The 49,769-nt window shown below is 38.9% G+C and carries 28 protein-coding genes; 3 read left to right on the top strand and 25 right to left on the bottom strand.

The annotated features are described in order from the left end of the window. The 16 genes from AC4MRQ_RS07630 to AC4MRQ_RS07555 form a co-directional block, all read right to left on the bottom strand. On the bottom strand, positions 1 to 238 hold a 238-nt coding region (locus AC4MRQ_RS07630), incomplete at its 3' end, for a beta-N-acetylhexosaminidase family protein (protein WP_491197068.1). A 19-nt stretch (positions 239 to 257) separates the two neighbouring features. Further along, positions 258 to 2,957, bottom strand: coding sequence for a glycoside hydrolase family 2 protein (locus tag AC4MRQ_RS07625; RefSeq protein WP_491197067.1), 2,700 nt, complete (start codon positions 2,955 to 2,957; stop codon positions 258 to 260). 44 nt (positions 2,958 to 3,001) lie between these two features. Continuing rightward, complete coding sequence (locus AC4MRQ_RS07620; RefSeq protein WP_491197066.1) at positions 3,002 to 3,988, bottom strand: phosphatidylinositol-specific phospholipase C1-like protein; 987 nt, start codon at positions 3,986 to 3,988, stop codon at positions 3,002 to 3,004. A 79-nt stretch (positions 3,989 to 4,067) separates the two neighbouring features. Further along, positions 4,068 to 6,275 carry an alpha-galactosidase gene (locus AC4MRQ_RS07615; RefSeq protein WP_491197065.1) on the bottom strand — a complete coding sequence of 736 codons (2,208 nt, stop codon included), beginning with the start codon at positions 6,273 to 6,275 and terminating at the stop codon, positions 4,068 to 4,070. 19 nt (positions 6,276 to 6,294) lie between these two features. After that, complete coding sequence (locus tag AC4MRQ_RS07610) at positions 6,295 to 8,712, bottom strand: DUF4982 domain-containing protein (protein WP_491197064.1); 2,418 nt, start codon at positions 8,710 to 8,712, stop codon at positions 6,295 to 6,297. 356 nt (positions 8,713 to 9,068) lie between these two features. Beyond that, positions 9,069 to 10,688 carry a glycoside hydrolase family 31 protein gene (locus tag AC4MRQ_RS07605; RefSeq protein ID WP_491197063.1) on the bottom strand — a complete coding sequence of 540 codons (1,620 nt, stop codon included), beginning with the start codon at positions 10,686 to 10,688 and terminating at the stop codon, positions 9,069 to 9,071. Between the two features lie 231 nt (positions 10,689 to 10,919). Continuing rightward, positions 10,920 to 13,205: an FAD-dependent oxidoreductase gene (locus AC4MRQ_RS07600; protein ID WP_491197062.1), complete on the bottom strand. Its 2,286-nt coding sequence runs from the start codon at positions 13,203 to 13,205 to the stop codon at positions 10,920 to 10,922. A gap of 1 nt (position 13,206) precedes the next feature. Beyond that, a complete protein-coding gene (locus AC4MRQ_RS07595; RefSeq protein ID WP_491197061.1) occupies positions 13,207 to 14,856 on the bottom strand; it encodes a sodium:solute symporter family protein in 1,650 nt (549 codons plus the stop codon). Position 14,857: 1 nt separating this feature from the next. Then, positions 14,858 to 17,047, bottom strand: a complete 2,190-nt coding sequence (locus tag AC4MRQ_RS07590; protein WP_491197060.1) for a TIM-barrel domain-containing protein — start codon at positions 17,045 to 17,047, stop codon at positions 14,858 to 14,860. A gap of 2 nt (positions 17,048 to 17,049) precedes the next feature. Continuing rightward, a complete protein-coding gene (locus AC4MRQ_RS07585; RefSeq protein WP_491197059.1) occupies positions 17,050 to 18,156 on the bottom strand; it encodes a glycoside hydrolase family protein in 1,107 nt (368 codons plus the stop codon). Positions 18,157 to 18,163: 7 nt separating this feature from the next. Beyond that, positions 18,164 to 19,654 carry a sulfatase family protein gene (locus AC4MRQ_RS07580; protein ID WP_491197058.1) on the bottom strand — a complete coding sequence of 497 codons (1,491 nt, stop codon included), beginning with the start codon at positions 19,652 to 19,654 and terminating at the stop codon, positions 18,164 to 18,166. A gap of 3 nt (positions 19,655 to 19,657) precedes the next feature. Continuing rightward, positions 19,658 to 20,623: a family 43 glycosylhydrolase gene (locus tag AC4MRQ_RS07575; protein ID WP_491197057.1), complete on the bottom strand. Its 966-nt coding sequence runs from the start codon at positions 20,621 to 20,623 to the stop codon at positions 19,658 to 19,660. A 21-nt stretch (positions 20,624 to 20,644) separates the two neighbouring features. After that, a complete protein-coding gene (locus tag AC4MRQ_RS07570) occupies positions 20,645 to 21,946 on the bottom strand; it encodes a glycosyl hydrolase family 28 protein (protein ID WP_491197056.1) in 1,302 nt (433 codons plus the stop codon). Positions 21,947 to 21,999: 53 nt separating this feature from the next. After that, positions 22,000 to 23,109, bottom strand: a complete 1,110-nt coding sequence (locus AC4MRQ_RS07565) for a glycoside hydrolase family 43 protein (protein WP_491197055.1) — start codon at positions 23,107 to 23,109, stop codon at positions 22,000 to 22,002. A gap of 161 nt (positions 23,110 to 23,270) precedes the next feature. Then, positions 23,271 to 25,061, bottom strand: a complete 1,791-nt coding sequence (locus tag AC4MRQ_RS07560; RefSeq protein WP_491197054.1) for a RagB/SusD family nutrient uptake outer membrane protein — start codon at positions 25,059 to 25,061, stop codon at positions 23,271 to 23,273. Between the two features lie 10 nt (positions 25,062 to 25,071). Further along, positions 25,072 to 28,092 carry a SusC/RagA family TonB-linked outer membrane protein gene (locus AC4MRQ_RS07555; RefSeq protein ID WP_491197053.1) on the bottom strand — a complete coding sequence of 1,007 codons (3,021 nt, stop codon included), beginning with the start codon at positions 28,090 to 28,092 and terminating at the stop codon, positions 25,072 to 25,074. Positions 28,093 to 28,473: 381 nt separating this feature from the next. On the opposite strand from AC4MRQ_RS07555, the gene AC4MRQ_RS07550 reads away from it, so the two are divergent. After that, positions 28,474 to 29,499, top strand: coding sequence for a LacI family DNA-binding transcriptional regulator (locus tag AC4MRQ_RS07550; RefSeq protein ID WP_491197052.1), 1,026 nt, complete (start codon positions 28,474 to 28,476; stop codon positions 29,497 to 29,499). A gap of 143 nt (positions 29,500 to 29,642) precedes the next feature. On the opposite strand, the gene AC4MRQ_RS07545 is transcribed toward AC4MRQ_RS07550, so the two are convergent. The 3 genes from AC4MRQ_RS07545 to AC4MRQ_RS07535 all read right to left on the bottom strand — a co-directional run bounded on the left by AC4MRQ_RS07545 (position 29,643) and on the right by AC4MRQ_RS07535 (position 38,100). Further along, positions 29,643 to 31,577 (bottom strand): FAD-dependent oxidoreductase, encoded by a 1,935-nt coding sequence (locus AC4MRQ_RS07545; RefSeq protein WP_491197051.1) that lies wholly within the window; start codon positions 31,575 to 31,577, stop codon positions 29,643 to 29,645. Positions 31,578 to 31,696: 119 nt separating this feature from the next. After that, a complete protein-coding gene (gene lacZ / locus AC4MRQ_RS07540; RefSeq protein WP_491197050.1) occupies positions 31,697 to 35,512 on the bottom strand; it encodes a beta-galactosidase, LacZ type in 3,816 nt (1,271 codons plus the stop codon). A 251-nt stretch (positions 35,513 to 35,763) separates the two neighbouring features. Then, entirely contained in the window at positions 35,764 to 38,100 is a 2,337-nt protein-coding gene (locus tag AC4MRQ_RS07535) for a family 20 glycosylhydrolase (protein ID WP_491197049.1), read from the bottom strand. A gap of 305 nt (positions 38,101 to 38,405) precedes the next feature. On the opposite strand from AC4MRQ_RS07535, the gene AC4MRQ_RS07530 reads away from it, so the two are divergent. Then, entirely contained in the window at positions 38,406 to 39,305 is a 900-nt protein-coding gene (locus AC4MRQ_RS07530; RefSeq protein WP_491197048.1) for an AraC family transcriptional regulator, read from the top strand. On the opposite strand, the gene AC4MRQ_RS07525 is transcribed toward AC4MRQ_RS07530, so the two are convergent. The 5 genes from AC4MRQ_RS07525 to AC4MRQ_RS07505 all read right to left on the bottom strand — a co-directional run bounded on the left by AC4MRQ_RS07525 (position 39,306) and on the right by AC4MRQ_RS07505 (position 48,315). Beyond that, positions 39,306 to 41,534: an alpha-L-rhamnosidase-related protein gene (locus AC4MRQ_RS07525; protein ID WP_491197047.1), complete on the bottom strand. Its 2,229-nt coding sequence runs from the start codon at positions 41,532 to 41,534 to the stop codon at positions 39,306 to 39,308. It lies immediately after the preceding gene. A gap of 958 nt (positions 41,535 to 42,492) precedes the next feature. After that, positions 42,493 to 44,037, bottom strand: coding sequence for a sulfatase family protein (locus AC4MRQ_RS07520; protein ID WP_491197046.1), 1,545 nt, complete (start codon positions 44,035 to 44,037; stop codon positions 42,493 to 42,495). Between the two features lie 37 nt (positions 44,038 to 44,074). Then, a complete protein-coding gene (locus AC4MRQ_RS07515; RefSeq protein WP_491197045.1) occupies positions 44,075 to 45,985 on the bottom strand; it encodes a sulfatase family protein in 1,911 nt (636 codons plus the stop codon). Between the two features lie 595 nt (positions 45,986 to 46,580). Then, complete coding sequence (locus tag AC4MRQ_RS07510; protein WP_491197044.1) at positions 46,581 to 47,711, bottom strand: M14 family metallopeptidase; 1,131 nt, start codon at positions 47,709 to 47,711, stop codon at positions 46,581 to 46,583. Between the two features lie 4 nt (positions 47,712 to 47,715). Continuing rightward, complete coding sequence (locus tag AC4MRQ_RS07505; protein ID WP_491197043.1) at positions 47,716 to 48,315, bottom strand: MarC family protein; 600 nt, start codon at positions 48,313 to 48,315, stop codon at positions 47,716 to 47,718. Between the two features lie 178 nt (positions 48,316 to 48,493). Between AC4MRQ_RS07505 and nudC the strand changes: the two genes are divergently transcribed. Then, positions 48,494 to 49,324: an NAD(+) diphosphatase gene (nudC, locus tag AC4MRQ_RS07500; protein ID WP_491197042.1), complete on the top strand. Its 831-nt coding sequence runs from the start codon at positions 48,494 to 48,496 to the stop codon at positions 49,322 to 49,324. A gap of 67 nt (positions 49,325 to 49,391) precedes the next feature. Here the strand turns inward: nudC and AC4MRQ_RS07495 are convergent. Next, positions 49,392 to 49,769 (bottom strand): fibronectin type III-like domain-contianing protein (locus AC4MRQ_RS07495; RefSeq protein ID WP_491197041.1); only part of this gene is annotated, 378 nt, incomplete at its 5' end.

Genomic DNA, 49,769 nt, shown 5'->3' with positions numbered 1-49,769 from the left:
CGTCGTCCTTTAACTTTATCTTCTTGTTGGCATAGCGCTTCAAGGCATCTTTAAAATAACTGACACACCCTTTTAATTCACTTGAGTTATATCCTATAAACAGCTCATTTGCAAACTCAAACTGTCCTTTCTCAACATGAATTTCGTTGGGTTTGGGGATAATATGATACGTGTTTTCCTGCGAATATCCTTTAGCCGTCAACAGGATAATTGCCAGTGCAATGGTAATCCTTCTCATAGACAATTGTACTGCTTCATTAATTTCTACCACCTTCAAACTCATCCTGACCACGCTCTGTTTCTTTTAATCTAATGGCGTTCAGTTCCTTTTCTAAAAGTTGTATTTTCTTTTGCAAGGCTTCCTTTTCAACATCCGTGCTCATGACATTTTTATTGCTATTAACTTCGCTCCCTACTTCATTGTAGATAAAGTTATTATCTGATGTTTGACTTTCAAAAACAATTTCTCCTCCAACCGGTGAGTTAATACCCTGATCAACAAGATTAGCTTTGATCTTAACCTTACCAGCCTCCAAAGTGGAACGAACCAATATGGGCGCGGTTCCCCATTCCAGTTTCTTTGGATTCGACAGTATCTCACTGTTTGAAATCAGTTCACCTTCTCCCTCAATTTCAAATTGGATATCTGATTTATTTAGGCGTTTTACAATCCCGTCCTGATCAACCATAGAAGCTACAACTCGTACAAAGTCGGTTCCATTAGCTAATAGTGGCAAACCGTTATTTTCAACCGATAATTGTATTTTGGATGGACGTTTGGCAGGCATTCGTTTAAATCGTGTCACCACTTTTCCATTGATCAATCCTTCAGCTATAAAGCTGGCTTGTTTTTGTTTTTTGGCACGATGCAGATTTTTAACATCAATAAAGCTGAACACATCCTTGAACACCACCATGGGGTGAGGCATTGATAATCCCAGATCGGCCACCTTCTGCACCAATGTATCTTCCTCGTAAACAATCAGACGGACTTCGTCGCAATTGGTAAATACAGTCACATCGGATTCCGAGATGGGCGACATTTCATGGGCGATGTAAATCATCGGATCATTGGTTTCTGAAACATCTCTTTGGCTGGCAAACAGGTAATAAGAATATTTGGGCTGGCGGAAGACATCGGTGATACCACCATAAAAGGTATCGGGGTGATAACCCCGCTGGTGATCAAACGAGTGCCATAATGTACCGCCTATATGTTGAGCAGGTGTACTGTACAGAGATTCCCAACTCGTGTACACATAGTCCGGATTAGCATAGTGCTTCGCCTGAACCAGCTGTGCCCTTTCACCCCAGCCGCGCACTATCCGGCTTGGTGAATTGTGTGAATTCCAGTCGTCAACACAATCGCCCCACTCACGGGTAAATACACACCGCTCTTCATTTGAATAATCGAATTCCAGTTTTTTGCGGTTAGCTGCCGTATTATCTTTTACATTACGGTAGAATTCACTCCGGTAGGGATGCGAGTAAATTACATCAAAATGCTCCTGCCCTTTTGCATGCGAATCACAAACCGTATAAGCTCCCTGATAAGGATATTCCTGGTGAACCAAGTCATGTGCCTGCTTTGCAAAATCATTTGGGTACCAGGTTTCATTAAGAATCGGTTCCCACATAATCACGCAGGCATAGTTACGATCACGCCTGACCATATTCCTTACATCTCTGAAAACGCGCTGTTTGAAAATTGGTTTATCATTCCAAAATTGCCATCCCGGAGTAGCCACAATATAGAACATGCCCAATTCGTCGCAAGCTTCCATAAAGGCAGGGTCAACCGGATAGTGTGCTGCTCGTACAATGTCACAACCGGCATCTTTCAGTAATCTGGCATCGCGCCATTGGGCATTGTTGGGAAGTGCATTACCCACTACTGCATAATCCTGGTGGCGATTGGCACCAATCAGTTTTCCCGGATAGGGTTTGTTATTTAAATAGAAGCCATCTTTACCTCTGAATTCAATTTTTCGAATACCTACTCTTGATGCAACACCATCGATGCGTTCTTCTTTTGAGCTGCTGACGATTACTTCAAGGCGATACAAGTGTGGCGACCAAGGTGTCCATAATTCAGGATCAGGCACCAACATATTGGCTTTAAGCTGTTGGGATTGATTGCCCTTAATACTAATTGTTTGTTCAAATTCCGCAACCTTTTCCCCATTCGGATTTTTAAGCCTCATTAACACTGATACCTTCTTCGTTCGGCGTCCGTCGTTTTGCAGATCTACATTTGCAACTACCGTGGCCTGCTTTTCAGATAAATTCTCAACATGGGTAAAGATACCGCCACCGGCCACCTTATCTGCATCAATGGCATTGCTGACATAAACTGTATTTGTAGCAGTTAACCACACATCACGGTAAATGCCACCGAAATAAGAGAAATCCAGAACTTCCTGAGGTTTTCCCGGCGGGTAATCAGGATCATTACTGTTATCGGTCCATACGGCTAAAACATTATTTTGATCTGTCTTGACTTTTCCAGTCAGGTTAACAGAGAATGGTAAATAACCACCGTAGTTCTCATCTACTAACTCACCGTTCAGCCACACTTTGCATTTACCCATTACTCCTTCGAAATGCAAACGTAATACTTTATCGACTATATTTGCCGGCACGTTAAAATGTTTCCGGTACCAGACCTCTCCCTGGTAGTTATTGCTGCCACTGGCTTCTTCTGATATCAACTCAAGCCCGTGAGGACAATTAACAACCTGCCAGTTTGAATCATCGAAATCTGTCAATTGAGCATCTTTAGCAGCTCCTTTGATAAATCGCCAGCCAATATTAAAATCAAAAACATCGCGACCGCTATCTTTGACCTCCCAAAATCCGGCTTTTGAAAATTCAGGTGTATTATTATTGGCAAAAACGTTAACGTTAATCGCCAATAACAGCGTTAATATGAGATAAGTAGTTGGTGTGATTTTCATAGATATTTTATTAATAGTTCAATACCTGAAACTATGCTGATTAATTATTTCTTTAAGCGTTCGTACCTGTTCTTTTCAAAGCTTACTACAAATGAAGATTCGAATAATTCAGATTTGATATAATAGTCGGTTGATATAATCTGTGCGCCAGATGCTTTGGCCTTTTCAAAGCGGGTATAATCATTTATACGGGCTTCCCTAGTATCGGCATCAGCTCGTGTGCGAACGATATATCCCTTTTTAACCAACTGCTTAATTTTATCAAAATCCCTAACCGGATCATTAATAACCATAATGGCTGCCTCTGAATTTCCTTCGGGAAGATTTACGAATAAACAAGCATCTTTCAAATCTGGATAAGCCTTTAGATAACGTTTTGTTTTCTCCTGACTTTCATCTAATACAAATAGGAAGCGGTTTCGAACCTTATCTAATTCGGGCCATCCTTTCGTTAAAACAGCTTCCTCCAATGTGATATGATCACCTCGTACCAGATCCGGAGTAATCAACTGTTCGGGCGAGAATACCTCTTTGATTTCACGATCAATACTGGCCAGTGCTTCAGTAGAAAATGGTAATACCGGATGTAATTGACCTACTTGCTGATCTTTGGCATTCATTAGAATAATAATTGGCATGTGTCCAACATTATTCATCGACCAGGTTTTCATCACCTCCAACTGCTCTTTAAACAAAACATGGTGACTTCTAAAATCAACATCCTGAATATGCATCACCTTCAATCCTGGTTCCAAAAGTTTCTTCTCTTGATCAAAAACTTCTGACTCAATGCCCTTTCCTTTTAAAATTTCCAACCCTAATGGATTGCTAAAGTGGCCTCCTTTGGGATCATAAAACACATCAATTTCAAAACTTCTAAGGCCGAGCTTTAACTGCTCCGCCATGGATATATGTCCATATTGTAAAGCCATGGCCTGAGCTGAATCAATGTCATAAACATGTTGCCAAAGAGCTTCTTCTATGGGTAGTTTATATGAATTATGACTTCCAATAAGCTGAATCTCATTCATGGTATATTGATTACAGCCGGTTAAAAAACAAGCTGTTATCGTTATATAATAAAGGAACAATTTAAACATTGTGAGGAATTTAATTGATAGCTTTCACTTCCAACACCACACTGGATTTTTGGGTGCTCAATCCTGTGTTAATACCAACTTTCATCAAAAAATCGCCGGAATAAACCTTTTCTCTTATGGAATGTGAAGGATTAAAAACATTAATTTCTCTTACCCTGTATTGTTTATTGGCATCCAATCCATCTAAAGCAACAGGTTCGGTAGAAGTCTTTATTGCAAAACGATCATCAACCAGGTAGTTAAAAACAATGGCTTCAGTTTTATCCTGTTTCACATACATCAGCGCAGCCTGACTGTTTTTATAAGGGTTAAGCAAACGATATAAATCTCCGTGCCACACAATATGCTCAAATTGATTGTAGTTACTAATGGCTTTCTTACTAAAACTTAGTTCGTCTTCACTTAGTTTATTTGCTTCAATATCGAAACCTAATTTACCCATACTACACACATCAATCTTGTATTTTAAAGAACAGTTACTCCAATTGGTTACATGACTATCGGTTACAATTGAAGGGAAGAAGTAAGAGTAATTCCACTGCATGTATACACGTTCCAATGGGTCAGTATCATCACTTGGCCAAAACTCTGTGAAATACTTCAATAACTCATAATCTCCGCGGCCTCCTCCACCTGAGCAAAGCATCATGGGTACTTTCTCGTATTTGGCCCTTAATCTTTGTAATACTTTGTATAAACCGTGAACATATTCAACATACAGATGCGACTGAGGTAAACCTTTTCGCTCCAGGTATGGCGAATGAGCATTAAAAATAACCGCATTGCAGTCCCATTTAATAAAAGCCAGTTCCGGATTTTTGGTAAATAAATTATCTACCACATCAAATACAAAATCCTGTACATCCGGGTTGGACATGTCGAGCACCAGTTGATTACGAAAATATATTTCAGGTCTTTGTGGTTGTTTAATTACCCAATCTGGGTGTTTTTCGTACAGTTCACTTTTTGGATTAACCATCTCCGGCTCAATCCAAATTCCAAATTTGACACCAGCTTTATGTGCTTCTTTCACCAGATAACCTATCCCATCCGGCAATTTCTTTTTATTCTCCTGCCAGTCACCTAAACCAGCCACATCACCATTTCGAGGATATTTATTTCCAAACCACCCATCATCTAATAAAAACAAGTCAACACCCAGGTCATTGGCATCTTTAAAAAGTTCTACCAGCTTTTCCTGATTAAAATCAAAATACGTAGCTTCCCAGTTGTTTAGCAGTGTCATACGCTCTCCCTGTCCATCCAGCACCTGATATTTTCGGGCCCATGAATGTAAATTACGACTGGCAACTCCTGTTCCCTGATGTGATACTGCATAAATCAATGAAGGTGTCTTAAAAACTTCTCCTTTAGGTAGAAGGTATTCAGAGTTATAATCATTAATTCCAGAAATAAACCGAAGGTTATCATACGAATCCAATTCAAACTCGAGCTTAAAATTACCGCACCAGGCCAACTGCCCAAGCATTACCGTTCCTTCTGTCTCTGATGCCGGCTGATCAAAGGCCAGTATAAAATTAGGGGACTTTAATAGCAAGGCACGCGCTCCTAACTTTGATTCCACCGATTTTATGTCACGTCCAAGCTTCGTCTCGTTAGGCTGCATTTCTTTTGCCCATTCATTATCAAAAGTGGTTAAATAAAATTCCTTGTTAGTGAAGTACATATTTGCAGAACTATACTTTTGAAGACGAATCGGTTTCTTTTCCTGATGTTGAATTTCTGCCCATTGCTCAATGACATCCTCCTTAACAAACACTTTATAAAACAAAGTAACCTGAACGGGATATACCGGATCTTTCAGCACAATTGAAGTCAACTTAACATTTGCATCAACTTGCAGAACCTCATGACTTACATACTCTAATTCCAATGAACGATTACCATCAGAATGGACAATCTGAATAGCTGGTTCTGAAATATTCCATGTCCCAGCTGGAGTATAAGTACCGTTAGTTATTCCAATATGCCTATCAGTAAAGCGGTACGTTTCATAAACTGATGCGTAATCCTGTTCATGTGCCAATGGTTCACCAAAATAGATTGTTCTAAGCCGTTTATCCTTATCCGTTTGTAATACCAGTGCGTTGTTTTTTGACAGTATCGGAATGATTGTTTTTTGAGCTCTCACTCCGAATGAGTTGATTATTAACACGAATGTTAACACCCCTACAGTTTGCAATATGATTTTATTCATAAGATTCTGGCTTTGTATTCTATTTTGAACTTAGATTTAGACTGGCTGACTTTAATCCCTTGCCACCTACATTTACTTTAATATTACCTGCATCTTCAGTTGATTTTACTAATATCACCAGCTTACCGTTAAATAACTTCATGTGTGGCTCGTGAAATATCTCCAGAGAGGTGGCATCTCCATTACAGGCAGCCCGGTATTCTCCTGCTCCACTTACTCTAAATTTCAATGAGTTGGCGGCTTGCGGACATAAATACCCATCTTTATCGTGTACAGATACAGTTATATAACACAAGTCTTCTCCGTTTGCTTCCAACACTTTTTTATCGGGATTTAATTTAATTTGATATGGCTTACCGGCTGTTTGAACTTCTTGCTCTGCCAATGGTCTATTATTTTCATCCAATGCCACCACTTTTATTACACCCGGCTCATACTTTACATCCATCCATCTTAAGCGGTAACGATCCAGACGTGAATTCTTATCTTTCACCTTTATTCCATGGCTTTTTCCATTAACGAAAAGCTCAGCCCGATCATAATTGGTATAAACAAACACAGGTGTTACTTCCCCTTCACGTCCCTGCCAATTCCAATGTGGTAAAATGTGTAAGGTCTCATCATCCTCATTCCAGATGCTTCGATACATGTAGTAACGATCCTTAGGCAATCCGGCTAAGTCACAAATACCAAAATATGAACTTCGCGAAGGCCAATAGTTATCGTAAGGCGTGGGTTCTCCCAAATAATCAAACCCGGTCCAAACAAATTGACCAATTACCCATGGTTTATCTTCCTGCATGGCGAAATCCTCATCGGGTATGTTAGACCAATTACACGACTCCAGATCATAAGATGAGCATTGTAGATCGTCATGCACAGTCATCTTTGCTTCTTCTACAGGAAATTTATAAACTCCACGAGAGCTGATGGTTGATGCTGTTTCTGATCCCAATATCATTCCTTGTGGAAAACGCTCATAAGCTTCTTCATAAAGGTGAACGCGATAATTTAATCCAGGGATGTCTGTAATGGCACCAAAACCGGTTGCCATAACGGCCTTCACCTGATCCATTCCAACCGTTACCGGGCGTGTCGGATCCTCGCGGTGAAAAATATCCTGCAGCCATTTGGCACGTTTTACACCTTCATTACCCCATTGATCAGGCACTTCATTACCTGAACTCCACATGACAATACAAGGATGATTACGGGTAGCCCTTACCAGATTGACCACATCTTTTTCGGCCCATTCGTTAAACCAAAGGTTATAACCATTTTTTACTTTTGGTTTCTCCCATTCATCAAAGCTCTCGACTAAAAACAGAAAGCCCATTTCATCGCATAATTCTAATTGCTCGATGGAAGGCATATTGTGAGATGAACGAATGGCATCGCATCCCATATCTTTCAAAATCTGCAACTGACGACGCAAAGCCGAGCGGTTAATGGCGGCTCCCAATGGGCCTAAATCATGGTGCAAACAAACACCTTTGAACTTTCGAACTTTACCATTCAACGAAAAGCCTACTCCTGCTTCATATTTTACATCTCTCACCCCAAATCGAATGCTTTGCTCATCTACCATTTCATTGCCTTTATATAACTGGCATTTCACATAGTACAAATTGGGGCTTTCGGGACTCCATAACTTTGGCTTGATCAACGAAAGATTCTGTTCCATTAACTCTCCAAACTGTTCGGTACTTTCCTTTTTTGATACAATTTGACCATTAGCATCAATAATCGTCGAAACCAAGCGCATATCCGATCCGGTAACAGCTGCCTTAATATTTACCTTGGCAAGCTCATCAGATATAAATGGTGTAGTTACGAAAGTACCCCATTTTTGGAAACATTCTTTATTTTTAATCTCAAGCGTTACTTTTCGATACAGGCCAGCACCGGGATACCATCGTGATGCAAATTCCGTGTTTTCCAATCGTATGGCCAGCAGGTTTGCACCTTCTTTTAGTTCCTCTGTAATATCGAAATAGAAATAGCTGTAACCATATGGCCTGTTTCCAACTTTTTTACCATTAACAAATACCTCGGCATTGCTCATGGCACCATCGAACTGCAATAAAACCTTTTGCTTATCGCTTAACTGATCGAGATCAAAAGATTTGCGATACCAGCCTACCCCAATGTGAGGCAAAGCACCTGTTCTACCTGTTTTTTCAGTTGCTTGTTTTTCTCCATTTTGAGTGATAGCTACAACCTGTTTGTCAATGTCTTTATTGAAAGGTCCGTAAATAGCCCAGTCGTGAGGTACACTCACACTTTCCCACTGTGAATCGTTGTAGTTGGTTTGGTGTGCTCCTTCAACATCTTCGTTAATGAATCTCCAGTCCTTTTTCAATAAGATATTTGTTCGCTGACTGTAACCATTTAAAGCAACAACCAATGCAAATGCTATAGTACAAATAAGCTTCATGTTATAATATTTTCAAACAGTATACTTACTTCTTAAAATCCTGAATCCTGGTGTTCTCTGTTCGTTAAATCCAGGTATAAAAAGCACTAGCAAATCTATAATTAGTATAAATGAACCAGGTTTAAAATTCAACCTAAAAAGTAGAAAAATCTTTCAAGCTTATTTAGATTCCTAATTACCTTAATTCCGCCCACAGAATTTTACAGCCCGCAGATAGCGCTGATTTTTGCAGATGTTAGTTTCACTCCTGAGAAGATGAGAATCTGCGAGAATCAGCGTAATCTGCAGAAAAAAATCAGGCAGAATAATACCACCTGATTGCTACTTTATAATCATTTGAAAATTGATATGAACAACTATTGCTTTTCAAAATACAATAGTTCATCCAGCGCAACATCAAAGCTTTTGATTTTACCTCCACGAACAATTTTGCCATTCGGTAATTTCCATTTTCCCTTGGGTAAATGAACCATTCTACTTCTTGCATTTTGTTTTACAACAGGCGCTACCAGTATTTTCTCTCCCAACATAAATTGATCCTTTATTTTGGCAAATCCCTGTTGTGGATAGTTGTATTCCATAGGTCGCATAATAGGTTCACCTGTTTTTGCGGCATCCTTTGCTAGTTTCAAGATGTAATCCTTATAATTCTGGCGAATATCCACTGCACCTTTTACAGCCTTTTGATGCTGCTCGTCTAAAATACGCCATGGAGCCACTGAGAATTGCATCATTGGCATTAAGGCATGACATTGGGCCGACCGAACAACTAACTCCTGATCGATAACTGCACCATCCAAAAATGATGTGTATTGGCCTCCACCGATCATATCAGGGCACGAGAAGGGGTATCCCATTATACCTTCAACTAACATTTGAGGTATCAGCCAGTTTAAGTGATGCCAACTATGGTCTTTATCATGCAGTCGTTCGGCCAGAGGCTGTCCACCCATTTTCCACATAGCCCGGTACTCATTTAATGGAAAATCCAATCCTATTTCACCATACAATTGGGAGTGATCGTTGGGTGATAATCCATTCAGATTAACATTGCCTGTATAAAAGCGTGCATCGCCTGCATCCAGCTTAAAACCATCAACACCATAATCATCAACCAAACGTTGCAATTCTGCTTTAAACCATTCTTGTGCTTTGGGATTGGAAAGATCCAGTAAAGCACTAACACCATTCCACCACCGAATCATAGCTGGTCTGCCGGTATCATCCTTCAAAAAATAACCCTTACTTTCCAGTTCGCGGTACACATCACAATCGGGACTCACAAACGGACAAACCCATAACATAACCTTATATCCCATGTCATGCAATTCATCCATCATGGCCTTGGGGTCATCAAACCGTCCTTCATGAAAATTCCATTTCCCATAATCTTCCTGCCAGTTATCATCAATCATCAAAACCCCGGCTGGATAACCATTCTGACGGATATCTTTTGCATATCTTAAAATATCATTCTGATTTTGATCGTACATCAATTCAATCCAGGTATTGTACTGTGGTGCTGTAAAAAGCAATTCATCGGGCATCTTTCCTGATGGAGGGAAATAGTTTTTACTAGCCATTTGATAGGCGTCTCGTAAACCTCCAGCCACTTTATTTATGAGTATTTCTGATCTGCTCGAAACAATTAACTTATCTGCCGTATTTTTAATCTTCAGTGGCTCTTCACTCCAGATAAGGTCACCCTGATCGGATAAAATCAAAGGTTGTACCTGGTTTCCGTAACCCACACCCCAAGTATCAATTTCAATATTTCTATCGAATGGCATCTGATGCCCTTTGCCGATGATTCCCATCCACCAAATGCTTCCACTTTCTTTTTCTATCTCTTTAGTGTGCGTTATGTTTCCGGATTTTTTCTGACTTATTCCCTCAGTTTGTGCATTAGGAGTTCGTTGTCCGAAACCATTCAGAGCAAAGATTAATACGAGTGCAATGGTGCTAACAAACTTCATATCTTTATTATTTTCAATTTTTTATAAAAACATTATGAATAAATAAAACCTTATTCTTTAGCAAAGCTATCAGATTGATGATTGAAGCTGGTTCAAATTTCTACCTAAAAAGTTGAATGATCTTTCACCTAGTAGTAACCAAAGAATTTTTGGTCCTATGACAGAAGTTATCACTATTATTCAGGGAATAAGACAGCATAGATATCTGATACACATGTTTGAATAATTTAGTTAACTAACAACAACTTTGAAAAGAGAAACAGGCACATTGGGAAGCTTCTTTGCAAAAACCACTTTCAATGCATTGGTTGTAACTGGTTTTTCGAGAACAATCTCATTTATCGCCTGATAGTTTCCTTTCTTTTCATACAGCAACTGACCGTTTTCATCATAAATTTCGTAGTCGGCTACAACAAATGGAATCTCCGATTCGGGATGTTCCAGTAAATTACATTCCAATGCATGGTCAAAGTCTGGATCAAAAAACAGCTGTAGCTTTGAAATAGTCTTTTCCGAATTCCATTTCAGTTTTAATTCCGGATGTTCATCTGACCAATCAGCCACCCAGGCATTTGTTCTCCCTTCGGATGTTGGGCGAATTTCGCCATTGCATACTTGGTTCAAATTAAAGCTATCTAATGCAGGCTCTATCTTCATCGCCAGATTTTTACCCGCCGGACGGCGTTCAGGTGTCCAGAACTCAAAAGCATCTAATCCTAAAACCGGATCAGGCTCTTGCTTGCCAAAGTTAGATACTGCCGGATTTATCTTATTCTGCACTGTTAGAGTGCCTGTGATTCGCCGCTCACTAAGTGCCACTTCAACTGCTTCATTTTTTATTAAAGCCAGATAGACGTAAGCATCTGCTTCCAACTGGAAATCTGTATTTATTTTAATCTCATGCTCCCCTTTATCCAGCTTAAAATCCAACTCCTGCAAACTCTTGTCAGGCGTAAAGTGTTTGGCTGAACTGCTGGTTAATAAAGCAACTGAAAGCTTACAAGTTTCGAGAGAACGAACCTTTAGTTTAAATTGATAATTAGTGTTGGCTGATAACGGTAATAACTGGGCTGTGCTAAATTTCAATTTTTGCCATTCGCCATTCGAAACAAGTTCTTGCAGATGCAACTCTGATGAGGCGTTGATAGATGCTTCTTTAACCAAGTCATCCGGATCGTTCCAATCCAAACGTGGGATACTCTGCCCGTTCTTATTTAGAGCCAACTGAAGCTGGCCAATATTTTGTTTCTGTCCTAACTCTCGATTTGTAAAACCACTATTCAGACATAAAGCTGCAGCCATACCTACAGCCTGGCCTCCTAAGGCACAAGTGAGCATAATTCTTGATGATCCGAAAGCGACATGAGAGGCACTGATTATCCTTCCAGCCAGGAACAGATTGTTGATATCTTTACTGTAGTAGCAACGGTAAGGTATTGAATAAACTCCCTTACCATGCCATTGCGAACATGAGTTGTGCTTACTATAAATACCATCTGCCGGATGTAAGTCCATAGCCCAACCGCCGTAAACCACCCGATCGTAATGATCACGTTGCTCTACAATATCCCTTTGGTTAAGCATATAGTCACCCTCAAACCTTCGGCTTTCTCTTTTGCCGGGAATTGTTCCAACCCATTCCAAGGTTAGATTTTCAGCCTCTGGATATTCACCACTGTTTTTCACATAGTCCCAAATGCCGTAAACGACCTTCCATAATTCCATCTTAATATCTTCAGACTGATAGATGGTGTTGAGGCGCCCGCCATATTCAACCCACCAAAGTCGGCACCCGTGCTGATTAAATTGGTAATTCTTAATGCGTGGCAACTCAGCAGCATTTTTAATTGCAAAGGATGGTGCTTTATAGCTGACCGGTCTTCCTGTGTCTTTGGTGTAGAAATATAACGAATGACCTAGTAAATCGCCGTAATCCTCAATATTAGGCGCAAAACCTTCATCAAACTCATCCTTCTTCTCTGCTCCCATTCTGAAAGATGCACCAGCCATAAAACTAACAATTCCATCTCCTGATGCATCGCAAAAGTATGGTGCAGACACTTTGTATGTGGTCGAATTTTGGCTACAGAAAGCCAGTAGGTTTTTAATTTTAGTATCTGATTCTTTCTCTACTTCGTATACTGCTGTATTCAACAAAAGCTGAATATTTTCCTCTTCCAGCACCTTTTCTAATAAGATGGTATCAAATATTAATGCATTGCCTTCTTTATTTCGTTTAAGGTTCTCCAGTAAAATCTCATTAATCAAACCACTCTCTCGCGACCAACGGTTATTGTTGCCCATGTGCGATGTGGCACCCAAAGCCCACAAACGAACTTCACTTGATGCGTTTCCACCCAACACCGGCCGATCTTGTACCAATACTACTTTTAAGCCCTGACGAGCTGCTACAATGGCTGCACATACTCCTGAAAGACCACCTCCCGCAACAGCCAGGTCAACCTTATAATGAATGATTTTATTTTGTCTCGACTTTTCTGTTCCTTCTTTAATCATCTTAATTGAATTTGAGTTTTATGTTAGGGTGAATTATAACTGCAAGTGCAACCACCATAATACCAACCGACATTACTAAAACCTTTGAGCTTACCGATAAAAACCCAAGGGTAACGATCAGAGCTCCTACAATGCCCAGTGTGATGGATAACACCTTTAATCCGTATTCATTCTGAGCAGATGTTTGTGTTTCAACAACTTCTTCAGAAAGATCATTCTTGTAATCTAGATAGTCCTCTGAAATAGCATTTTTATAACAGGCATATATTTCGTAAGCCAATAACAAGCCTAAAGGCAGAAGTGCCCCCAGCAGCATTTCACTGGCACGACTTAAGGCAGCTCCCATGATCGGTTCTGCTAAGAATTTTACTCCTACATTTATAATAAGACTAATACTTGTAATCCAAAGGATGGATTTACCACTGTGGCATTTCGAAAAAATGGCCCATATCGGTGGTCCGTATAAAGAACAACCTGTAACTGCACCCACGCTTAATACAACGTTTACAATGCCACCTGCGGCCGTTACTATTAAAGCAACTGCAATGGTAGCCAAACCAAATATCAAGGTGGAGAGTTTTGCTACTTTCATGGTTGAATTAATCGTAGCTTTGGGTCGCAACACCTTGTAAATATCATTGGTAATGACTGATGCTGCCAGATTTAAAGTTGTATTGACTGAACTGGCTGTGGCGAATATCATACCCCCCAACATCAGGCCAAGCATCCCTTTTGGCAGAACTTGTTTACAGGCCAGCAAATATGCCCCTTCCTTCTCCAGGCCGCTCAATTCAGGATTTATCACGCGATAGATCATCGGTGGAAGCATCCAGATAAGCGGACTTAGTAAATACAGCCAGGCAAAAGATAATCCTACCTTTTTGGCTGCTTTTACCGAACCAACGCTTGTGTAACGCTGAACATAGGCCCAGTTGCCTCCAATAAATATTGTGTTATAAATCGCAAAGGCAATGATGAACCACAGACTGTATTCACCACCGGTGATATTAAAGAAATCGCTCGGGGCCTTTTCTACAAAAGAAGACAAACCTCCTACGTTATCAACCGACAAAATGACTACAATTACTACGGCAGCCGTTAAAATCACAAACTGAAGCACGTCGGTAATAATAACAGCCCATAGACCACCAACAACGGTATACAGTAGAATCAAAAGTCCCAGAACAATCACGCAGGCTTCTATTGAAAAACCTGTTGATACATTAACAATTTTGGCGACCGGATATAAAAATGCGCCTGTATAGGCCAATGATAAAACCAGAATCAAATATGTATAGAACTTTTGTGTGCGATCTCCCAGGCGTTTGCGCACAAACTCGGCCGCTGTTAAACTCTGTGTTCGTTTCCATCCGGGTGCAATATAATAGGCCACCACGAATCCTCCAAGACACATGGTTAACTGAATGGTTACCGCAACAAAACCCAGTTCATAGGCAATTGATCCCCAAACCACAAAAGTTCCGGCTGAGAAAAAGCTCATAAAAAGCGACAATCCACTAATGGACCAAGGAACAGATCCTCCTGCCGCAAAGTATGACTTCATATCAGAACCCCGTTTGCGAAACGATAATCCGGCCAATACAATTAGTATTGAAAAAAGAATGATTACTGAATAATCTATAATGTCCATCTTACTTCAATTTATAACTATGTCCCTCTACAACATCAAATTCAATATATCCTTCACCTTTGGTTTTTACGATATCTTTTCCAGATGTTAAGTCAACTACTCTAATATTTAATAAATCTTCTTTGGCTACTTCAATTGTGTACTTAGTACCTTCGTTTAAGGTATAAAAATCAGCTTTGGCTTTCTTTTCAACTTCATAAACTCTGGCAATTAGATCATCTGAATCTATTTTTCGGAGTAAAACAATGCCGTTCCCTCCAACAAAGCACGGTGTTTGATCTACCGGTATTTTGTAATCATTTAAGGTAATTGGACCTACATATTTTTCTCCACTTTCCCAGTCATACCAAATGCCCTCTGGCAAATAAATATCTTTTTGTTCTACGTTAGGTTGCTTTAATATTGGCGTAGCTAATATAGATTCTCCTATCATCCATTGATAATTCTGAAAATCTACAGCTAAAGCATCATCAGAAAAAGCAATACTCATAGGCGTCAATGTATATGGGTAACCGCTTTTATAAGTTTTCATTCCGGCACTATACATATAAGGCACCAACTGATAGTGGTAGTCTATAGCTTTTTTGAAAATTGTCTGTTCCTTCTGTGACCATTTGTCGGGTGATGCACCAACTGCAATACCGGCAGTAAGTGACAACATCCATGTATGCCGTAAGTTTGCCACCACATCTTTTACATTGTGCATATTGTGGATGCCTGCCACATCTGAATACACATTGGGGAATCCACAAGCAGCATATTGAAAGTAATTTATTGGCGTACGTTGTTTCATTGACCACACACCTGTATCATTAATTCTTAATAAGGTTCCCGGTGCCGATATTTCTCCGCAGCGAGCCATTACATTCCCTCCTTCTTTGGCTATTTGAGCAATTGGTTTGTTAAAGATGGATGTCTCCTCCTCTAAGTCCATCATGGTATCTTCTTTTATACCATCAACATCCCACTTAGCATATTGCTTTTGATACCATTCTGCAGCCCCCGGAACGTTACCATCCAGCATATAACACGGTACAATCGGGAAAACAGTCGACGTAATTTTGAATGGTTGTCCACTGGCATCCATCATTAAAAACTGCTTTGCCAACGCTTCGTCGGTAATATCATTCCCATAAAAAGAACGAACTTTCAGGTTCTTATCTCGTTTTTTTGTTTTAGGAAAATAAGGCCCACCGGAAGGAATAAAATTGGTTCGTAAGCCAATCATCCAGCAGATATCATTTTGATGCATCCACTGTTTAAATCCTTTTGGATCTGAGAATTTCTTGCCAAAGCGACCAAAACTGGTCGTTGTTCCGCCCTCATCCCAAAAACCGGATCCTGTTACTGCCCATTTTATAGGATATCCTTCTTTCTTATACTTTTCCAATATTTCTTTAACGGTATGTTGATTGGTATTCCAGCCCAAAGCATCCCATGATTCCCAGCCTAATTCAAATAATCTTGATTTGGGTTTGATATCTTCATAACCGTTCTCATTTCTTACTTTTTTATAGTTGGCATAGATTTGCTTGTTACTACCTGTGAAAAAATAAAAAGTTGATTGACCTTTAATCTCCGTATTTAACTGATACGTATTTTCAGAAAGAATTACGCTTTTCTTACCACGATCAAAAAAAGCACCGGCAAAGTTATTTTTTGGGAAAATAGTAAACGTACTTAACCAACGTTTTCCGCCGCCGTCATTTTCGATCTTAAATTCCTTTTCTTCTGCACCAGCTAAATCAAAAGATTTATTCCAACCTCCTGCATCACCCAATCCGTGTGCAACAGGCATACCTCCAAAACGAAGTGAAACTTTGCTTTTACCGTCACTTTTAGGTTCAACTGAAACCGTTGCCATCCCATCCTCAAAAGTGATTTCAACTTTTGCCTGTTGTTCATTAGAAGTAGTAGCAGTAAGTAAAATTTCGTTATCTCTATTTGAAAGCACTTTTGTATTTATAACCGGCTGATCGTTAATAAACAATCCAGAAACCATATCTCCCGGCACAATAATACCTTCCTTCTTTTCCTCAATATGCAATTGCATGTTGGCAGTGTTCACTACCAGTGTATGAGAATCACTTTTTAAGAGTAATTTATCTTTATCGTAATTTGAGCATGAATTGACGAATGTAGAAATTGCCAAAAACACTAAAATTAAACCTCTGCCTACAATTTTATTCATGATTATTTATTCTGGTTTGTACTATTTATATTGAGTGGTATGTGGATGTTAAATGATTTAGCCGGAAATTCACCCGGCTTTCCAGAAGCGCAGTACAACATAATTGGCTGTCCTTTTTCAAACAAAATCTGAGCTCTTTCCAACTTGGCCAACTTTTCTCTTGTACCATCCTGCCACACCACTTCCAGTTTCGATGCTAGGGGATTAGCAGAAGGTTTCCAATGAAGACCATCCTTTGATTCAAAAAAGGCTAACGAAACTCCTGCTTTTGTAAAAGCTCCATGCATATCTTTTACAATTGCATAATAAAGGTCACAGCTTTCCTGGTACCACACAAAAGTATCTTCAGCCGGAAACATTTCGCCCTCTTTGTAGAATATCCTTTGATTAATCTTTTTGACAGGACCTGTTGGAGATTCTGCAATTGCAGCCAGATGAGTTAGCGGACCACCAAAAGGCATTGGTTTATGCTTAGCAACAGCTTTGTAAACAACTAAAAACTTACCATCACGCATTTGCGTTACCGATGGATTACTGGTCATCAAAGCATCCCAGGCATTTTCTTCTTCTGACACATCCACAAAAGGTTGCTCATTTCGATTCCAGGGGCCATTGGGTGAATCAGCCCATGCCACTCCTATTCGCTGATTGTTGCGGTGTGAGAAATTCAGATCTTGCATAGCTACACCATCGCCCGTATTGCCCATGTAATAGAGGTAATATTTTCCATCAAATTCCTTGATGGTAGGGTTATGAGTGCATAAGCCATCCCAATATTCTGCTCCACGTGCCGGTAATGCTACATCTTTAAATTTAAATGGTCCTTCTGGTTTTTCTGAAACTGCATGGGCTATCTCTGAATGTGTTACCCATCCACTAAAATAGGTATCCTGCTTCCAACGTGAATAAAACATGTGGTAATGGCCATCATTTCCTTTAACAACAGAACCACCCCAAACATAATAGCCATCCTCCTCAAGGATTGAGCTCTTCGAAGCCGGTTGAATTAATGTTGAGAAATCACTTATTGGTTCATTCTGTTTTTTGTAATTGCAGCTAAAAAAGACTGTAACCAAAAGAGCAATAACTATTAATTTTAGATATTTCATCAGGTATTTATTTTATACCAGTTAGTTTCTTTACTTCATACTCTTTCCCCACACCAAAATTGCGTGTTCCCGGAGGGTCGCCCCAAATACCTTTTTGGGGTTTCTCTTCTGAGTAAGGACGTTGGTACCAGTCAGGCACTTCATTTTCCGAAATTTTATCGCCTGTAAGTTTTTGCCACTTTCGAAACACTTTCCGAAGCTCTTTTAATTTTGCTGCATATTCTGGATTTGTTGCAAGATTCTGCGTTTGATGAACATCGCTTTTATAATGATACAGTTCTTCCTCATCGCGTGGAAAACGGAAAGGGTCTTTTTGCAAATCTGTCAACTCCCCGGCATCATTTAATTTAATCATTTCAGCTACAAATGCCTTATTTCCAATTCCGCTTCTTTCGGGGTGGCCATTCCAGATATAAACAAAACCATCGGTATCGCGCACCGAACGATAATGACTTGAATAGCCATGCCAGTTCTGTTCGGAAAAAATGTATTTGTTAAGGTCAGGGGAATCTGCATCCAACCAGTTTTTGAGAACCGAACGTCCCTGAAAGGTATAATCTTCTGATTCCAACCCTGCCGACTCAACAAATGTCGGGGCTAGATCAATAGCACTTATCAATTGATCTCCGATTTGCTTTTCTTTAATCTGTGCCGGCCAGCTGACCAGTAAAGGTGTTTTCATTCCCGCATCATAAATGTAAGCTTTCGAACGCCAGAAACCACGACCGTTATCCGAAATAAACACAATAATTGTATTCTCGTAAACACCCTGCTCTTTCAGCTTTTCAACAACATTTCCGATGTGAGAATCCATACGATAAATTTCGTCATAATATTTGGCAAGCTGTCCGCGCATGTATTTCGTATCGGGAATATATGGAGGGACCATAACATCATCAGGAGAATGTACCTTGGGCGCAGTCCACGGATCGTGCGGGTCGTGAGCAGCAAACCACATAAAAAAAGGCTTGTCTTTTGGACGATCTTCCAGCACCTGTACCCAGTTACCGCAACCGGACTGACCTCCATCATTATCGGTGTGGTGAAATCCGTTTTTAACCGGTCCGCTTGCATTTGCCCAGTGATATCCAATGTGCCATTTACCACTTTGTGCAGTATAATAGCCTGCTTTTTGTAATACTTCCGGCAAATAATCTATACCATCAAAAAACTGGGAAAAGGGGACATTGTATTGCGGTAAGGCCCCGGTAGCCAGGTCAGTTTGTCCGTTTGATACCGGCCAGCGACCTGTAGCTATACTTGCCCGGCTGGGACTACAATTGGCTGCAGTCAGGTAAGCATTGGTAAACGTTATTCCGGCATCCGCCAATTTTTGCAAGTTAGGCGTTTTAATACCTTTGTTTCCGTAACAACTAATATCATCACTGCTTAAATCATCAGCAATAATCAGAAGGATATTGGGGCGTTCGTTCACATTGTCTTGAGCCACAAGGCATAACAAAAAACAAAAAAGCAATATAGATATCAGTTGCTTCATATCTTATTTCTTTAAACCATCTTTCCAGTACAATGGTGCCATCCTAAAATTGCGGCACTGACGCCCGGTTGATAAGGTCATATACCATTGACCATCTAAGTCCTGCACCAGTTCGGCCGCATGCCATGGATTAACCCGTTGTATATGATCTTTTGCGTCCCATTTATAAGGTGTTTTACTTCTAAACACATCTTCTCCGCCAATTTCCCAAGGGCGAGCCGACAAGAACAGGTAATAGTATTTACCTCTTTTAACAACAAACGGAGATTCCACAGCAGGTGATGTTGTACGCTCATCAAAGCAAATCTCCATTTCTGTCCAATTCCTTAGATCTTTACTTGTGCTATATCCAACCACCCAATGTTTGTCATCTTTCATGGCACTGTAATACATGATCCACTGTTCTTTATCTTCATCCCAAAATACCATAGGATCTTTATTTTTCAGATTTTCTGAGTATTCATTTTTTTGTGCCAGAATAGGCTTTTCCGATTTTGTCCAGTTGTACAAATCCAATGATACCACATGATGTAATTCTCTAGGTACACCAATCTGCGTATAAAACATATGGTAAACACCATGGTGAAAAATAATGTGTGGTGCCCAAATAGCAGATCCATCCGTTCTAAAATCCTTCTCTCGTTTCCAGCCCCTTTGTGATAATGAATCAGCTGTTAAGTGTATAAAAACTCTGGAATCTTGTGGTATTCCATATAAATGCCACTTTTTTTCATCTGGATTGTATATAATGGAATGATCATTAAGATAGGGTATTTCATGGGCTGTAAAAATCTCACCCAACTCAAACAATTCCGTTCCGATGGTATACCTGTCCTCCATGCAAATATCACAGGAGTCTATTGTATACTGGGTTATTTCTTCAAGTGTTTTTTGATTTTGAGCATGACTGCTAAAACACATATAAAACAGTGATAGGTGAAATAATATCGACAAATTCTTCTTTCTCATCTTAATAAAAATTGATTCTTCCTATTGAACGGTTATATCTTCGACAAAGTCGTTTGTTTTAATCAATTGTAATCGTGTCACTTTCGTCCCATCATTGAAACAATCGTTAAAATTCACATTCTGAATCATATGGTTTTCATCATAACCTTCAAGAATGATGTTACCTCCGTTTGCAATCACATTATTAAAGTATAATCCATCAAAATGCCCCCTTTCATCCCGGAAACCATTATTATTACTATAGCCTGTTTTTTCGATGCGTATTTCAATCGGACGAGAAGGTTTGTGGATATAAAAATTTTCAAATCTGATATTTTTACATTGAGCCCAATCTGAATGATCGCTTCTAATGGCTGCATTTACATGACTAATTACTTCAATATTTCGAAAAGTAATATCCTCAAATAACTGGGTTTCCATGGAAGCTCCAATTCTCAATCCATTACCTGCATAGGCATTAAAAATTATGCAATTCTCAGCTATACAGTTGCGCGTTGGCGGCTCTCCATTAGCTTTGGCATCTAAAGCGTGCCAGCCAAAACCATCATCACCACAGCCAATCCAGCAGTTACTTGCTTTGAAATTGGTAACTCCATCAATATCAATTCCATCATTGTTTTCGCCAAAACTCATCAGGTTCAGATTGCTTACATTTACATCGTTACAAAGCAGGAATAATGTTTGCCACCAAATACCAGAACGAATTCCAATCCCCTCAACAATTATATTTTCTGAATGACGAAACTCGATGGCGCATATTCGCTCCTTTTTACTTGTGTAACCTCTTGCATCAATGATACCACGACCTTTAACTATAACATTTTTCACTCCATCGGCAAATATCCGACCTTTCACATAAGCTCCCTGTTCGAGGTAAATACATTGATTACTTTTAGGCGTAATAACTCCCGCATTATGAACCCCTTTTTTAAAGTATATCACATTATCATCTTCAGGAGACGGAATAATTTGCTCTGGTGGTGACTGAAACAGACATAACGGTTTGTAGTTGTTTACTTTGAGCATCATCATAACAGGCTTATGAATTTGTAATATTAAGCGGTTACCGGAAAGTATTACGCTATCCTGATAGTGATGCGGATAAATTTCAAAATCGTTTATATGCTCTTTACAATAAACTTCAATATTTGTTAGTTGGGTTACTGTAAACTGTGTTGTATGGAAAATCTGATTTCCAAAACATGTTTCTTCCGCAACAAAAACTGGTTGTTTATTGACGGTCACTTTAAACTTATCACTTTCTTTGAGCCCTTCGTAACGAACAAAAATATTTTGCTCCTCAGGCTTACAAGTAACAAGCAAAATCGCAATAACAATCAGTGCTAATATTTTTAATCTTTCCCTTTTGATAATTTTCAGTATTTAATGGTTTGCAAGGTATGTGATGGTTCTTTCCTCATGATTTCACCATTCACATTAAAATTCAGTGGATCAATCACTAAAAACGGAGTTGCATTATCCTTTTTTTGCCCATGGCATGATAACCACAAGCGTCCATCCGGCCCGGTGAATATTTCATTATGCCCCACTGCATAAAAAGGATTTTCAGGGTTTCCGGTGTACTCAAAACCTTTTTGTTCACACAAGTCCTTACTGGTGGCTCCGTAAATTGGGTTGTTATCTGCTTTTTTCCAGGGACCGTTAATACTGTTTGCTGTAGCATAGCCAATTTCATAACCTCTGGTCCAACTCGAGTAGAATAAATAATAGGTATCTTCTCGCTTTATAACGTAAGCTCCTTCAAATCCTTGCGAATCCCATTCATAAAAAGTTTTTATCACCTTCTCATTTCGTCCATACCGGAATACTGTCTTTACGTTCCCATCTTCATCGGTTTCATAATCCACCTTACCCGTTTTTATAGCCTCCACTGGTTCTGATAAAAACTTTCCCTTATCCAAGTCAATCTCGGCTGATCCCATCCAGAAACTACCATCGTTATTGACAGTATGCCAAAATGCATAAACCTTACCATCATCATCTTTAAATAAGGTCATATCATTTCCACGGGCTAGTGGTTTATCTTCGGTTACTACTTTATAAGGTCCTTCAATTTGATCGGCAGCAGCGTAACCAAAATGCTGCCAGTCGTATCCCAAACTAGCATTACGACAATTGAAGAGTGCATAGTACTTGTTATTAATTTTATGTATTTCAGGTGCCCAAAATGCCTGGTGATACCATTTTTCCGGACCAGGATTTGTTACTATAAATTTAACAAACTCCCATTCGATTAAATCGTTTGATTTATATAGTGGGACACCAGGATGAGTTTGTTCACCCAGCCAATGTGGATGAGCAGTACCAGTTAAATACCAATTATCTCCATCACGTAATACCTGACAATCTCTTAGGCCTTTAATATCAATTCCTCTTGATATGGGATTTTGATACGTAAACTCCTTCTCAACAGGTAAGCGACAAGCTAATAATAAAGTCAGTATAGTGAAAAAGATTAGTTTCATTGGTAATAAAATTATATTTCTGCTGGAACTTATAAAATCCAGTCCCCTGTTAATTATCTCTATAAGTTAGCATAGATGAATGATAAAATCTCCATCTATATCAAACAATAAAAGCGTTGGATTGATATTAAATATCAATCCAACACCTTTCTAATAATTATTTAATAACCATCGTTTTGTGTTAAAACAAAACCATTGGCCTCATACAAGTCTATTTCTTCCTGCGGAATTGGTAATAAATAATCACGTGGAGCAGTAAAATTTCGATCTACTGCATTTGTCCAGTTACCAAATAATCTTGTATCATACCCTGTTGGGTCAACTGTTCCATCACTCATTAATAAACTTCTCCAATCATCATACTGAGATTTACCTGATTCTGCATAGTGAGTTACACCATCATCATCAATTGTTGGAATATAAGAGTGTGTTTCCAGATTCATTGGGCGTCCGATTAATGCTTCACCTCGCATACTTTCCAATATACCCCATCTTAAGCCATCGGTATATCGATGCCCTTCATTAGCTAACTCAACTCTTCTTTCAATTCTTAAGATTTTGCGCATACTCGCCTGATCTGAAACTGAAATCATTGGATAACCCGGACCATAAGCCCGTTCTCTCAGCATATTTAATGCATCTGCTGCTGCCTGCAAATCTCCGTTATTTTCGATCTCAGCTTCAGCTTTTATTAAATAAACTTCTCCTAAGCGCAATACAATCCAATCAATATAAGTTGCGGTTTTTCCATCGGCCATTGATGCTTCATCAACATATTTCTTCCATAGATATCCGGTTAAACATGCCGGCCATGATGCACTGCGACAATTTCTATTGCTAATTTGAGTTGGTGTATTACCTCGATAATCAGTTACTGTCAGGCTATCGCGGTGAGATTCATAAACAATTCCACCCCAAATATCCTGTGGCATTACCACTGATGCTCGCAGACGCGGATCCCGATTCTCCCATGGGTTGGTCGGATCGTAAGCCGGATCATCAGTTATTGATAAACCATTAATGGTTGGATAAGCATCAATCAGATTTTGTGTTGGAGCCGTTTGACTAAAGTGTCCAAAACGTGATCCCATTCGTAAGTTGAAATAAGTAAAAACATTGGCATCTTCATTATAAGGTTTATGCAACAGTACTTCTCCTGCACCTTCTCCGGATAATTGAAACAACTCCGCATAATCTGAATGCAAAGCAATTCCCTGGCTAACAGCGGCATCTAAGGCATTATCTGCAGCAGTAATGGCTTCACCATATTCTTTAGCAAACAGTGCTATCCTGGCCTTAAGTGCGTAAACTGTTGTTAATGTTATTCGTTCTTGTGAACCTGTCAGAGTAGCATCAATCAGTGTTGCCGCATCATCTAAATCAGACATTATATTTTCAATAATTTCAGCTTTAGGTGTGCGTGGTATAAAACCATCGGTAGGGCTTTGAGGCATAAAATCCATATATGGTACGTCTCCAAACAGTTGTACTAAAACAGAATAAAAATATGCCCGCATGGTTAACGCCTGTGCTTTAAAGTCGTTAAATTGCTCAGGACTCATCGTTTCCTCAGCTTTGTTCATATTTTCCAGCATATTGTTACACCTCGTAATGGAGGTATAGTAAGCTGAATATATACCGCCAAAACCAGAGCCCGGATCGTGCTGACTGTTGCTTAATAATCTAAAACCATACTGTTCATCAGTTATTCGATACAACCCATTATCGGTTAACCATGTATCCATCAACATAAACATTGGTAATCCTTCTGGTGCTACTGATACAACCCGGCCGTAAATGGCATTAATAGCGAGCTGTAATTCGTCAGCACTTGCAAAAAAAGTTGAACTGGATGATCCATCGATCGGATCAATATCCAGATATTTATCCTCACACGATACAATACCTGCAGATATGCTCAAAATTAAAATATAGTATATTATCCTTTTCATGTCTTCTCAATTAAAATGATGCACTTATACCAAATGTGTATGACTTAACCAGCGGATAATTACCTCCGGTAGATCCATTAGGCACTGTTGGATCGATACCCTGTGGCATATTATCGAATGTCAGTAAATTTTGACCGCTTACGTAAACTCTTAGATTGGATATGCTTATACGATTTACCAATTCATTTGGCAAAGTATAACCTATTGTCAGATTACGTAACCTTAAGTAACTGGCGTTGTAAACATAGGTTGAACTAACACGGTTGTTATTACTACTGGTTCCCAGGCGAATTGCAGGATATCTGGCATCTGTATTATCTGGTCTCCAGGCTTCATCAACCATCCATTGGGCAGCATTACCTCCGTTATATAGGGGCCACACTAAATACTCTCTCAAATAAACTTCTCTTCCACCAACTCCTGCAAACGAAGCAGAGAAATCAAAATTATTATAGTCCAGATTGATATTAAACCCATAACTTAAAGATGGGAAACTGTTTCCTAATATTACCCTGTCGTCAGAGTCGACCACTCCATCTGGCTGACCGGTTAATTCCCCATTTTCGTCTCGTCCGTTAACATCTGCATATCTTAGATCCCCAACTTGTAAATCGCCAAATTGAGTTGGGGCACTATCTATTTCTTCCTGACTCTCAAAAATGCCAATTGTTTTATATCCATAAATACTATTTACAGCTTCTCCAATCCGATTTATAGAATTTCCACTAAGAATAAAGTCAACACCATTTAAATCTGTTACCTCATTGGTTAATGTAGCGAAATTACCATCTATTGAGTATTTAAGTTTACCAATCGACCCGCGATACATCAAACTAAAATCAATACCAGTATTTTTCATACTATAAACATTCGCAATCGGAGCACTCAAACCAGTTGTATAAGGAATACGTTGTGTACCCAGAAGGTCCTTAGTTCGTCTGTCGTAATATTCAATAGCACCAGATAAAGCATTTCCAAACAATCCGAAATCAAATCCAATGTTCATTGTTTCGGATTTTTCCCAGGTTATATGTTCATTGGCCAAAGTACCTTGTACTGCACCTTGTTGTATTTCACCATTAGCATAATAAGATGGACCTGTTGTAATGGTGCTGGTGTAAGGGAAATATATTTGATTCCCATTATCATCCAACAAAATCTGATTACCAAGTTGTCCCCACGAACCTCTGAACTTTAACCTTGTTAATACATCATTCTGCGGGAAAAAGTTTTCATTATGCAAGTTCCATCCTGCACTAAAAGAAGGGAATACACCCCACCTTTGACTTTCAGCAAAGCGAGATGAGCCATCCCGACGAATATTAAATGTAAATAAATACTTGTTGGCAAATTCATAGTTTATCCTTCCGAAATAGGAAATTAAACCATAATGATTTTCGCTTCCTGCATTTGTTGCAGTTGCAGGATTACCTGAATTCAGCGTGTTATTATCTACATCGTAACCATATCTTGAAGCTTCAAAGTAATCAGATTTCCAGTAAATACTTTCATAGCCTGCTAAACCTGCAATTTTATGAGAACCTATTTCCTTATTATAATTAAGGGTTGCGACAAAATTATCAGTTCTGGATTGGTAGTAGTACTTTCTCAAAGTTGATTCATTATCTGTACCAAAGCTTCTAAAATCCGGGCTTGTATCATCTGGTGATGAATACAAATCAAATTGAGGACTCCATTGTGTTAAAACTTGATCGTACTTCTCCGGAGAATAAGTAATACCTAATTTTAAATCTTTTAATGGCTCCAGTTCCAGCTGCATTCGTGCACGGAAATTATCTTTAACGTCATCATTAACACCTCCAAGCGTGACAAATGCTAATGAGTTACCACCAGTTGGCGGATTAGCCCAATTGCCATTCGAATATCTCTGTGCATAAATTGGTAATTGTCGATATGCATCACGCAGTTGTGTTCCTGATCGTGGACTAGTTTGATTGTCATTTCGATAATTTACATCTAATGCTAACATCATCCACGAAGTGATAGTAAAATCTGAGTTAATTCGCCCCTGATACCTTTTAAAACCGTAGTTAGGAATATTACCATCCTGATCCTGGTATGATAGTGAAGCATTTACTTTTGCAAAATCACTTCCTCCACTAACACTAATATTGTGATATTGCATTGCTCCATCTGCTGAAAACATAGAGTCAGCCCAATTAACATCCGGGTAATTATCCGGGTCGTTAGGATTAGCCCGGTATTCTTCAAGTAAAGCGTCATCTCCAACAAGCTCAAGATAATCAATAGCTCCCAGGAACTCAGGTACATTTGTAGGTCGCTGAAAACCCATATAACCATTATAATTGGCTGTGACCTTTCCACTGACACCACGTTTGGTTGTTACCAAAATAACACCATTAGAAGCACGACTACCATAAATGGCTGCAGCTCCGGCATCTTTGAGCACTGTGACATTTTCAATATCACCTGCGTCAACCCCATCAATATCACCCTCGATTCCATCGATCAAAATCAAAGGACTACTACTGGCATTAATAGAACCAATACCTCTAATGCGCAAAGCCGCACCATCGCTACCTGGCTGACCGGAACTTTGGATAACAGTTAGACCAGGTGCAGCACCTTGTAAAGCCTGACTCGTTTGGAAAACTGCTTGTTTGGTCAATGTTTCTGCATCAACAACTTCAACAGAACCTGTCAAGTCACTCTTTTTTTGTACGCCATAACCAACAGCGACAACTTCGTCTAATCCAATTGCGTCCTCAATAAGCGTAATATCAATACGCGATTGATCCCCGACAACTACTTCCTGAGTAGCAAAACCAATAAAAGAATAAACCAGAGTTCCCGATTCATTCTCCAATCTCAACTCATAAAATCCCTCAAGGTTGGTAATTGTACCATTCGTAGTTCCCTTTTCGACTACGTTGACACCCGGCAGAGGGTCGCCATTTATGTCAATAATGGTACCATTAATACTCTTTGTTTGTGCTCCTGCAACTGAACAAATGAGTAAAGTAAGTAATAATAAAATTTCCCTTTTCATATTAACTTAGATTAGTTATTTCGAGTCAAAATTATAGGGCATTTCACCTTTAGACTACCATTTTCCTAATTAACTTTTCGGAAACGATACCGAAAACGGTTTTATTTTACGGAAACGGTTCCGATAGTTAACATTTTTATACATTCCTCCCATTTTGATCACAACGATTAATTTTAATATTTGATTTATTGGATATTAAACACATAAACTAATTTAATATTACCGGAATAGTTTCAAATGTATATTTCAAAATACAACTACAACAATAACTTTAATGATTGAACTCTTTCTAAAAATTTTAAAAAACTTCTTTTTTTTCGAAATTTTCGACATCCTTAATTTTATATCTTATTTTTGTATGAATAACCCAAAACAACCAAGATGAAACATGTCACGATCAAACACATCGCTCGAAAACTTAATGTCTCCATTTCAACTGTTTCACGAGCTTTTAATGACAAGTATGATATTCGACCCGAAACGCGAGATCTTATTTTGAAAACAGCGGAAGAAATGGGGTACTTTCCCAACCCGATTGCAAAAAAGCTAAGTCAGCAAAAGACTCTGAATATTGGTGTTGTTGTTCCCGAATTTATCAATGAGTTCTATGCCGAAATAATAGTAGCTATACAAGAAATATTTATAAAGGAGAATTATCAGGTACTTGTTATGCAATCAGATAACTCTCCTGAAATAGAACTCAACAATGTAAAAACACTTATCCACAGCATGGTCGATGGACTTATTATAGCCCCTACACTTGATGGAACAAACATGAACTACTATCTCAAACAGATCGAAAATGAATGTCCTATTGTATTTGTTAATCGTGTTAGGGAGAAACTAAATGCATCAAAAGTGATTTTCGACAATAAAAAATGGAGTTATTTTGCTACCGATCATTTAATAAGGCAAGGCTATAAAAAGATTTATCACCTTTCAGCGTACAAAGGTCTTAGTGTAGCCAAGGAGCGGATCGATGGATTCCTTAAAGCCATGAAAAACAATAAGGTGAATGAGGAAAATTATAAGGTAATTGAAACTGGTCTGCTGGCCAAAGAGGGTATGCATATTGTAGAGGACCTTATTTATAAACAAGATATGCCCAACGCTTTTTTCTGTGCCAATGATCCAGTGGCGATGGGCGTTATGAAAACACTCAAAGATCATCATTATAAAATACCTGAAGATATTGGTGTGATGGGCTTTACCAATACACAAATGGCGGAATTGGTTACTCCTCAGTTATGCAGTGTAAAACAACCCACCTATGAAATGGGGAAAGCTGCTGCAGAGTTATTGCTGCATCAAATTCAAAAAGAAGATTTATCGCCTGTTACCAAGGTATTTAATGGAAAACTGATGATTAGAAGCACGTCAGTCAGAAATCAAAACAGTATTATATAACTTCCTAAGCATCTTCGAGATGCTTAGGAAGTAACCCTATTCGCCATATTCGTTGCCCAACTAAATTGACTTAATATCTGTTAGTCAGACGACGAGTAATATCAAGATAAAGCCAGATTAATTTATAACCTGACTTGTAATAATTACACTCTATCTTTTCCTGGTTTGTTCATCAGCTCTTTTAGCTCATCAAGATAAGATTCGTAAATATCACGTGGACTGGTTTTGTGTTTCACACATAAGGTTGCTGCCTTTCCTACAGTTTCTCCCATCATACCACAAGTCAACATAACCCTTACAGGTCCCAGACCATCCTGACTCACGCTAATATTGCGGCCCGCCATAAACAAATTATTGATATTCCTGCTATATAAGGTTCTATAAGGCGCCCAGTAAATACCATGATAAGCGTAATCAGCACCCGTTGTCGCTTTTGATATAAACTCCTGTCCTTTTAATCCATCATCATATTCCTCGTGTGGCTTATGTACATCAATATGCCATGAACAAGGAAAAGCCGGATCATCAAATTTTGTATCACTTTTAAAATGATCTGCAGTCAGAAAAACATCCCCCATCAACCTTCGTGACTCTCTTTTACCTGCTATAAAAGCAGACCATGCCAGTCGATGATTAGGGTATTGTTTATCCACATTTTTTAACGCATCCCATGCGCCATACATGGCTCTGAAATTATGGTCCCTGATTTGTTCAACGTCTGTTATTGGATTTTTATCGAAACCACTTTCCCAAAACCATCCGCCTAAATTGCCAAGTGGTTCTTTACTTCCCCACTGACCTTTAAAATTCTTTCTTCCCGGAAATGGTTTGTCACTTAAATCCAGTGCCCAAGGGCAACGAGGAAACGGTTGTTCTTTGTCTCCTTGCTCAAATGCAGTTGTAAGTTGTTCTTTATCTTTGCATTCACATGCAAGTACCTCTTTCTCACTCGATGCATCCATTACATACCATAAGTTACTCATCCCCATCACCCCCTGTTGGGTCATTTCAAAATCTGCTCCCGCAATAGCTCCTATGGTAGCATCCCCAGTACAATCGGAGAAATATTTAGCAGTTATTTTCGTACGTTTGGCAGTTCTTGTATTCTGAATTGTAACACTACCAATATTACCATCTTTAATTTCTGCATCAATCGCCCTCTCTTCGGTTAATAATGTTATGCGTGGTTCTGCTTTGATGACTTTCATTTTTCTTTCATCGTCATAAGCATCACCTGTTAAAGCATTACGAGAACCATAGCGCGGTTTAGGCCGGTCAGGTGCCATCTCTTTGACAATATCTCCGATATGCGGAAACGGATCTTTTTGAATGTGTCCCTCGGGCCAAACTCGCACCTCAGAACTTCCATTTCCACCTAAAACCGGGCGATCCTGAACCAAAACAACGGATAAGCCATTTCGTGCCGCAGACAATGCTGCACATGCTCCTGCAAAACCACCACCAATCACTGCAAAATCAAAATCGCCGCCATCAGCCGGTTTATCAGAAAGACCAAGTAATTTTCGTCTGAAAGCTGTTAATGCTTTGAGTTCGTTAGATGGTTTAAAATTCAAATCTTTACAAAACAATATCGAATCACATCGTCCTTCGAAACCAGTAAGATCATGCAACGCAATATTGGCAGTATTTGAAACATTAATCACACCACCATCATGCCAGTCCCACTCAGCTCCTTTGGTTCCGAATGTTTTATCTAAAGGCTTGTTGTTAACCAATAATTGAAACTTGCCTGGTGCTCCGGGAGCATTCCATGGCGCCACCCAATCGCGAGTTCGAACCCAAACCCGGTATTTCCCGGCAGAAGGGAAACGCACTTTAGTAGTGGCATCTGCCACCGGTCGTCCCAAACCATGAGCCAACAAATAAGACGACCCCATTATTTCAGTAGATTGCTGATCTAAATCCCACCCTCCAAAATCTGCAAATTGCTCAGCTTCAACAAAAACAAACTCATCATCTGACTCTTTTCGACTCTTACCAATACAACTACTAATACCTCCAGCTAAAAGAAATAAACTGGCATTACCTACTCTTCCAATAAATTGTCTTCTTTTCATATGATTAGATTTTATTTTCGTTTGTCAGATGAATAACCAAATTAATTTGGTTATTCATCCGTGCCTCAGTTTGGATATCCGGATTTACTCGGGAACTTCACTTCATACTTTAACGGAGTTTACTTAACAAACGACACTTCACCTACACTTGCATAGAATGTATCATTCACACTCTGCTTTATGGTGAGTTTAAAGTATTTCATTTGCTGAGCTTTCTCAAAGCTTGCAATTTGCGCGGTAGTGTTATTCTTAAACTTACCGTCTTTAATAACAGTTTTCCAATTGTTTCCATCCTCACTGATCTCCAGATCATATAGTACAATTCGCCCGTTCGGCATATCCTGACGCGGTGTATACTTCAGTGCTTTATATGTTGCACTCATTCCCATATTTATGGTTACGAAATGTGGCATTGCTTGAGATTGATCTTCCCAGTTAGTGTGCCAGAATGTTGCTTCATCGCCATCAAATATGCGGGATGCTGAAAACCCGTTGTGTTCGCTGCTGACATCAAGTACTTTCCAGGAACTTTTGTTCATATCAAAATCCATCTCTGATATTAAGCCTTTTAGTTTGCCCTTTTCTGTTGCATAAGCTTTAATTGTACCACCATGGCTTAAATCAAATGATTTTTTGTATCGTTTGAATTTACCATCATTCAGGCTATAATAAATACTAGCAGAATTACTTGTGGACAAGCTAACAATACCTTTGTCATTACGATTGATGTCTACTTTAGGAGCAACTAATAATTCGACACCTTTATCTTCTACTTTCTCACTTACCCATTCGTACACAGGCTTCTCTTTTAAGTCAATAGGCTGATACATTAATCTAAAAGCATAGCTTTTCTCACTCAATACATACTGAGGCAAAACGCCTGGTCCGCAGGTCGCAGTTCCCAGTCCTGCCTGATGCATATCGGTGTTAAGCGTTACAAAATTTGCCTGATCCAACTCATTCATATGACGTGCCTTATCAATGTCTTCATCAGCATATGGATAGGCGCTAAAGTTCATTGCCTGATCGGCGCGAAGCAGAAAACCGATACCTTCCATGTTTGTAACCGAAGCCCACTTAACCTCGCTTCTGTTAGCATTATCCTGGGGTACAACCAGGTTATGATCATACATGTCGTATGCTGTAGAAGTGTAATAGCCGAACTTACCAGCCGCATACCTGTCAGAGTATGTTGGTACAGGACCTAATCCATACCAGCTGACATGGTCAATTGATTTATTCAATTGACTTTGGTAGCCTACCTTTGAAACTGCTTTAATCCCCGATGGAATCTGAATCTGAACATCAATATTAAATATACCATTGGCAAATATGGTGTATTGCTGAATGGCTGATATATTGGTTCCCTTTTCCTCATTGGTCAGCTTAAGCGGTATTACTAATTGCACTGTACCGTTATCATTTTGTTTCAACTGAACTGAACCTGTAACACTTTGTTTCAGATCATTTAATCCGGCCTTGTGCCAGATTCGCCTTCCATATCTATCACGCACATCATTTTCGGTAAGCGGACGATAGAAATTCAATGCCGGACCTCGTTCAATTAAAGAATAACCTTTGTAATTGTAGTTTGTAATTTGTCCACTCTGCTTGGATATAACAATATCAAAACCTTCTCCTGTTACCGAGATCAATCCGTCTTCCTCAACTACATTCAGTTGCTGGCTATTATCGATTGTTGTATATGGCATTGCTGTAACTGGCAGCTCGAACTGTTCCCATGCCAATTCATGTCCGGCCTCCACAAGCCCATTGCGCCTCTTTGTTGTAAAAGAGAAATACAAAATATATTTCTGTCCGGCTTTCAGCTTTGGAAGTTGCCCAACGTTAAAGTCTATTTCCTTCGTCTTTTGCGGCTCCAGATCCATATCCAGACTTCCTTCAGCCACTCTTCCCTCGGCATTGCTGATTTGCCAATGAATATCAAACTGATTCAGGTTGGTAAAGAAGTACTTGTTCTGAATCTCAAATTTATGGTTGAATAAATCCTTAGCTACAACAGAAATATCCTGGTATACTTTTTTCGTTTCGTGCAATTGCGGATTCGGTTTCCTGTCGGGATTAACCAAACCATTGAGGCAAAAGCTATCATCACTTGGCATATTGGTTCCATAGTCGCCACCGAAGGTAAAATACATACGTCCGTTCTCATCAACTTCTCTCAGTCCCTGGTCTACCCAGTCCCAGATACAACCGCCTTGTAAGGCCGGATAAGCTTCAATTGCATCCCAGTAGTCTTTTAATCCACCACAACTATTACCCATGGCGTGTGCATATTCACACTGGATAAGCGGACGATCAGGATTCTTTTTTGCATATTTTACCATGTTATCGATACTCATATACATGGGGCAAAAAATATCGGTATTATCCTCAAGTCCAGCCCGCTCGTATTGTACTGGACGTGTTGAGTCATGTTCCTTTAACCACTTATAAGTTGCCTCGAAGTTAACGCCATTTCCGGCTTCATTACCCAACGACCAGGTAACAATACATGGCTGGTTTTTGTCGCGCTCAAACATACGCACTGTACGGTCGATATGGGCAGCTTCCCATGTCGGATCTTTAGCCAGACTGGCTGCACCATAACCCATCCCATGAGATTCTATATTTGCCTCATCAATAACATATAAGCCATATTTGTTACACAATTCGTAAAAACGCGGGTCGGTTGGATAATGACATGTACGTACCGTATTGATATTATACTCCTTCATCAAACGAATGTCGGTTAACATGCTGGCTTCGTCAACTACATGTCCCTTATCCGGGTCGTGCTCATGGCGGTTCACACCTTTAACCAATACGGGCTGACCATTCACCAGAAACTGACCATTTTTTACCTCTGCCGTGCGAAAGCCAACCTGCTGGCTGATACTTTGCAATATTGTTCCTTTTTTATCCTTTAAAGTGATCAATAGTTGGTATAAGTTAGGAGCTTCAGCACTCCACTTCCTTGGCTCTTCAACAGTTTGTTGTTCAAATATTACCTGAGCTTCCTTACCGGTTACATCTGCTTTTTGCGACATCTTCAATAACTGCTCTGCTCCATTCTCATCTGTCAGTCTTGCTTCAAGCGTATAAGCACCAGTCTTGGTATTGTTATGATTGGCCAACTCTACTTTTAAATCGAACAAGCCATTACGGTAGTTATCATCCAAACCTGCAACAACAGTGAAATCTCTTATTCTTACCTTTGGTCGGGCAAATAACATCACATCACGTTCAATACCGCTTATACGCCAAAAATCCTGGCATTCGAGATAACTACCATCTGACCGACGATACACTTCGAGAGCTATATTGTTTTCTCCGGCTTTTATATAGGAAGTAATATCAAATTCAGCCGGTGTTTTAGATCCCTGACTGTAACCAACTTTCTGACCATTTACCCACAGGTAGAAAGCCGACTTAACTGCTCCAAAATGAACAAAGACCTGACGGTCCATCCAATCAGCCGGAATATCAAACACTCGTTTATAAGAACCTACAGGATTATACCCTTCAGGTATCAACGGTGGCTCTGGTCTTTCCTTGGCAATCAGCCAGAAAGGATAGCGGGTATTAACATAGATGGCCGTATCGTAGCCTTCAACCTCCCAGTTGGACGGTACTTTTATATCATCCCATGCAGACACGTCGTAGCTATTCTTATAAAAGTCTTTTGGTCGCTGACCCGGCTCCTTTACAATGTGAAATTTCCAGATGCCATTAAGGCTTTGGGTAAAGTTGGATCTGCTTACAATACGATCACTGGCATCACGCTCGCTTTCGAATGCAAAATGGTGCGCATATCCTTTTTCTTTATTAATATCAAACACTTCCGGATTTTGCCAGTCATCAACCTGCTGGGCACAAAGTGTATTTACCAGCCCTGCAATGGTAATAGTGAGTAAGAATGCTAATTTCTTCATGCTTATACTGCTTTATTTTAATATCAAATTATAATTCAATAATCGATTGAGTTTGAGATTGAATTACTATCTCTGACAAATATATTTCGCAAGCCTTATCTGGGGGTTTAAAAATCTTTCATTTTGGTTTAATAATCTTGCGAAGTATAGATTATCAGACAGTTTGAACAATATTATTCTCTATAAGATGATGATTAAAATTCAGCCATTATGACTAACATTAATGACATTCATATGCCAATAGTTATTCTTTAGTGCTTCAATAGATCGTTGGCAATTGGTTTAAACGCTCCGTCTACATCTGCACTGGTTAATCGTAAGGTGCCACCACCTCCACCTTCAACATATTTCAGTTCGATTGGGTGCCATCCTTTGGCCAACGCAACCTGCCCAATTTTCTTAAGAGGAGCATGCATCCCATCATTATCAACAACAATACTACCAGCTACTTTTAATACACCTGCATCATCACACAGCAAGGAAAAAGTGTACACTTCATCTTTTTCGGCATAGAAATAACCATTATAAGTCAAGGCATAAGAAGTTCCTTTTTGTACAGCCACTTCCGGCAACTCAAAAGCACTGGTTATAACACTTTTCTTTTTTGTATCTACTGTACCAATATCAGCAACTCCTTTCCAACGCTTTCCTTCATAGTAGTCACATTTAAGTCCTGGTTTTGCATCCGTTGATAATTCAATGCCTTTTGCATAAGTGGTTTTGGTAAATGTAGCCTCGATAACATCTCCACCATTTCCTGATTTGCTAAACGGACGTGCCTTTAAAACGATGTTTTCACTGATCTCAATTGGTCCTGAATATAAAGTAGATTCACGGGTTGGTCGCCTCCCATCAGTTGTGTAACGAATTTCAGCATCTTTCACTTGTGAGGTAAACTCAACCTTTGCTTTATCTACAAACACATGCTGATCATAAACACCACCAATATCGGGAAAGCGATAATTTACTTTCATTACATCCAAACGGTTGAAATGATTACCAATTCTTTGGAAAAAATCCTCCCAGTCTTTTTGATCTTTAGCCGACCATAATACTTCTGCTAATGCAATCATACGAGGCATCGACATAAAATCTACCTGTTCTTCAGATGGTATATATTCGGTCCAGACATTGCCTTGTCCTCCAATGATGTGTTTTTGTTCCTCTTCACTTAATCCTACAGGTACCGGTTCAAAATCGTAAACATTTTCAAGGGTTCCGCTATTCTGACCATAATCAAAATAACAATGTGAGGTTGGTGACATAATCACATCATTGCCTTGTTTTGCCGCCATTACAGGTGCTTCCGGCACCCATCCTCTCCAGTACATCATGGTTGCTGTCGGGCTCATGCCTCCTTCGAGTATCTCATCCCAGCCAATCATTCTTTTTCCTTTATTATTCAGAAACTTCTCAATGCGTTTCACAAAATAGCTCTGTAACTCATGCTCATCATGCAACTTCTCTGATTGTATCCGTGACTGGCATTTCGAACATTTCTTCCAATTGGTTTTCTCCACTTCATCAGCTCCAATGTGAATGTATTCTGAAGGGAATAACTCAGCCACCTCGGCAAGTATATCTTCAACTAAGGTGTAGGTTGCTTCATTTCCGGCACAAAGGGGAGCAGAGAAGGTTTGCCCCCAACCTGCTTTTCCAAAGCAAGAAACCTCGGGGTAGTTATCAATCGCAGCTTTAAAGTGTCCCGGCATATCAATCTCAGGTATAATGGTAATATTACGCGCAGCTGCATAGGCAATTATCTCTTTAATTTCTTCCTGCGTATAATATCCGCCATATATTTTCTGACCACCTTTTTCAGTGATCAGTTCCTCAGGTATAGCCATGGCCGGATTATCCTTTGATCGCCTGATGCATTCTTTATCATGATTGTTAAAGGTGCGGTAAGCTCCTTTCTGAGTAAGTTCAGGATACTTTTTAATTTCAATCCGCCAGCCCTGATCATCGGTCAGATGCCAATGGAAGGTATTCATTTTATACAAAGTCATGTAATCAAGGAATCGCTTGATGTAATCCACCGAAAAAAAGTGACGTGATACATCCAGATGCATTCCTCTCCAAGAGAATCGTGGTGAATCTTTTATTTCCACGCACGGTACAGTCCATTGAGCTTGTGATACTTTATTTAACTCCAACTGACCTGGCAGTAATTGTCGGAGTGTTTGGGTCGAATTAAAAAGTCCTCTCACACTACGAGCCTTCACCAATATCCTGTCATTAGTAACGGTTAGTAAATAGGCTTCTTCGCTTGCAAAATCACCTTCCTGAATTTTGAATACAATGGCGTTATTGCCAATCTCTTCTTTTTTCTGAACCAATGAATAACCGCTTGCCACCCGTAACTTGTTCAAAAAAACATTGAGCATATCTTCCGCCTGGGCATCTTCAGGTAAAATACAAACGACTGTTTTATTATTGATGGTAAATGCTCCGGGCTGTTGTATTATACTCTCTGGCTTAGGAATAACATTAATCGGTAAAAGTTTCGTTTCCTTTGTTTGACAGGCACTCAGAGAAAGAAATAACAACAATAACCAAGAAAGGTGTTTTAAATAATTTGCAAACATATCACTCTTTTATTACATAGATTATCAAGATCATATCTCACAGTGTAATTCATACATTTTAAAGCTAATATGAATCAACCACTGTCAAAAATATAATGAAATTTGAATTATGCACTAAAAAAGTACTTTTTACTTTTACGGAAACGTTTTTATTTTCCGAAAACGCTTTCGTAATTAAATGAAAGCGTACAATAATTACCACTCTACTCACCTTACTTACTGAATCTTCATTGGCTACTTTAAAATTGAATAAGCCGTATTTCTTAAAAAATGATCTATTTTCGCTTAGATAATGAACTGGCAAAATGGAACAAACATTTAAATACCTTACCCACAACCAGTGTGATATTGAATGGGGCATATACGCAAATGTTATAGGTAATGCACATATAGAACCCAATGAAATATACCCGCCTAAAGGTCATCCTAATGAATATAATTTTACCTGGAAAAACGGTCGCATACTAGATGAATTTCAATTGATTTATATAACAGAAGGAAAAGGCATATTTGAAACTAAAAAACAGTCATATAAAGTAAAAGAGGGTGATACTATATTATTATTTCCGCAAGTATGGCATCGTTATAAACCTCTAAAAGAGAAGGGATGGACAGAATTTTATATTGGTTTTAATGGTCCTTTTGCCCGGCAGGTTATTGGCTTTTTCGATCCGGATAATCCAATCAATCATATAGGTTTCAATGAAGATATTCTTCAATCTATTAAAACTATAATTCGCCTGGCTGAAGATGAAAAAATCGTATACCAATATGCCATTGGAGGACAGATCGTTTATATTTTAGGAAAAATCAAACACACCCTTCTTAACAACTCACTTGCTAATAGTTCTATCGAGAAAATCATTAATAAATCGCGTATTTATCTGCGGTCACATATTAATCGTCCATTAAAAATTGAGGAACTTGCCAAACACCTCAATATTAGCTACTCGTTATTCAGAAGTGAATTTAAAAAACACACAGGGGTATCACCCGGGCAGTATTTACTTCAATTGAAAATTCAGTTGGCTAAAGACCTATTATTAAATTCTGAACTAACAATTAAAGAGTTATCTTTCAAATCCGGGTTCGAATCTCCTTATTATTTTTCAAGGGTATTTAAAAAGCATACTGGTTTATCTCCTACAGAATTTAAACACAAAATGAAACTCAAACCAGTTGACTATACTAAAGAGGGCTGGTAATTAATATTCAACATGAAGATTTCCCGGTTGAATTCGGAAATATTTATAATGCAAATCTTTTCTTATTAGACTTACATCCTGACGATTATTAAATTTGACATTTTCCGATGATATGGGAACTCTTAAAATTGCCTGGCTATTTTCCGGTACGCCTAGCTTTAAAAATGTTTTATTCTTTTCAGTCTGAATGTCCAACGAGATAACACCTTTAACTGTTGAAAAGCTACAAACTATACTATCCAGACCAACTAAGTCCGGATATACAGTAAACTCTTCAAATCCGGGTTTAGTTGGTTGAATACCAGCCATATTTTTATACAAAACTGATAATGGTCCACCACTCCAGGCATGATTTACCGAAGCTTCATAATTCCAGAACTCCCAGAGTGTTGTACATGTCGGATGGTTAACCATGTTCGCATAGCGTCTTTTAAATCGCTCAATGGCAAACTTCCCTTCATCCATCTTAAATAAAGCCTCCATCACATATTTCTCCATATAAGGACTCGCATGCTCAACCTTGTGAAATAATTTAATAATGGATTCATACTTGTTCTCATCAGCTATACCAGAAACAACCGCCAAAGCATTACCTCTGTCATCAATCTCCTGATTATATCCGGTGGATCGATAACCTTCGCTCGTCCAGAATTCTGTATTTACATGATTCTTTATGGTCACCATCTTTTGTCTAATCACTTTTACTTCGTCATCCAAATTCAGATATCCAGCCATTTTAGACAGATTATCCAACGCTATATACACCCAGATGTGTTCGGCCAATTGTCGATCAATCTGACCTCCCCAATCTCCCCAGGTCCATCCTCCCTTGCGAAATGGTACCGTTCCGTCTTCTTCAACCTGCCATAAGTCAAGATAATGTTTCACTTTTGGGTATGCTTTTATCAACATCTCCTTATCACCGGTATACATATAATAGTTACCGATTCCATAATTCCCAACAGCTGCCAGTATTTGTTGAGGTAACTCTTTGTTCCAATTGCCGGCAGGCACAGGGCCAAACATAGTAGCATCATCTTGTTGCCAATCCAATAATTCATTGAGCATTTTTTTTGATAAATCAATGGCATTGTTATTTAAGAGATAAAATGCTTCCTCCATCAGGATTATTCCATCACCAATCCATTGAGCACGTTCCCGATCAGGACAATCAAAGTAAGTATCACGCATATTGACAAACAAGGTTCTTTGCGCCTTCTCGAAATAACGCATCAAATAGTCGTCAGACACCACAAAAGTACCATCCAACTCCGTATCATACCCCGATTCCATATAACCTAATCCCAATACATCAATCCCATCATCAACAATAAAGTGAATCTCGTGCCCACTTAACCATGGCAAATGCAAATACTCCTGTTCGCCTTCTTTTGTTAGGTATTCACCTCTTAAAGGCATATCATTAAGTGAATGTAAATTATCAGGATGAATCTGTATTAATTTACCTTCAGGGGCCTTTACTTTTAAATATGCATGGTACTGCATATTATATGGCAACTTAAGCTTAACTACATTCTTTTGCTGACTAAAATCTTCTACTTTAATCAATGGAAAAGTTTTGAAAAACGGAATAGGTCGTTTTATCAGGTTGTTCCAGGGAGCCACACCTTCGGTTCCTACACTATAGGCAAAATCCCAATTCGAGTCATCATAAGAGATATCAATCCAATCCGGATTGGCCAATCGTGCGTCAAACCTTACATTCGACTCTGGCAGGCGGAAATTACCTTGCGGATTTCCTGTTGATTGAAATGCTTTCGCTTTTGTAATTTTCCAGGTACTGTCTGTTACAAATGTTTCATTCTCTACCCATAAACCCATCTGCTTACTATCTTTATGCGAAAAGCCTTCACGTCCAAAATACCAAACCAAAGCTGCAATAACATTTTCTCCTTTCTGTAAATAAGGTGCTAAATCAACCTCATCGTAATATGTGTCATTGGGATTTGGCCCTCTTTTTAACTGCCCCTCAAATACAATCATTTCGCCATTGATATATAGCCAATACTTACTATCAGCGGCTATCTTCGTCATTAACTCATCGGGTTGCTCTGATAATAGTATTTCTTTTCGGAATTGAAACCATTGGTTAGCAGCATGTTCAAAGTCGGAATGCGTAATCCATTGTGCTTGCTTTGCTTCCGCAATGCAGCTATTTAATAAAACAAGGCAAAAAGCCATTACAAAGTTATTGACACAATGCTTCATAGATGATTGATTTATTTTCAATTTAAGCATCTACAAAAATCGTCTTTTCATAATGCATTACAAATGCACAATTTACCAGAATGTTTGTACAAAATGACAGTAACTTTAATAATTGGAAAGATTATAAAATGTTTCTTCCACTGACCAGAAACACATACATTCTCAAAATTATCAAGACAAAGTCTCAGAATGTTAACTTGGTGAGGCTTTCGCCTTAAGCATAAAGGAGTTTAGAATATTCCTAATGACAGATCTCGGATAATCAATGTCAAGGATTCGATCTTTATTGGCAAAAATGTGAATAAAGATCGAATCCCTACATCTCAACCTCACAAACTCCATACAGTTACTATCTTAGCTCCGGCTTTCCAATGAAAAACTCCGTCATCAATCAAATTTTCTCAAATCTCTATTTTCTTTTCTGCGAAAGGGTCAAAAATTTCTCAGGACTTCGCTTAAATTTCTGAAATCGTTATCCTATTTAGCTTCGATTTTGTTTAAAATTTCTCCGACTACCTATAAAATAACTAGAAAGTCGAAGAAAAAAGCTGCGAAACCGGGCTTATCGGGCATCAACTTCAGAGAAAAATTGGAGGCAACAGAAGAAAAAAATAGTCAGACCAGAGAAAAAAGAGCTGACACTTGAGAAACAAAGAACCGGTATCATAGAAAAATACAGATAGATCGGAGTTCAGAAAAGGCGAAGTTAACCAATAGAAGCGTTCATCCCTTAAAAATAAAAGAACATAAAAGACTTATCAATCGAAGTTGATGATAAAAATGTGGTGTGCTATGCAAAATAAAACCTTGACACTTACATTTACCTGACTTGAGGTCAATCGTAAGAACCAAGGTCTACTAAAGGAGATTAAAAAACTTCTTTAATTATTATCCCGAAGCAGCTATAAACTACCGTCTTCCCTGCCTGCAGCAGGTAGGTGACTAGAAAACTTATAAATTACTTCAATACTATCTTTTCAGTTTTGGAAAAACCTTCACCTCTCAGCCCCTCAAAAGTCTCAATCATCTCTTTTAGTTTTTCAGAATTGCTTTCGGCCAGGTTATTTTGCTGACTAAGGTCGTCCTTTAAATTGTAAAGCTGATAGTTTTTATCGTTTCCAATCTCGATATTAACCGTGTTTATTTTGGCAGGTCCTTTATATGGAGGAATCATCAGCCAATCACCTTTGCGCAATGCAGTACGTGTAGTGGCTTCAATTACTAGTTCGTCACGACCTTTGGTGCTTTTACCTAAAAATACATCCATCAAATCCTGACTATCTGTGTTTGATTCTGTAGTTCCAACCAGTTTAGCTAATGAAGCCAGAAAATCCATTTGACAGACCAATGCATCTGATACACCTGGCTGAATTGTACCTTTCCAGTAGGTGATGAATGGCACACGTGTACCTGCTTCGAACAAGCTGTATTTACCTCCACGTAATGGTCCTGCAGGTGTATGATTGCCTATTTTCTCAACTGCATCATCATAGTACCCATCATTCAATACAGGTCCGTTGTCGCTTGAGAAAATCACTAAGGTATTCCCCAGAATACCTTCTTCTTCTAAAGTCTTCATAAATTCGCCAACACACCAGTCAGCCTCCAAAATCACATCGCCGCGAGGCCCCATTCCCGATTTACCTTCGAAACGAGGGTGTGGAGTGCGTGGTACGTGTGGTTGTTGCATGGCATAATACAAGAAGAAAGGTTGATCTTTATGAGATTTCACAAAGTCTTGTGCTTTGGCAAGGAAGTGATCAGCCATATCAATATCACTCCATTTTGCAGCTTCGCCACCTTTCATATAACCTATACGTGGCACACCATTAACAATGGATGCATTATGACCGTGATGCCACATCATCTCGCATAACTCAGGATTATTCTTACCAGTAGGTTGTCCTTCAAAATTATTCTTGTAGTCTATTTCAATCGGATCATTAGGATCAAGTCCTTCAACCAATCCATTTTTCAGGTAAACGGTTGGTACCCTATCCTGCGTGGCAGCCATATAATAGGCATAATCAAATCCAACCTCATTGGGTCCGGGTGAAACGTGTTTGTTCCAATCAACATGTCCAGTTCCCAAACCAAGGTGCCATTTACCCACCAGCGCAGTCTGGTAACCTTGTGATCGAAGCATCTTTGGTAATGTCACCTGTGCTGTATCAATAATCAGCGGAGCAGTGCCTGGAAGTATTTTAGCATCTTTATTTTTCCAAGGGTAAACGCCTGTCAGTAAAGCATAACGACTTGGTGTACAAGTAGCAGATGAAGCATATCCATTGGTAAATCTAATTCCACCATTAGCCAGTGCATCAATATTAGGGGTAATCAACTCTGTTGCACCATAGCTGCTTAAATCACCATATCCTAAATCATCGAGGTAAATAATGACGACATTGGGTTTGACTGGTTTATCTTCTTTTGCCTTTTTAGCTTGCTGACAAGCAACCAGAGCTATCAAAATGAATAATAACAGACCTTTTAAAATTTTCATAGTAGTTTAATTATATATCTGATTTGCAATACACTTTCTATTGTCTGTAAGATGGATTATTGGGAATCAACCCAATGCTTCCCAGAAAATCAACAGCCGCTGCCCTTGCATTGTAATTACGCCCTTCTATTTCGCGCGATGATCTGACAATGTCAGCAAATGGCTCTTTATTCTTCACATACATCAGGTAATGAATAGCCATCAAAGCCAGATGATTATCATGATGCAAGCAGTACTCTTTTAATAAAGCTTCCGCTTTTTTATCGTCAAACTGGTCAAAAGCAATGGCAGCAGAGGTAATCACCACCGGTGGATATTCATCATTCATTGCTCTTCTTATATTTTCTTCGAATAACGCTAGTACTTCCGATGGCTGCGACCTTAATCCAACCGTCGCCCAATATCGGACTATTTTATTTGAATACTCAAGATTTTCAACTTGTCTGGCAGCCACTTCCTCACCTCTTACCCCAGCTAACCAGACACTCTCCACAACCTCATTTATCGCATAATCTTCACTCAATCGATATTCATATGGTGAAATATTCCCAGATATTATTTCCAATTCATACTCGGGTAACAGCAATATATCTTTCGAATCCAACATTTCCTGTTTGAGCAATTGTCTCATTTCATTTAATAACTCCTGATAAGCTTGGTCATTAACCAAATTATTCATTTCCCATTTATCATTTTCTATGTTGTAAAGGTACTCCGTCGCCCTTGGTTCAAACACCCTGTTTTGTCCAAAATTTAGTTCATTTTGTACAAAATCCTGCCGCATCTGTTGTTTGATCTCGCTTATCTCCATATAACGAATATACCTTAGCTCAGGCATATAGGGCATAAAATTACGCGAGTAAACATATTTTCCATTTGTCACAGTCCTGACCATATCAATACCATTATCCGCCCTATCGGAAGATAAAAACAGATGCTCTGTTTCAGCAAAACGTTTATTCCCAATTAAGACTCGGCCCGTTAGGTGACCTGGCAATTCTCCGCCTGCCAGACTAATTATTGTAGGTGCTAAATCTTCGAAACTAATCAATTCGTCACTTACAACACCCTCTGTTCCCCACGGTGAGAGGTGTTTATATTTTTCAGGAAACCAAATAATAAACGGAACCCGGTAACCCAAATTTATTCCATTGGTCTTACCTCTTGGGATACCTTCTCCATGGTCAGCATAAAAGAAAATAATGGTATTATCTTTTAATCCATCATCCTCGAGCCGCTTTAGCAGCTCACCTATTTTATTATCAGTTAGCTTAAGTGAATTATAAACACGTGCAAATTGCTTACGCATTTCAGGAGTATCGTTATAAAATGGTGGCATTTCAAACTCATCTTCACCGGTGCGCTCTTCTTCCTTTAAGAGATCAAGCACATTTTTCTGATACCATTCATAGGTATTAGTCATAGTCCGGGACTGATGCGAATCAACAAAATTAAAGACGGAGAAGAAAGGTTGCCCCTCTGCTCTGTTCCACCAACCGGCTTTTTTTGAACTCTCATGCCATGCCTCTGTTATATAAGCTTTTTCATCCAATACATTATAATCCGTTTTGACATTATTACTTGTATAATAGCCTTGTTCCTGAAGATAATAAGGAAATCCTTTTATGTAATCAGGCACAGGAAATGCACTTCGATGGTTGCCTGTACCGGTTTTATACGTTTTAACACCTGTGATAATATTGGTACGACTTGGCGAACATACCGTTCCGGTTGAAAACGCATTAACAAAACGAACACCTTCATTAGCCAACTGGTCGATAACCGGCGTATTGGCATTAGAATTACCATAACAACCGATAAATTGTGGAGAAGTATCCTCAATCGTTATCCATAAAATATTTGGTTTTTCTTCTGTTTTAACCTGACACGATGTTAAAAGTATCAATATGGCAATAAACAATGGGTAGAAATAACTTTTTGAAAGCATTTATTATAATTTATTGGTCATTTGTAAAAGTATAAATAACCACAAACATATTACGGTTATTTATGAAAATCCAAATCTAAAATTTTATGAAAGGTATAGTATCCTTTTTTTTCGTTTTTAAAATCAGAACTATTTTAATAGCCATGTTCATCTAATAATGATTAAATCAAGATGAATTACCAATTGCAAGGTGGGCTTTTCGGACGAAATTAGTGTACTAATTTTGTTCAAATAATGATATGTCTTTTGCCAGATATCGAAAAAGGCAATTGTCAATCATGAGTGTATATTAAATCACATATTTATGTTGGCACACTGATTTGTTGCTAATTACGCGAATACGAATCATACCCTTTCTTTCAATTGTTATTGACCAAACACTAATCAAGATGCAGACTTCAAAGACAAATGAAGATTATAGATATGATATCAAAATGTAATTCGAGTCTTAATCGAGTTCAGAAAAGATGGCGGATAAAATTAAGCTGTACACTTATCAGGTCATACTTAATTGCACTCTATATCGTATTCGATATATGTTATAAAAAAACCGGAGATAAACTCCGGCTTTCAAATAATATATGATTAAAGTTCCCTAGAAATCATCAACCATGCTTAACAGAACAGGCACCAATGACTCCCCTAGTTTAATGGAGCGTTCAGCTGACCAACCAAGTAAATCATCAGGTATGTTAGCATTTTGCTTAAATGGCATTTCAAGTGTTTGCGACAAGCAATTAAACTCTTCACCCAGATTCTTGGAACCGATTTGCAGGTTAGCTTTACCCGGTTCATTCTTTGGGTAGCCGTACTCATTCTGCATATCAGGATTTATGGCCATCCAATTGTTGATAAAACTATCAGTTAATTGTTTTAGCTTCTCGTCGAAAGATGGAATACCTTCAATACCTGAAATAAAATTATACGGCAATCCTTCGTCACCATGCACATCTAATACAAAATCCATTCCTGTCTCCCGCATCTTTTCCTTCACGTAATACACTTCAGGACTATTCTCGATACTTGGTTCTGCCCATTCGCGATTCAGGTTTATACCTTTAGCATTCACACGCAGATTTCCAAGTATGCTACCATCTACATTCATATTAGGCACAAGGTAGAAATTGGCTTTTTTAAGAAGACTTAATGCGGTAGCATCCTCATCATCAAGTAAGCGGACAATTAATCCAAGCATAAACCATTCGGCCATTGTTTCACCAGGGTGTTGTCGCGCAATTACCCAAAGTTTTTTCTTTGATTCATCGCCATCACCAATGCGCAGAAAATCAATCGAACGTCCTTGGGTGGTTTGTCCTATGCATTCTAATACACAGTTAGGTGACTGCTGTGCTTCATTAATCAAATCAAGATGTTGCTCGTAAGAGAAGGGCGCAAAGTAAGCGATATAAACCGAATCAAATTCAGGTGTTAGCTCCATGCTAAGTTTCTGACCATCGTATTGCGTTGGTATCTGGAACCAGGTTTCACGATCGTAAGATGCCCTGGCCTGGTAATTGTCCCATCCCTCAGGATAAGCTGCATCGCCTGCATTTAGCAGGTTTAGTTTACAACTGGTTCCTTTGGCTCCCTGCACTCTGAAATAGAACCATTGAAGAAAGTCAGACTCAGAGTCTTTTCTGATTTTTAATTGAATATCATTAGGATTGCTGGCATTGATGACTTCGATATTTCCGGCATCAAAGGTTGAGGAGATATTAATCTGCATATAATTAAGCTTTTAAATTCTTAATAAATTCTATTACAATGTTACCAAAGTTGGTCATAAAGAGTTTGATGGCCATAGCCAACAGGATGATTCCAAAGAACTTCTTTAAAATATAAATGCCTCCCTGACCAATCACCCTTTCAACAAGCTTGGTCGCCTTAAGCACTCCAAAAACAACTACGATATTCAGGAATAAGGCGATGATAATATTGATGGTTTCAAACTCGGCACGTAAGGATAACAGAGTAGTAAACGACCCTGCACCAGCAATTAAAGGGAAAGCTATTGGTACAATAGAAGCTCCAGAAGGCGAATCATGTTTGAATACCTCAATGCCTAAAATCATTTCAAATGCCATAATTAACAGAACTAACGAACCGGCAATGGCGAAAGATGAAATATCCACACCAAACAAACCCAAAAGGGCTTCACCTACAAATAAGAAGGCTATCATGATTGTAAAGGCCACCGATGTTGCCTGAAATGCTTTAATGGGTCCGCTCTTCTTTTGAAGGTCAAGAATAATTGGTAATGAGCCCAAAATATCAATAACAGCAAACAGCACAATAAAGGCTGAGACTATTTCTACAAAATGAATATCCATAGCATGAGGTTTTTAGCAAATATAAAGCAAAATAACACTAAGAACCTAGTTTTGGTTTAAGCTCAATTACATGTTTTATGACACGTAATTGCCCAACAACAGATCTTTAAAATTTAGTATAACTATCCGATTAAACTATCTTCGTCGTTTAAATACAGACCATAAATACCAGCTATCAATGATTAACGAGATATTTCCAAATCAATTAAACACGCAATACGATGCCCTAAAGGAAATTAATGATTCAGATTATGTATTGCATTATAACGCCCGGTCAATCTTATTGAAAGTTAAAGGGGAAACACTTGAAATTCCGCAAAAGAAAGATATTCCTAACCTGACTGATCAGAATGAATTAGTTTATTTATTCAGACTTAATGATAAGGCTTGCTTCTTAATCAAAGAACATTTTGACATGGATAATTTAAGCCTGGCCTATCATGACGTCAACATATTCCGAACACTGAAACAGGAAAAGGGCTGGGTATGTTTACTTGGTTTCCAGCTCCATAATTGGTATCAGAATCATCAATTCTGTGGAAAATGTGGTGCACCAACACAGCACAAGACTGATGAACGCGCCCTCCTTTGCCCATCTTGCCAAAACACAATTTACCCAAGCATATCACCTGCCATTATTGTTGCCATTATTTGTAATGAAAATATTCTGCTTGCCAGGGGTGCCAAGTGGCCCGATGGTCGATTTTCGTTGGTAGCCGGTTATACCGATGTTGGTGAAAGCCTTGAGGAAACTGTAATACGAGAGGTGAAAGAAGAAGTCGGAATAGATATTAAAAACATACGCTACTATAAAAATCATCCCTGGCCTTTGTCTGGTTCTTTGATGGTTGGTTTTGTTGCTGAGGCCGACGACCAACAACCAATTATTATTGATGATAAAGAGATTGCTGAAGCAGCCTGGTTTAGCAAAGAGAATCTGCCACCTCATTCACCTGAAATCAGTATTTCGGGTGAGATGATTGATCGCTTTAGAAAAGGTGAGTTATAGAAAGAGCTTGTCTTTACACGAAAGACAAGCTCAACATCACGAATCCCAATTTATGAAAAAAACAGATCTACTGAACTGTAAACTGTGCTTGTTTTACATCTACTGAATTACCTCCAACGAACACATCAAATTTCCCGGATTCAACTTCATATTTGCCGTTTGGGAAATAATACCCCAATTCTTTTTCAGTTAAAGTAAATACCACTTCTTTTGCCTCACCTGATTTAATCATTACTTTTTCAAAACCCTTAAGCTCCTTAACCGGACGCGCATAAGTAGCTGCAATATCCCGAATATACAGCTGTACAACTTCTTCGCCATCCACATCTCCGGTATTGGAAACTGAAACTTTAACCTTAAGCTGTCCATCTTTTGCAATGGATGTTTGATCCAAAACAATATATGTGCTGGGGCGCTGATAGCCATAAAGGTTATAGATGGAATA

It is taken from the genome of Carboxylicivirga sp., assembly GCF_982718395.1.
Note: the sequence above shows the minus strand (reverse complement) of the source record. Positions and strands in the feature narration are given on the sequence as shown.

What these genes read in the sequence shown, in the direction of transcription:
- AC4MRQ_RS07505 (WP_491197043.1), bottom strand. Translation starts at nt 48,315, where the DNA reads ATGGATATTCATTTTGTAGAAATAGTCTCAGCCTTTATTGTGCTGTTT.
- AC4MRQ_RS07600 (WP_491197062.1), bottom strand. Translation starts at nt 13,205, where the DNA reads ATGATTAAAGAAGGAACAGAAAAGTCGAGACAAAATAAAATCATTCAT.
- AC4MRQ_RS07575 (WP_491197057.1), bottom strand. Translation starts at nt 20,623, where the DNA reads ATGAGAAAGAAGAATTTGTCGATATTATTTCACCTATCACTGTTTTAT.
- AC4MRQ_RS07595 (WP_491197061.1), bottom strand. Translation starts at nt 14,856, where the DNA reads ATGGACATTATAGATTATTCAGTAATCATTCTTTTTTCAATACTAATT.
- lacZ (WP_491197050.1), bottom strand. Translation starts at nt 35,512, where the DNA reads ATGAAGAAATTAGCATTCTTACTCACTATTACCATTGCAGGGCTGGTA.
- AC4MRQ_RS07605 (WP_491197063.1), bottom strand. Translation starts at nt 10,688, where the DNA reads ATGAAGTTTGTTAGCACCATTGCACTCGTATTAATCTTTGCTCTGAAT.
- AC4MRQ_RS07555 (WP_491197053.1), bottom strand. Translation starts at nt 28,092, where the DNA reads ATGAAAAGGGAAATTTTATTATTACTTACTTTACTCATTTGTTCAGTT.
- AC4MRQ_RS07565 (WP_491197055.1), bottom strand. Translation starts at nt 23,109, where the DNA reads ATGAAACTAATCTTTTTCACTATACTGACTTTATTATTAGCTTGTCGC.
- AC4MRQ_RS07580 (WP_491197058.1), bottom strand. Translation starts at nt 19,654, where the DNA reads ATGAAGCAACTGATATCTATATTGCTTTTTTGTTTTTTGTTATGCCTT.
- AC4MRQ_RS07615 (WP_491197065.1), bottom strand. Translation starts at nt 6,275, where the DNA reads ATGAATAAAATCATATTGCAAACTGTAGGGGTGTTAACATTCGTGTTA.
- AC4MRQ_RS07520 (WP_491197046.1), bottom strand. Translation starts at nt 44,037, where the DNA reads ATGAAAATTTTAAAAGGTCTGTTATTATTCATTTTGATAGCTCTGGTT.
- AC4MRQ_RS07620 (WP_491197066.1), bottom strand. Translation starts at nt 3,988, where the DNA reads ATGAATGAGATTCAGCTTATTGGAAGTCATAATTCATATAAACTACCC.
- AC4MRQ_RS07535 (WP_491197049.1), bottom strand. Translation starts at nt 38,100, where the DNA reads ATGTTTGCAAATTATTTAAAACACCTTTCTTGGTTATTGTTGTTATTT.
- AC4MRQ_RS07525 (WP_491197047.1), bottom strand. Translation starts at nt 41,534, where the DNA reads ATGAAGCATTGTGTCAATAACTTTGTAATGGCTTTTTGCCTTGTTTTA.
- AC4MRQ_RS07515 (WP_491197045.1), bottom strand. Translation starts at nt 45,985, where the DNA reads ATGCTTTCAAAAAGTTATTTCTACCCATTGTTTATTGCCATATTGATA.
- AC4MRQ_RS07610 (WP_491197064.1), bottom strand. Translation starts at nt 8,712, where the DNA reads ATGAAGCTTATTTGTACTATAGCATTTGCATTGGTTGTTGCTTTAAAT.
- AC4MRQ_RS07625 (WP_491197067.1), bottom strand. Translation starts at nt 2,957, where the DNA reads ATGAAAATCACACCAACTACTTATCTCATATTAACGCTGTTATTGGCG.
- AC4MRQ_RS07530 (WP_491197048.1), top strand. Translation starts at nt 38,406, where the DNA reads ATGGAACAAACATTTAAATACCTTACCCACAACCAGTGTGATATTGAA.
- AC4MRQ_RS07585 (WP_491197059.1), bottom strand. Translation starts at nt 18,156, where the DNA reads ATGAAATATCTAAAATTAATAGTTATTGCTCTTTTGGTTACAGTCTTT.
- AC4MRQ_RS07590 (WP_491197060.1), bottom strand. Translation starts at nt 17,047, where the DNA reads ATGAATAAAATTGTAGGCAGAGGTTTAATTTTAGTGTTTTTGGCAATT.
- AC4MRQ_RS07545 (WP_491197051.1), bottom strand. Translation starts at nt 31,577, where the DNA reads ATGAAAAGAAGACAATTTATTGGAAGAGTAGGTAATGCCAGTTTATTT.
- nudC (WP_491197042.1), top strand. Translation starts at nt 48,494, where the DNA reads ATGATTAACGAGATATTTCCAAATCAATTAAACACGCAATACGATGCC.
- AC4MRQ_RS07560 (WP_491197054.1), bottom strand. Translation starts at nt 25,061, where the DNA reads ATGAAAAGGATAATATACTATATTTTAATTTTGAGCATATCTGCAGGT.
- AC4MRQ_RS07550 (WP_491197052.1), top strand. Translation starts at nt 28,474, where the DNA reads ATGAAACATGTCACGATCAAACACATCGCTCGAAAACTTAATGTCTCC.
- AC4MRQ_RS07510 (WP_491197044.1), bottom strand. Translation starts at nt 47,711, where the DNA reads ATGCAGATTAATATCTCCTCAACCTTTGATGCCGGAAATATCGAAGTC.